At 48.4% G+C, this 42,165-nt stretch carries 35 protein-coding genes (1 of these 35 cut by a window edge); 12 read left to right on the top strand and 23 right to left on the bottom strand.

Annotated features, from left to right (window positions below; all coding sequences use genetic code 11):
* From DXT99_RS16335 to DXT99_RS16365, 6 genes are all read right to left on the bottom strand, one after another.
* Positions 1–357: the beginning of a SusC/RagA family TonB-linked outer membrane protein gene (locus DXT99_RS16335; protein ID WP_115566649.1), read on the bottom strand. The gene continues 2,892 nt to the left of window position 1, outside the view; 357 of the gene's 3,249 nt are visible here — the first part of the coding sequence; it begins with the start codon at positions 355–357; the stop codon falls past the left edge of the window.
* Positions 358–744: 387 nt separating this feature from the next.
* On the bottom strand, positions 745–2,214 hold the full coding sequence (locus DXT99_RS16340; protein ID WP_115566650.1) for a SusD/RagB family nutrient-binding outer membrane lipoprotein: 1,470 nt from the start codon (positions 2,212–2,214) through the stop codon (positions 745–747).
* 11 nt (positions 2,215–2,225) lie between these two features.
* Positions 2,226–5,468: a SusC/RagA family TonB-linked outer membrane protein gene (locus DXT99_RS16345; RefSeq protein ID WP_246000773.1), complete on the bottom strand. Its 3,243-nt coding sequence runs from the start codon at positions 5,466–5,468 to the stop codon at positions 2,226–2,228.
* A 945-nt stretch (positions 5,469–6,413) separates the two neighbouring features.
* Positions 6,414–8,507, bottom strand: a complete 2,094-nt coding sequence (gene feoB / locus DXT99_RS16355) for a ferrous iron transport protein B (RefSeq protein ID WP_394851332.1) — start codon at positions 8,505–8,507, stop codon at positions 6,414–6,416.
* 75 nt (positions 8,508–8,582) lie between these two features.
* Complete coding sequence (locus DXT99_RS16360) at positions 8,583–8,831, bottom strand: FeoA family protein (RefSeq protein ID WP_115566653.1); 249 nt, start codon at positions 8,829–8,831, stop codon at positions 8,583–8,585.
* A 294-nt stretch (positions 8,832–9,125) separates the two neighbouring features.
* The gene (locus tag DXT99_RS16365) at positions 9,126–11,582 is read right to left on the bottom strand and encodes a bifunctional UDP-N-acetylmuramoyl-tripeptide:D-alanyl-D-alanine ligase/alanine racemase (RefSeq protein ID WP_115566654.1); all 2,457 of its coding nucleotides are present in this window, start codon (positions 11,580–11,582) and stop codon (positions 9,126–9,128) included.
* A 181-nt stretch (positions 11,583–11,763) separates the two neighbouring features.
* On the opposite strand from DXT99_RS16365, the gene DXT99_RS16370 reads away from it, so the two are divergent.
* The gene (locus DXT99_RS16370) at positions 11,764–12,714 is read left to right on the top strand and encodes an EamA family transporter (RefSeq protein WP_115566655.1); all 951 of its coding nucleotides are present in this window, start codon (positions 11,764–11,766) and stop codon (positions 12,712–12,714) included.
* Positions 12,715–12,767: 53 nt separating this feature from the next.
* Here DXT99_RS16370 and DXT99_RS16375 read toward each other — a convergent pair whose 3' ends face one another.
* From DXT99_RS16375 to DXT99_RS16385, 3 genes are all read right to left on the bottom strand, one after another.
* Positions 12,768–13,115 (bottom strand): hypothetical protein, encoded by a 348-nt coding sequence (locus DXT99_RS16375; protein ID WP_246000774.1) that lies wholly within the window; start codon positions 13,113–13,115, stop codon positions 12,768–12,770.
* Positions 13,116–13,312: 197 nt separating this feature from the next.
* Positions 13,313–15,916: a DUF5686 and carboxypeptidase regulatory-like domain-containing protein gene (locus tag DXT99_RS16380; protein WP_115566657.1), complete on the bottom strand. Its 2,604-nt coding sequence runs from the start codon at positions 15,914–15,916 to the stop codon at positions 13,313–13,315.
* 133 nt (positions 15,917–16,049) lie between these two features.
* Positions 16,050–16,940: a DMT family transporter gene (locus DXT99_RS16385; RefSeq protein WP_262511366.1), complete on the bottom strand. Its 891-nt coding sequence runs from the start codon at positions 16,938–16,940 to the stop codon at positions 16,050–16,052.
* A gap of 265 nt (positions 16,941–17,205) precedes the next feature.
* On the opposite strand from DXT99_RS16385, the gene DXT99_RS16390 reads away from it, so the two are divergent.
* Positions 17,206–17,688, top strand: a complete 483-nt coding sequence (locus tag DXT99_RS16390; protein ID WP_115566658.1) for a regulatory protein RecX — start codon at positions 17,206–17,208, stop codon at positions 17,686–17,688.
* Positions 17,689–17,982: 294 nt separating this feature from the next.
* Here the strand turns inward: DXT99_RS16390 and DXT99_RS16395 are convergent, their stop codons facing one another.
* Complete coding sequence (locus DXT99_RS16395; protein ID WP_115566659.1) at positions 17,983–18,618, bottom strand: DUF4230 domain-containing protein; 636 nt, start codon at positions 18,616–18,618, stop codon at positions 17,983–17,985.
* Positions 18,619–18,684: 66 nt separating this feature from the next.
* Between DXT99_RS16395 and DXT99_RS16400 the strand changes: the two genes are divergently transcribed.
* Entirely contained in the window at positions 18,685–19,863 is a 1,179-nt protein-coding gene (locus DXT99_RS16400) for a hypothetical protein (protein ID WP_147294240.1), read from the top strand.
* On the opposite strand, the gene DXT99_RS16405 is transcribed toward DXT99_RS16400, so the two are convergent.
* From DXT99_RS16405 to DXT99_RS16425, 5 genes are all read right to left on the bottom strand, one after another.
* Complete coding sequence (locus DXT99_RS16405) at positions 19,864–20,763, bottom strand: 1-aminocyclopropane-1-carboxylate deaminase/D-cysteine desulfhydrase (protein WP_115566661.1); 900 nt, start codon at positions 20,761–20,763, stop codon at positions 19,864–19,866. It lies immediately after the preceding gene.
* A 145-nt stretch (positions 20,764–20,908) separates the two neighbouring features.
* Positions 20,909–23,356 (bottom strand): YfhO family protein, encoded by a 2,448-nt coding sequence (locus DXT99_RS16410; RefSeq protein WP_115566662.1) that lies wholly within the window; start codon positions 23,354–23,356, stop codon positions 20,909–20,911.
* 42 nt (positions 23,357–23,398) lie between these two features.
* Positions 23,399–23,689: a DUF4834 family protein gene (locus DXT99_RS16415; RefSeq protein WP_115566663.1), complete on the bottom strand. Its 291-nt coding sequence runs from the start codon at positions 23,687–23,689 to the stop codon at positions 23,399–23,401.
* Positions 23,690–24,000: 311 nt separating this feature from the next.
* Positions 24,001–26,814, bottom strand: coding sequence for a carbamoyl-phosphate synthase large subunit (carB, locus tag DXT99_RS16420; RefSeq protein WP_115566664.1), 2,814 nt, complete (start codon positions 26,812–26,814; stop codon positions 24,001–24,003).
* Positions 26,815–26,934: 120 nt separating this feature from the next.
* Positions 26,935–27,525 carry a CAP domain-containing protein gene (locus DXT99_RS16425; protein WP_115566665.1) on the bottom strand — a complete coding sequence of 197 codons (591 nt, stop codon included), beginning with the start codon at positions 27,523–27,525 and terminating at the stop codon, positions 26,935–26,937.
* Between the two features lie 135 nt (positions 27,526–27,660).
* Between DXT99_RS16425 and DXT99_RS16430 the strand changes: the two genes are divergently transcribed.
* Entirely contained in the window at positions 27,661–27,882 is a 222-nt protein-coding gene (locus tag DXT99_RS16430; protein ID WP_115566666.1) for a hypothetical protein, read from the top strand.
* 229 nt (positions 27,883–28,111) lie between these two features.
* Complete coding sequence (locus DXT99_RS16435; RefSeq protein ID WP_115566690.1) at positions 28,112–28,513, top strand: hypothetical protein; 402 nt, start codon at positions 28,112–28,114, stop codon at positions 28,511–28,513.
* A gap of 5 nt (positions 28,514–28,518) precedes the next feature.
* On the opposite strand, the gene DXT99_RS16440 is transcribed toward DXT99_RS16435, so the two are convergent.
* Positions 28,519–29,169, bottom strand: a complete 651-nt coding sequence (locus DXT99_RS16440) for a DsbA family protein (RefSeq protein WP_115566667.1) — start codon at positions 29,167–29,169, stop codon at positions 28,519–28,521.
* A gap of 205 nt (positions 29,170–29,374) precedes the next feature.
* Positions 29,375–30,421, bottom strand: coding sequence for a potassium channel family protein (locus DXT99_RS16445; protein WP_115566668.1), 1,047 nt, complete (start codon positions 30,419–30,421; stop codon positions 29,375–29,377).
* A 286-nt stretch (positions 30,422–30,707) separates the two neighbouring features.
* Here DXT99_RS16445 and DXT99_RS27080 point away from each other — a divergent pair, with 286 nt between their 5' ends.
* The 5 genes from DXT99_RS27080 (at position 30,708) to DXT99_RS16465 (ending at position 35,161) form a co-directional block, all read left to right on the top strand.
* Complete coding sequence (locus tag DXT99_RS27080; RefSeq protein WP_181885151.1) at positions 30,708–30,866, top strand: hypothetical protein; 159 nt, start codon at positions 30,708–30,710, stop codon at positions 30,864–30,866.
* A complete protein-coding gene (locus DXT99_RS16450) occupies positions 30,856–32,250 on the top strand; it encodes a lysophospholipid acyltransferase family protein (RefSeq protein WP_246000776.1) in 1,395 nt (464 codons plus the stop codon). Before DXT99_RS27080 ends, DXT99_RS16450 begins: the two co-directional genes overlap by 11 nt.
* A gap of 235 nt (positions 32,251–32,485) precedes the next feature.
* Positions 32,486–33,118 carry a hypothetical protein gene (locus DXT99_RS16455; protein ID WP_115566670.1) on the top strand — a complete coding sequence of 211 codons (633 nt, stop codon included), beginning with the start codon at positions 32,486–32,488 and terminating at the stop codon, positions 33,116–33,118.
* Between the two features lie 100 nt (positions 33,119–33,218).
* Positions 33,219–34,745 (top strand): HTTM domain-containing protein, encoded by a 1,527-nt coding sequence (locus tag DXT99_RS16460; RefSeq protein ID WP_115566671.1) that lies wholly within the window; start codon positions 33,219–33,221, stop codon positions 34,743–34,745.
* A gap of 95 nt (positions 34,746–34,840) precedes the next feature.
* Positions 34,841–35,161 (top strand): collagen-like protein, encoded by a 321-nt coding sequence (locus tag DXT99_RS16465; RefSeq protein WP_115566672.1) that lies wholly within the window; start codon positions 34,841–34,843, stop codon positions 35,159–35,161.
* An 84-nt stretch (positions 35,162–35,245) separates the two neighbouring features.
* Here DXT99_RS16465 and DXT99_RS16470 read toward each other — a convergent pair whose 3' ends face one another.
* The 5 genes from DXT99_RS16470 to DXT99_RS16490 all read right to left on the bottom strand — a co-directional run bounded on the left by DXT99_RS16470 (position 35,246) and on the right by DXT99_RS16490 (position 39,863).
* Positions 35,246–35,689, bottom strand: a complete 444-nt coding sequence (locus DXT99_RS16470; protein WP_115566673.1) for a hypothetical protein — start codon at positions 35,687–35,689, stop codon at positions 35,246–35,248.
* A gap of 79 nt (positions 35,690–35,768) precedes the next feature.
* Positions 35,769–36,857, bottom strand: a complete 1,089-nt coding sequence (locus DXT99_RS16475; protein WP_115566674.1) for a DUF3616 domain-containing protein — start codon at positions 36,855–36,857, stop codon at positions 35,769–35,771.
* Between the two features lie 206 nt (positions 36,858–37,063).
* Positions 37,064–37,528, bottom strand: coding sequence for a hypothetical protein (locus tag DXT99_RS16480; RefSeq protein ID WP_115566675.1), 465 nt, complete (start codon positions 37,526–37,528; stop codon positions 37,064–37,066).
* Between the two features lie 232 nt (positions 37,529–37,760).
* Positions 37,761–39,023, bottom strand: coding sequence for a zinc dependent phospholipase C family protein (locus tag DXT99_RS16485; RefSeq protein ID WP_115566691.1), 1,263 nt, complete (start codon positions 39,021–39,023; stop codon positions 37,761–37,763).
* 48 nt (positions 39,024–39,071) lie between these two features.
* Positions 39,072–39,863, bottom strand: coding sequence for a phosphatase PAP2 family protein (locus DXT99_RS16490; protein ID WP_115566676.1), 792 nt, complete (start codon positions 39,861–39,863; stop codon positions 39,072–39,074).
* A gap of 139 nt (positions 39,864–40,002) precedes the next feature.
* Between DXT99_RS16490 and DXT99_RS16495 the strand changes: the two genes are divergently transcribed.
* Positions 40,003–40,563, top strand: a complete 561-nt coding sequence (locus DXT99_RS16495; protein WP_147294241.1) for a DUF4864 domain-containing protein — start codon at positions 40,003–40,005, stop codon at positions 40,561–40,563.
* A 93-nt stretch (positions 40,564–40,656) separates the two neighbouring features.
* Here DXT99_RS16495 and DXT99_RS16500 read toward each other — a convergent pair whose 3' ends face one another.
* Positions 40,657–41,148 carry a GNAT family N-acetyltransferase gene (locus DXT99_RS16500; RefSeq protein ID WP_246000777.1) on the bottom strand — a complete coding sequence of 164 codons (492 nt, stop codon included), beginning with the start codon at positions 41,146–41,148 and terminating at the stop codon, positions 40,657–40,659.
* Positions 41,149–41,418: 270 nt separating this feature from the next.
* Here DXT99_RS16500 and DXT99_RS16505 point away from each other — a divergent pair, with 270 nt between their 5' ends.
* Positions 41,419–42,009, top strand: a complete 591-nt coding sequence (locus DXT99_RS16505; protein WP_115566678.1) for a membrane-associated protein — start codon at positions 41,419–41,421, stop codon at positions 42,007–42,009.
* Positions 42,010–42,165: the final 156 nt, after the last annotated feature.

Below are 42,165 nucleotides of genomic sequence, written 5' to 3' on the forward strand. Positions count from 1 at the left end.
CGTCTCTTTTTCACGCTGGTAGCCCAAAGCCGTTACCACTACCTCCTGCAGTTGTTTGTCATCAACTGAAAGACTAACATCAATGTTTCCTGCATTGCCGATGGCACGTTCTATCGTAGTATAGCCAATATAACGGTACACCAGCGTGTTACCATCCACCGGCACACTAATAGAGTAAGTACCATCTGCCCCTGTGGCAGTACCATTGGTTGTTCCCTTCACCAATACTGCTACCCCCGGCAGTGGCTGGTTGGTAGAGGCGTCTGTCACTCTACCGGTGATTGCTCTTACCTGAGCCATCGCCTGCTGTAGCAGGGCTGTGATCAGAAAGAGACTTAAAAGTAAGATTCTCTTCATTTTGTTTAAGTTTAAGGTGAGTACTAAAAGGTTGTTATGTTTTAAGGAGCCACAATGTAGTATATTAATTGAATATCTTAATACTTTGAAAACATTTTAATTTTACTCTCTAATTATTTAATGTTTTTTAAACAAACGTCTATTTATTTAATATATTTATAATTGAGCACTCACTATACTTGATATTATTTTACATTGGTGCAGCCTTCTTTAAAATTATAATTATTCTAAGGTGCTTCTATAAACATAAAGTCAAAACAATTGTCCGCTATACTCGTCATCGACGGGCGAAACCACCACACACAATAAAAAAGGCCCCCGGAAACCGGGGGCCTTTCTCTTAATGCAGTAGGCAAATTACCTAATGCTGCTATTTGTCAGTTCAAATTACCTAACGTCCCAGAAGATTCTCGTAGTAGCCTCGTCTCCACCTATGGCTGAAGCTGCAGCATTAACGTTCTCTGGGTTCAGCGTACGCTCAGTTGGCGGGTAAGGATAACGCACTGGTACCGTTGAATATACTGGTCTATACTGCTCATCAGGCGCCTGCAGTTGCGGATAGTCCAGTCGACGGAACTCTGTCCAAGCCTGGAATGGACGCTCATAAAGCGCAAGCCACTTCTGAACACCCAGCGCCTGGCGCTGTTCTTCAGTTAGGGTGTTAGAAGCACCAGCCTCTGACATTGCTGCAATGTAGGATGCAACTTCTGGCTGAGCCAGGTAAGCCGTAATCTCATCTTCTGGCACATCCCAAAGCTGCATAGAAGCAGTGATAGCTCTTGTGTAGTGTTCGGCAGGCGCTGCGTCGATGAAACCACGTGCAGCAGCTTCTGCCAGGTAAAACTCTACTTCATCGTAGCCAAGCACTGTGGCTGGGAAGTCAGGAGTCGTTATATCAGGATTCACATGTGAAAAGTTAGCATAGGTGTTGTTATTACCATAGATACCTCCCACATATGCACCTTCATGCTGCGTAAAATAAGCGGCACGGCGCGGATCGTCCAGTTCATTCATCAGGTCTACCAGCGTGTTTGCAGGCACAAAGTCATTACGGCCACTCTGCACAAGGTTCGTCCACACAGGGTTTACGTTTGGCGTAGTAGCTGTATAATTGAATACGGCCTGTTCAGCAGCTGATTGGAACACATTTGGCGCAGCTTCGCTGGCAGCTTCGCTGGCACGATCTGGATTTACATCCGCTACCGTCATAGCCATTTTCAGCTTGAGCGAGTTGGCAAACTTAAACCAACGTTCAACATTCCCATTGTAGATCAGGTCAGAACCACCGAAGCTTCCGGAACCAGTACCTTCGTCTAAGGTAGCAATAGCAGCATCCAGCCTTGTAAACAGATCGCTGTAGATAGCAGCATCATCGTCATAAGTCGGATAGATGATGTCTGGGTTCAGCGCCTCAGAGTAAGGGATGTCTCCGAATGTATTTACCAGTACAGACCAAGTATACACTTCCATCACTTCAATCACAGCCAACTGGTTAGCTTTGATAGTGGCATTAAGCGCCTGATCTTCTTGTATGATTGTGGAGGCTTCTCTAAAGTCCATTAGCACATCACGGTACAGCGTGAACCAGAAGTTCTGCGGTATGTTACGGCTAACCAAGTCATAGCGGCTTTCTTCAGGATAGGTCGTGTTAGCCCAGTGCTGAGATATCAGCCTGAAGATGCCTGAGTTTACGTTAGGGGTAACCATCTGGTCTACGAGGTTACGCTGCGCATTAGCGAAAAGCATAGGGGCAGGAACCTCTGTAGGGTTTTTAGGGTCTCTTAGATCCTCGTCCCACTCATCTGTACACCCGACAAAGGCTAAGGCGAGAATTAAAAATGCAAATATCTTTTTCATATTATCTTTTATTAAAATCTTGCTCTTACGTTAAAGCCTACATTTCGCATTGTAGGATATGCACCACTTTGATAACCAAGTGACAAGGTACCAGCGCTTAAGCCTTCTTCTGGATCAGAATATGGTGTGTTCTTGTGGAAGATGTACAGGTTTCTACCGTAAATTGAGAGGTCGATACCTTGGAATACACCTAATCTAGACACCACAGACTCTGGCAGGGCGAAGCCTAACGTGGCCTCTCTCAGTTTCACATAGCTGGCGTCGTAAATGTGCATTTCAGGAGGGTTATTATAACCCATGGCATAAAACACTTCTACACGTCTGTCGTTTGGAGAACCATCTTCTTTAACACCATCCAGAATCAAACCACCACTGTTTGGAGCATAGCTGCCGTCAGCATTACGAACAATTGGGTTACGCACTGGGTTACCCAGGTCATTTGTAAATACAGTATTGTCCGGAACGCCTGTGTACTGGCCATAAGACTGGTCAAGAGAGAATACATTGCCTCCTTTTTTCATGTCGATCAGGAAGCCAAGGGACACACCCTTAAAGCGGAAAGTGTTAGACACACCACCAACCCAGTCTGGGTTAATATCGCCGATGTTGGTGTTGGCGTTTCTGTTAGACAGATACAGACCGTTGGCACCTACTACGCGCTGGCCCTGTTCGTTGCGAACAAAGCCCGCACCTCTGATCATACCAAACGGCTCACCTTCAGCTGCGTTCAGAGACACACCACCTTGGAAGGCAGCAATCTGATAATTCTCGATTGGGCCAAGATCCACTACTTCACTTCTGTTTCTTGTCCAGTTAGCATTGATTGTCCAAGTGAAGGCTTCTGTACTGACAGGACTACCAAAAGCAGACACCTCAAAACCTCTGTTTACCACCTCACCGGCGTTAATCCACTGTGCATTGTAACCAGTCGCTCTAGAGATTGGCACGTTCAGGATTTGGTCAACGCTGCTTGCGTGATAGTATGTCACGTCAAAACCAGCGCGGGCATCCATAAAGTTCATCTCCAGGCCAAGCTCCCAGCTATTTGTGCGTTCTGGCTTCAGGTCAGGGTTTCTGCGGGTAGCGTCAACAGAAGCAAGCGATGTAGAACCAAACGGAGCCAACAGGTTATAAGTATTGAATACACTCAGTGGCTGCGCCATGTTACCAACCTCCGCGTAGTTAGCTCTTATCTTACCAAAGGTAAACCAATAATTAGGCTCCAATAGTTCAGAGAATACAAAGCTACCTGAGATAGATGGATAGAAGTAAGTTCTGTTAGCTGCAGGCAGAGAAGAAGACTGGTCAATACGAGAAGCTACATCTAAGAAAGCAATATCTCTGAAACCAAGGGTAGCACTGGCAAAGTAACCGTTAACACGCAGACGAGTGTCTTGCTCTAACGGCGGGCCCAGTGGGTTTCGAGAGTTTGAAAGTGCGTACAGGCGAGGAACTACCAGACCACCGTTTGTAGTAGAACGAATCAGTGATGTCTGTGTATCGCGGATGTTAGTACCAACTGTGGCCTTCAGGTTGAAATCTTCAGAGAAATTTCTGTTCACGTTCGCCATCAGGTCGTAGTTTGCTTCGCTGAAACGACCGTTGTGCCTGGTGTAGCTGGATACGCCTACAGAACCTACTGCATAACGCTCCTCACGGATCTCGTCATAAGTATCGAGTGAAGCACGTCCCATAACGCTTAACCAATCAGTTATTTCATAATCCAGACGTATATACCCTAAAGCGCGGCGTCTGTTATCTGTGTTGTAGTTTTCGTAACGTGTCCAGTACGGGTTGTCGAAGAACATCGGACGTGGATCGTTCCAGGCTCTTGGGTTCCAGGTTACGTTTTGGCGTGTAGCAAAATAGGCCCGCTCCTGCTCCGCCAGGTCCACATCAGTACCCCACCACTGTCTGAAACCCTGGTTAGGGTTCAGGCCACTATAACCAGTACCATAACGGCCAAGACCATCAGTTTCAGTGTAGTTAAGAGAAGTAGTGGCTGTTAATTTATCGGTAACCTTGTAAGAAGAAGAAAAGTTTATGAAGTTCTTCGTCACATTAGAGTTTGGCAGCATACCATTGTTGCTATTGCGACCATAACTTGCCCTGAAGAAACCTTTATCGCTTGTGCCGTCTACTGCCACGTTGTGCGAAGTACCATACGTAGTCTCAAAGAAGGTAGTAGGATCATTCTCAGCAGCTACCCATGGCGTAGGTTGGCCAAAGTTAGGAGAACTCTGATCGAATGAATCCCAGTTCCATACAAGCAGGTTTGGATCGAAAGCAGGTCCGGCAGATCCATCTTCGTTTAAAACAACTACTCTTTCCGGGGATCCGTCACCATTTACGTCGTTGGCATAGAAACCAGGATACTCTGAACTATAAACAGCTCCTGGGTAACCTCTACCATACTCTTTCTGAAAACGGGTGTACGTGCTCTTATCCATAAAACCCCAGTTGGCACCTGTGTTAACTGTAACACCAATACCTTGTCTCTCAGAGCCTTTTTTAGTAGTGATCATTACAACGCCATTAGCGGCGCGGGAACCGTAAAGCGCTGTTGCAGCGGCACCTCTCAAAATAGTCATCGACTCGATGTTATCCGGGTTGATGTCGGCTGCGGCGTTACCGTAGTCATACCCACCACGGCCAGTTGCCTGGTTAGCTGTGTTGTTGGTAGAGTTATCAATAGGAACACCATCAACTACGAAAAGCGCCTGGTTGTTACCACCAATAGACTTGTTACCACGGATAACCACGTTGGTAGAACCGCCCAGGTTGTTGTTCTGCTGCACCTGCACACCAGCCACGCGACCAGAAAGTGCATTAGTGAAGTTCTGCTGTCTTGTTTGGGCAACTTCTTCACCGCCTACAGTCTGAGCTGCATAAGGTAATTCGTTTTTGGTTCTTTCGATACCAAGGGCCGTTACCACAACTTCCTGTAGTTGTTCTGAATTCGTTCCTAAGGCTACATCAATTGAACTGGCATTATCGATTTGGCGCCGAACTGTATTGTATCCAATAAAGCGGTATACCAGCGTATTGTTATCTGCCGGCACATTAATTGAATATTCACCTTCAACACCAGTTGTGGTACCTACCGTAGTTCCTTGAACGATTACAGCAACACCGGGCAGCCCCTGACCGGTAGCTGCATCAGTCACTGTACCCGTTACTGTTCTGTTCTGAGCCATTGCCTGCTGCTGCAGCACAGAGACCAGAAAGAAGCATAACATTAAAGCTTTCTTCATTGCGTTGTTTGTTTAGTGAGTGATTAGTAGAAATTTTAACATATAACAATTCAAACAGACCCATAGCAGGTCCAACCGGAGAGTAAGTAGATTCAACTTGTAGTTTTCTAAGACAAAAGGGTTACCTGTTACCACAAATTTTTGGGATCCATTATATATTTAAAAAGAATACAAAATTGATAGGACTTATGCTGCATCAGCGCTCAAAGCGGGCGTGATGCAGGTCATCAACTGCAGGAAGAGGACTAAGAGGGTACAAGCGCCCTTGGTCGTAAAAGATAATGGATTTGGGCCTGCAGTCATCGTACACCTCTCCTAAGAGAAGGGCCGCTTTAAAACAGAGAAGAGATTACGTTGTATATAATAAGGAAGCTTTAACAGTAAAGTTTTCTTCATAAGTTTATATTTAAGTAGGCCAACAACCAAGTTTACCGAAATTTGCGCTTATTAACAAATAATTAAAGTGCTTATGCATACCTTTTAGGGATACTTAGGCTAATTTTAAAGTTTTAACATTATAATTAGCAGATACTTACTTTATGAATATTAAAAGGATTTTTTCTTGCTATAAACATTAAATGAATTTTCACTCCATAAAATAAATAGTTCTGTAATAAAGAAGTCTATTTGTGCCAGTCTTGCAGTAGCGCTTTTTACTGCGCGTGCTGCACCAGTCCGACCAGAAAAAGTAAAAATCTCTTTAAAAAACCTGATCTTTTTATAAGAAAAGAAAAGGTTCAAGAACAGGCACCTCTTCATTAGTTGTTTTCATGATACTAAACCGTAGAGAAAAGAAAAGCAGGGACTCTATCCTGCGCTTGCCATTGCAGATGATAATTTCCGTTATACAAGCCTTATACGTAGAAGCCAAAATAAAGGCCGCTGCCCATTCGTCATGAGCAGCGGCCTTTATTTTGATCCCTTCTCAGTGCGGAAAAAGAAAGATCAGCTAAAAACCTGGTAAGTAATAAACGCCATCACATAAGCCAGGCCGCTCATATAGATCAGCTGAGCCAGCGGCCACTGCCAGCTTTTTGTCTCGCGGCGCACAATGGCCAGCGTGCTCACGCACTGCATGGCGAACAGGTAAAAGATCATGAGCGAGAAGGCGCGGGCAGGCGTAAAGAACGGATCTCCGTTGGCGTCCTTCTCTGTCATGAGTTTATTTTTGATGGTGCTCACGTTTTCCTCTTCTCCTATGCTATAGATGGTAGACATGGTACCCACAAATACTTCGCGCGCCGCAAAGGAGGTCAGCAAAGCGATGCCTATTTTCCAGTCGTACCCCAGCGGCCGGATAACGGGCTCTATGGAGCGGCCGATGATGCCGGCATAAGAAGACTCTAACTGGTAAGAGGCAATCCTATTCTCTGTCTGCACTTCATTCAGGTTTTGCGCCTGGGCTTCTGCCAGGGCTTTTTGCCGGGCTTCCTCAAAATTATTGCCGGGGCCGTAAGAGGCTAGCACCCAAAGTATAATAGAGACCGCCACAATTACTTTCCCCGCCTCAAACACAAAAGCCTTCGATTTCTCTATAATGGTAAGACCTACGTTTTTCCAGCGCGGCATCTTGTACACAGGGAACTCCATGATAAAATAACTGCGTTCACGGGCTTTCAGGATAGTTTTGAGTAGCAATGCAGAGAAAATTGCCGCTAAAAACCCTATCAGGTATAGCGCCATCAGCACCAGCCCCTGCAGGTTCAGGAAACCAAAGTAATATTTCTCCGGCACCACCAGCGCAATCAATACAGTATAGACAGGAATGCGGGCAGAGCAGCTCATCAGCGGTGTCACGAAAATGGTAATCATCCTGTCCTTCCAGTTCTCAATAGTTCTGGCCGACATCACCGCTGGCACGGCACAGGCCACTCCTGAAATGAGCGGCACCACGCTCTTTCCGTTCAGGCCAAATTTGCGCATAATTTTGTCCATCATAAACGTGACGCGCGCCATATAGCCTGTTTCTTCCAGAATGGCAATAAAGGCAAACAGCACGGCAATTTGCGGTACAAATATCAGCACTCCGCCCAGACCGGCAATCACGCCTTCTGTGAGCATGTTCACCAGGGGGCCATTAAAGTTCTCCTGTATCAGCTTATTCAGATTTGCTATTCCCAGGTCAATGAGGTCCATGGGGTAACTTGCCCAGGCAAACACCGCCTGGAAGATGAGGAACAGAATCAAGAAGAAAATAAGGTAGCCGAACACTTTATGCGTCAGCACCTGGTCGAGGCGGTTGCTGAATTTCTCCGCTTTATCCGCCTTTTCCACCCGCACAATGTCCAGCAGCATTTCGTTGATGCGGGTATAGCGGGCTACTGTTTCGTTGGCCTGCTGGGTGATAGAATGGAATTCTGCCTCCTCCAGCAACGTACCTAACCACGCCACATCCTGCTCCGTCAAAAACTTTAAGCTTTTGTAATGATGTGCATACTGCAACGCCACATAATCATTGTTCAGGCCGAACTTCGACTTTATAGATTGCAGCAAAGGCCTCAGTTCTGCCGGCACCTCAAAAAAAGTGGCCTTGGTAGCCTCCAACTGCTGTGACATCACAATTTTAAGAGCTGCCACACCCAAGCCCTTACGGGCATTCATAGGTATAACCGGCACTCCCAACTCCTTTTGCAAGGCAGGAATGTCAATTTTCACCCCCTCCTGCTCAGCCACATCCACCATATTCAGCGCCAGCACCGACGGAATCTGCAAATCTGCCAGCTGCGAGAATAGCAGCAGGTTTCGCTTCAGGTTAGAAGCGTCAGCGGTTACAATAACAAGGTCTGGGTAGTGTTTGGAGGCCGGGTCGTAGAGCAAATCAATAATAACACGCTCGTCCAGCGACTTCGGGTATAAACTGTAGGTACCCGGAAGGTCAATAATCTGCGCCTTTAGCTTTGGCGTAAGCTGGCTATAGCCTGTTTTTTTATCTACTGTAACACCCGGAAAGTTACCCACCTTCTGGTTAAGGCCCGTCAACTGGTTAAAAAGAGATGTTTTTCCTGAGTTAGGATTACCAATCAGGGCAATTTTTGCCATGGTTGGCTGCACAGGAGGCCTCTCGACCTGCGGTATATCAGGTTGGGTAGTAACGACAGTCATGAAATAAATTTACTACTTGAGCAAAATTGTCTCGGCTTCGTCTAAACGTAGTGAGAGGGTATAGTCATTTACGATAATCGTGATGGGGTCGCCAAAGGGGGCGCGGCTGTTCAGCTTCACCTCCGTGCCAGGTATGCAACCCATTTCGAGCAGCTTCAGCCCCATTTCAGGGTCATTGAGGCAGCATATCACGCCGCTCTCCCCTATTTTCAGGTCGCGCACGCTCTTTTGCCCCTTCTGCTCTTCTTCCGTTTTTCGCACCTCTTATTTTTTATTTAGACTCATTATAAACAACTGCAAGTTACAAGGTGTTCAGTAGGAAAGCAAAAGAATTATAGATTTGGAGGCAAGGAGATATGAGTGTCTGTAAATAAGCAGGTTAAGAGATGAAAAAAAATATAGAGATGAGCGCTAAGACTACCATCCTCAAATTTCAGAATTTACTGATTATACCTTAAAAACGCACCTTCTATCATATAGTGTCAGTATGTGTTGTCGGTGAAAGCACCACCAACGGCAGCAAACTTCCACATCTCCTCAATTCCAAATCAAATTTTACTCTGAGTAGAAAACCCGCTTTACACGGGTGCTTACGTTGGTGAGTAGTTCGTAGGGAATGGTGCCGATGCGTTTTGCCAACTCCACCAGCGTCAGCTGCGGGCCAAACACAGTCACCTCATCCCCGGCTTTTACGTCAAGCCCTGTCACATCTACCATACACATGTCCATGCACACGTTGCCGATGAGGGGGCAGCGCTGCCCATGGATGAGCACATGCCCAATACCGTTGCTGAAACGGCGGTCGTAGCCGTCGGCATAGCCTATGGCAATAGTAGCAGTGGTTTTGTCTGAATCCGCTATCCCTTTGCGGCTGTAGCCGACTGTCTCGCCCTGCTTTACCTTCTTCACCTGCGATACGGTAGTTTTCAGCATACTCACCGGGCGCAGCGCCTCCTGCTCATCTCCAGTCGCCTCCACACCATAGAGGCCGATGCCCAGGCGCACCATATCCAACTGGTGCTCCGGGAAACGCACAATTCCCGCTGAGTTCAGCACATGTTTTATCACCTTATAACCTAGCTGTGCCTCCACGGCATCGGCCATACTTCTGAAATTCCGGATTTGCAGCTGCGAGAAGTCATTGTGTACTGCCTCATCGGCACCGGCCAGGTGGCTGAAGGCGCTCATCACCTGCACCTGCGGATATTGTTTTAGTAAAGTAAACAGGTCTTCAAAGTCCTCCTCCGTAAAGCCCAGGCGGTGCATGCCGGTGTCCAGTTTCAGGTGTATTTTAGAGGTAACAGCGCCAGAGAGGGAAGCGACGTAGGCCTGCAGCTGCTCCAGGGCATAAATTTCCGGCTCCAGGTTATACTGCCGCAGCTTTGCAAAGCTGTCCGGCGATGGGTTCATAACCATTATCGGCAGCGTAATCCCGTTCTCGCGCAGCTGCACCCCCTCGTCGGCATAGGCCACTGCCAGGTAGTCGACGCGATGGAATTGTAGCAGGTTGGCGACCTCAAAGCTGCCGCTGCCATAGGCAAAAGCCTTCACCATCACCATCAGCCGTACATCCGGGGCAAGTTTAGAACGGTAGTAATTGAGATTGTGCACGAGCGCATCAAGGTTTACTTCCAGCACCGTACCATGCACTTTCTGCTGGAAAGCCTGCACAATTTTCTCAAACTCAAACACACGCGCACCTTTTACCAGAATTAACTCATCCCGGAACTGGCCTGGGATGAACTGGTTCAGGAAGTCCGCTGTAGAAGAATAAAACGCTGCCGGAATTGTAAAAAGATTCCTGTACTTGCTGATTTTCTCCCCGATGGCAATCAGCCGCTCCACGCCACGCGCCTGCACCAACTCTGCTACCTGTCTGTACAGCTTCTCCTCCGGCAGCCCCGACTCCAGCAAATCAGAAAGTATAACGGTGCGCTTGCCCCGCTGCGGTTGGTTTACCAGCAAATCAAGGGCAATGGCTAATCCAGCAAGGTCATTGTTGTAGGTGTCGTCGATGAGGTAGCAGCCGTTAATAGCTTCTTTCATTTCGAGGCGCATGGCTACCGGGTGCAGGCGGTCCAGCCGGTCCTGAATCTCTGAGAGCGGCAGACTAAGGTACAGCAGCACCGCCAGGCAGTGGAGCGCATTCTCCACAGAAGCCTCATCAGTAAACGGAATCGCCAGCCGCTGTTTCATGCCCTGCCAGGTATAAACCACAATCGTCTTATGCCCCACTGTGGTGGTGGCCTTGATGGTGATGTCTGCCGCCTGTGTTCTGGCCCAAGTGAAAGCTTTAATCTCTTTTGCCTGCACCGCCTCGTGCACCAGCGCATGGTCGGCACAGTAAAACAGTAAATCAACGTCTTTAAACAGCTTCAGCTTCTCTTCTACTTTCTGCCGATGGGATGTAAAGCCTTCGTCATGGGCACTGCCGATGTTTGTGAAGATGCCTAGGGTTGGCTGTATGACCTGCTGCAGTTTCTCCATCTCCCCGGGCTGTGAGATGCCGGCCTCAAAAATGGCGAAGGTATGGTTCTGCTCCATCTGCCACACGCTCAGCGGCACACCCAACTGCGAATTGTAGCTGCGCGGGCTTTTTACTACCATCTCGTCGGGGCTCAACAGCTGCGCCAGCCATTCCTTCACAATCGTTTTGCCGTTACTTCCCGTAATCCCGATAACCGACATCTGAAAGTTTGCCCGGTGCCATGCCGCCAGCTTTTGCAGCGCTTCCAGGCTGTTTTCCACCCGCAGTATGTTTGCCTCGGGATACTGCTGCTTCAACTCCGCCTCCTCACCCTGCTCTACCACAAAAGCCCTTACGCCCTGCTGATACAGCTGCGGCAGGTACTTGTGCCCGTCGTTGTACTTGCCCCGGATGGCAAAGAACAGCGTGCCTGCAGGCTGCGAAAGCTTGCGGCTGTCGGTGAGCAGGTGCACCACAGGCCATGGCTGCACTAACTGCACTACATGGCCTTGAACGATAGAAGTGAGTTCCTGAAAAGTAAGCATGAATTTGAAATAAGGCTTGTGCCAAAGATAGTGTAATGAGTCAAAAGAGTTAGAGGGTTAGAAAGTTAAAGCGTTAGAAAGTTGTGGAACAGGAACATTTTTCACTACAAAAAACCAGCCTCTTATACTTCATCTGCTTCAGCTTTCTTTACCTTTGCGCTCTTTTAGATGATTCCTCTTTATGGAAACAACCAATACCAAACCATATTACACGGCTGGCATTGCAGCCTTCGTTATCTGGGGCTTTATACCTTTCCCGCTTAAGGCGCTGGCGGCATATCCGAGTGGGCAGATTCTGTGCTTCCGGGTAGCGTTCTCTGTAGTGCTCCTGCTGCTCATCTCGGTTTTGTTCCGGCGCAGGCAGCTACAGGAAACACTGGCGCAGGTGAAAGGCGCAGCAGCTCGCGAGAAGCGCCTGTTTCTGCTGTATACCTTTTTAGGCGGTGCACTGCTCACTATCAACTGGCTGGCGTTTATATACGTTATCAACCATATAAATATACAAACGGGCTCTTTCTCCTATTTGCTTTGCCCTATTCTGACGGCGGTGCTCGGCTTCATTTTGCTGAAGGAGGAATTACGGGTTAACCAATGGCTGGCCATTGGCCTCAGCGCCCTGAGTTGTGTGTTGGTAGGCACCGGAGAATTATCAAGCCTGCTGTTTAGCCTGCTTATTGCGTTGAGTTATGCCTTTTACCTCATCACGCAACGCCTCCTGAAGAATTACGATAAAATCATACTGCTTACGCTACAGTTGCTACTCTCTTTTGCACTCCTGGCTCCTTTTTACACCTACTTTAAAGGAGAAAGCGCTGTGGCGCTAAACAATCACTTCTTCCTCAATATCGCCATTTTAAGTGCCTGCTTCACGGTTCTGCCGCTGTTCCTGAATTTATTTGCACTGAAAGAACTTACCTCCGGCACCATCGGCATTCTGATGTACATCAACCCTATTATCAACTTTGTGATGGCGTTCCTGTACTTTAATGAGCAGACGACCCCGACAAAGCTGTTGGCTTACCTGTTGATTTTTGTCTCTGTCATTATCTATAACCTGAACATCAAAGGACGCAAAAAGCGGGGGAATGGGCTGGTCATACCGCCGGTAGGCACTACAGCGATTGTAAAATAGTAAAAGCCCCGCCAGCAGTAGAGCTGGCGGGGCTTCTGTTTGATAGCTCCAGTTTATTGTCCGTCGATCTCCCGGTTTGGAGGCGTAGTAGGCCTTGGACGCTGGTTCGGGTTCTCTCTTCGCTGTTTTTCCATATCCAGCTCATGCATACGGCGCGCGGCCGTATCCACGTTAGAGCGCATATCGCCGAACTGGTCGGCCTGCTCTCCGGTTACGGCACTATCACCTATTGTAGAGGGGCGCGGCTCATTCAGGTGCTCGGCATCCGTCATCTCCACAATTGCTGCTGAGGTACTTGTATCGTCGGTGGGGTTAGATGCTGGCCTCTCGCCGTTACAGCCAAAGCCTACAACAGCCGCAAAAGCCACTGCTACCCCTGTTTTGAATATATTTGATGTCATTTTCATGTCTGTTTCTCAATTAGTTATTGTACTGTTTTTAACGTGCATAGCGCTAATAGGTTATACAATGGGTCCTGAGACGTGGGCTCTGAATCGCTCAACGAGAAAAATTAGAATAGTGCAAATAGATGCTACTGCAGCGTCTGCACTATTATTTCATCAAAAAAACACCTTAGAGACTGTAAACTCTCCGCTTTTTAGAAGCCAAACCCAAACATGATACCGGTTCTGGCCTTGTTGCCTTCCTGGAACGAAGTCACAAAATCAACCCGGATCACTTTAAAGATATGCTCAATACCAATGCCCAGCTCCAGGTAATTCCGCGACTCCTGTGTGTTCAGGTAATTCAGGCTGACCACCTCCTGCCATTTCAGCTTGCGGAACAGTGGTATTTTGTTGAACAGGAAGCCGTTGAAATGATGCTCATAATGCGCTTCCAGGTAGCTGTTATTCGTGCTGTAGCGATAGTAGTCCAACAACTGGAACCCTTCGTACACGCCTGCAAACAGGGTGCGGTTGCCGTTAAAGTGCTTGTAGTCCATGAGGTACATCTCCTGCTTGTTCCAGAAAGTGCCTCCCGTTACGCTGTACTTGCTGCGGCCAAGCAGGCCCAAACTCACATCGTCGCTGATGCGGAGGGCAGCAGTGCTATAGTTGACATCGCTACCGAAGGCATTTATACCTGTTCGGAAGCCCAGCGCAAAAGTCGGATACTTCGAGCCCAGGTTAATTTTGTTATCCGGACGGGTAATATACTCCTGCCCTGGCTGTATACTCACATTCAGGCTCAGTGTCAGGGCCTCGTGTGGAGAGAAGGAAGCATCGGCCAGCTCGGCATTGACAGGCACATTAGAGGTGAAGCGGCTTCCTGTGTCTCCCCCGCGGCTTCGGAAGGTATAATCGGTTGTGTTTTGCATCGGCATACGGTGCGCGTAGTCCACCCAACCGTTAAAGTACACGCCGTTCAGCAGTTCGCTGCGGTAGCTGATGCGGCCAAAGTCGCGTTGGTACAGCTTCATGTAGTTTCGTTCGGCCACTAACGTGTAGATCGTGTTCACAAACGGCGATATAGGATCCACGGTGCTGATTTGATCCACGTAACGCCCACCCTCCACTGACACAGTGCTGTTTTTGATAGGGTCATACTGGTAGGTCAGGCGCAGCTTCGCGTTCAGTTTTTCATTCGAGAACCCATAGCGCACGGCAGGGGCTATCTCGTAGCGGGTGCGGTCTTCAAAGCGTTTGGTATACTCCATCCGCACATCGGCCACTACCCCCTCTACCGTATTGTACTGCAAAATGCTGGGCCCGCCGGTTATGCTCAGCAACGGGTTAAAACTATAAAATCTCTTCTGATAAGTATTGGAGTAGGTGTATCCCCGGATAAAGAAACTACCAATGGAAGGTTTATTCCGTACCTGGTCCAGCGAATCCTGGTAAGGCTTTGATTTTTTTATGACCTCCAGGCTATCCTTTGCCTGGTAATCCGTTACCTCCTCCTGTGTCAGCGGCACCGGTCTTATTTCTGCCCAATAGGCTGAGTCCCGGTCATTGGCCTCTTTCTCCACCACCAGGATCTCTTTGCTGAACAGCTTGTCGTCGTGAATAGGCTTTTCCGCCTCAAGTGCCACCTCCTCTGGTTCTATAAGTTTAATCTTTGGCTTCTTCGCAGGCCTGGCTTCCGCTATAGGGGTTTCTTCTGCTGTGACAGTTGGCTCCGGCTCTACTTCCTCTAACTTAGGAGGTCTTGCATAAGCTGGCTGTACCCTATACTTCGAATACACCGCCATGGCATATCCACCGCCTTTAAAGCCGAGGCCTGCCGCCTCAAAGCTGAAGCGCTGCGACACGGGCAGCCAAATCTGCTCCGCCACCGGTGCATACACCTGCCGCACCCGGATCCAGTCCACGAAGTCAATGCCGGCGTCTTTCGTCAGCCGAAGGTCGGTGCTATGGATACGCCAGCTGCCGTCTACAATGTAGATATTGCCGGAAAACACCGGATCGTTTTTGCGGCGCGGTATCACTTTAATTTTGTTAATGGTGCGGCCATCTTCCTGGAAAGTTCCGAGGTATTCGAAGCGGTAGTAGAAAAGTGCGTTATTAGCCAGCGGCGATACAAAGCCCCGCTCACTCAGTCCCTCCACCTTCATCAGGTTATCATAGAAGCTGATGTTCATTTCGGAGGCCTGGTTAAAGCTGAAGCCTTTCTTCTGCCCACTTACCTTGCTCGAAAAGATGCGCTCGTTTATCTTGTTCGGCTTCTTAAAGCTCAGCTCCGACACAGACTCCGACAGGTACACAATACCCGTATCTACATCCACCACCTTTATACCCAATACCTTTGGCGGCACTTTGTCGAGGCGGTACACACCTTTCATGTACACACGGGCGCTCCAAGCTTTTGCCTCATTCCGGTGATATTTGCCCAGCCGGATAGCGTTACGCATAATGCCGTAGGCAGGATCTTCATCTGCAGCACGCACGATGACTTCCTTCAGGTTCAGCACCTCCGGCTGTAGCTGCACATTCAGTTCCTGCGTACCCTCCCCAATGGTGACCGTCTCGAATTTAGCACGGTAACCGACATACTTAAACTCGAAGGTATAGGTACCGGGGCTAAGTTGCAGTTGATAATAGCCCTCATCGTTGGATGCGGTGCCACTGGCTGCCTCTTTAATGTAGATGCTCGCAAACGGCAGGCCCTTTCCGTTTTCATCGGTAATACGCCCGCGCAGTACACCAGCCATAGAAAAGACCGGCAGCAGAAAGAGTAGGATGAGCAGGTAATAGTGACGCATGTACAAAAATTATGGCGCTTTAGCTAAGCAGGTGGACAAAGCTATGAGACAAAGGATTTTAAAACAGGGACATAGATTTGTTTAGTTAACGCAAAAACCTGCCCAATATGTTTATACAAAATTCACTTTTTGGCTATAAGCTGTTCTTTTCGAAGGGTTTGCTTGCCTGGGCCAGGGCTTCCTGCTTTGTCAGCCTTGTTTTATAGCGCACATTCAGCACCACGCCCAGCAGCACCAGGGCCATTCCTAAATACGACCACACATTAAACGTCTCCCCAAACAGGATATAGCCCAAGATCAAGGCGTAAATGATGCCGATATAATTAAGGTTGGCTACTTTAGAAATTTCCTCGCTCTGGTACGACATCGTCATGTAATACTGGCCCAGTTGTGTAAGCACACCTACCAGCAACAGCAGCGCCCAGTCCCAGCCTTCTGGCTGCACCCAGTTGAACAGGGTATAGCTACCCACCACCGGCAAGGTAACCAGCGGAAAGTAAAAGATAATAACCAGCGGATGCTCCTGCGTATTGAGCTTCCGCACGATGGTGTAGGCAATTCCGGAGAAAACAGCGCTCAGCACCCCTAGCCACAGGTAAAACGTGTCCACATCTGTTTCCACGCCCTCAATCACCAGCACCCCGCAAAACGACAGCAGGAAAAACACCCATTGCCAGGGCCGTACCCGCTCCTTCACCATAAAAATACCCAGTATCGCCGTGAAAATGGGCGACATGTATTGCACCATGGCTGCCGTGGCCAGCGGTATATTCTGAAGGGTGTTAAAGAAAAGAATCAATGCCGTTGCTCCCACAGCACCCCGCGCAATCAGCCAGGCATGGTTGTTTCCCCATACGCTCACATTGGCCCTGCGCAGATAGGCGTAGCTGATGACCAGTGAGATGATAGACCGGAACATAATCACCTCCACTGCCGGTATATGCGACACCAGCTTCACACTGACGTTCATCAGCGAAAAGAACAGTGTGGACAGCAACATGTATTTAACTCCTTTTGAAAGCATATACTTTAGCTCAAGTCAAGGCTGCAAAGGTCTTGATTTGAATTGTTGATTGCTAATTGTTGTGCTTTGATGGTTAAATGGTGGAATTGTTAAATAGTTGGGTACCGTTAGAAAGTGCGTCTAAACATTTGACTGCTCCATTTTCACTTTCTAACTCTCTAACTTTTTAACTCTCTAACTCAAAACAACTCTCTAGCTCACAAGGCTGCTCAGAACCATGTATAGCGGCAGATTGTTTATATTTGAATAACCAACCTACATAGATTTGGAGCGACAAAAGCAACAGAAGCATTATACCCCTAAGGAAGCGTTGATAAAAGCAGCAGCCTACTGTGCCTACCAGGAGCGCACACAGCAGGAGGTCCGAACCAAGCTCTACTCCTACGGCCTGGAGCCGGACGACGTAGAAGAGTTGATTGTGCGCCTGAGCCAGGAAAAGCTGATCGACGAGGAGCGTTACGCACAAAGTTATGTGCGCGGCAAGTATGGCCTGAAGAAGTGGGGCCGCCGCAAAATCATGCAGGGCCTGAAAAGCAAGGGCATCTCCGACTACTGCATTAAACAGGGCATGAAAGAAATTGACCCGGAGGTATATGAGGAAAATCTCCTAAGCCTGCTGGAAAAGAAAAACGCCAGCGAAAAAGAAAAGAATCCTTTCGCGCGCCGCCAGAAGCTAAGCTACTTCCTGATGAGCAAAGGCTATGAAAATGACTTGGTGCAGGACGCAGTGAAGAAGCTAGAAAATTAATTTGAGTGAGAAAGTCAAAAAGGAATTACTGGCGCCGGTATCCAACCGGTGACGTACAGTGTGCAGCCTCCAGACTCACTTGTGCCGTATTACCTCTCCCCAACCCTCTCCTTTTGTCGAGGGCCCCTACCCCCAAAACCCCCAAAACAGTAGAGGGAGCTGGTTTCCCGTTATAGCCTCTATTGAAACAGACAAAAGAGTTCATTCGCGCCCTTCTCGTACAATTTTAAATTACTTTTTTGTGAGGTGTAGTACCTGAATCATGCTACGAACTACATGATACGTGTGTCGCCTTTAACGCTTTGGCGGCACTTGCGGGTTCTCAATTCTACGCTGTGGCACCAGCACGACACGGCGGCCCGTGATTTCCTCCAGCATGGGTTTGAGTATTTTTTCAGCGTTTTCTGTTGTCTGGCGCAGAATGCCGGAGTTCAGGGCTGCCCTTTTCACGTTCTGCTCGGCGTACTTGTATCCTTCTTCCACCAGCTCCGCATCCTGAAAATACGTATTCTCTTTGCTGAAGACTTTTGATTTGCTGTGGTCTACTTTATAATAGCAGATTTCGGGAGCAGGCAAAGCCACCTGCACCAGCGTATCCCCCTGAAACTGGATATCAGCCTGCGTGATTTTGGCAAAATCTACACAACCTACCGCCTCACCAGACACAATAAGCACCAGTTTGGAGTTTGGAATGAAGCGGTTGACGGTTTTCTCATACTCCACCACATCCTTAAAATTGTAGCGCACCAGCTCCATACGGCCCATATCTTCTACCGAAGTCAGCACCGTATTGTAATTCACCACCACTTCCGGAACCTCTCTCTCCTCTGTCTTATCAAAATAGCCTCCGAAGGTACGCCAGAGGAAGACACCAGCCAGTATGATGAGAATCCAGGGGATGAGTTTAAACAGGAGGCGGAGCAGGGGCATGTAGTGATATAAGTTTTTTAGAAGCGTGTGTAATTATACTATTTTTACGCTATCTCAACATAAACCATGCCCAATAAGTTACAAGTAATGCTGCCTCGCACCCAACTAAGTGCAGCAACCGAAAAGAGTATACAGGTAGCACTCGTAGCACTTTGGACAGTGCTGCATGCGGTACTTTTCTGGAAATACGGCGTCCGCACCACCGACGATTCCAGGGAGTACTTAACCTATGCCCACGCTATTGCAGATGAATTTCACTTTGCTAACAACTACTACATCAAATACCTGGGCTACCCGCTGTTTCTTGCGCTGATGTTTAAGCTGGGGCTAAGTTTGAAAGGAGTAATCATTGTGCAGACTTTGCTCTCAGGTATTGCCACTATATTCTTCTACCGCACGACAAAGCTATTAGCCGGCAACACACTTGCTCCTGCCCTCGCTACCTTTGTGCTGATTATATGGTACGACCTGCAGCTGTTTCATGCCTTTATCATGACGGAGTCACTGTATATCAGCCTGCTGATATTTGCATTCTATCTTATTGTGAAGGCGGACTCGGTGAGGCAGTCGCTCTGGGCGGTTCCGGTGTTGCTTTATGTGGCGTTAGTTCGCCCAAACGGCTTTATTGCCGTGGTTGCCTATGCCGCTTACCTGATTACAATAGCTTATCTGGCAGCGCCTACCAAACTGGCCCGCCGCTTGCTCTTATTGGGCGTAGTTATTGTGCCGCTTGCTGCCATTTTGGTCGTGGACCAGTACCTGCTGCAATCTTTTACCGTTGTAGAAACCTACGAGAAGGGCGAGGTGATTTACCTTTACAAGGGCCTGCTGGTGCATTCAGACAAACCCATCATCATGCCCCCGGCAGACGCCTCCCCACTTACGAAGCTCTACTTGTTTGTGCGCGACAATACCTCCTACTTTTTCAGGATGTCTGCCTTGCGCTTCCTGCTGTTCTGGGGAAATGTCAAGCCTTTCTTTTCTGTATTTCATAATACCATGATCGCGCTGCTTCTCTACCCCATGTATTTGTTCGGAGCCATCGCGCTACTGAAAGATCGCATACCGCTGCCTGTCCGGGTATTTGGCGTGTTGCTGGTGCTACAGCAGGCATTTATCACCACCATAACAAGCGAAAACGAAACCGGGCGCTTCCTGATGAGCGTCGTGTTCATTGTTTTTGCCTTTGGTGCTACAGGAATTAGTTGGCAGCTGGAAAAGTGGAAAACCAGGCTCGAAAGCTAACTACACCTCCACCCCCAGCCGCTCCTTGAAACCGGCGTTGCCCTGTAAGCCACCGGTATGAATAGCTACAACTCGGCTGCCTGAAGGGAAGAAGCCTTTTTGTATCAAGTCAAAGAGGCCGTAGAGCATCTTCCCGATATAGACCGGTTCCAGCGGCATATGGTGTTGCTTTTGGAAGGCCTGCATAAAAGCCAGTAACTCCGGTTTTACTTTTGCGTAGCCGCCGAAGTGATAGTCAGTAATAAGTTGCCAGTTATGATAAGTTTGGCCGCAGAAATTATAAACCAGCTGCTCTATTTCCTTTTGCAGAAAGTCACCACCCTTCAAGGCCGGGAAAGCCAGCACCTGCTTCTTTCCCGCCAAACTGGCTATGATGCCTGCCACCGTGCCGCCTGTGCCGGATGCACAGCATACATAGTCATAGTCAATGGAGATATCCTTCACGATTTCGGTGCAGCCTTTTACCGCTAAGGTATTGGTGCCACCCTCTGGTAGTATATAAGGCTGATTGTACTGTTCCGACAGCTCCTGCAGAAAAGCAGGGTCATCTTTCTGCCGATACTTTTCGCGAGACACATACTGCAGTTGCATGCCGCAGGAGGTAGCGAAGCGGAGTGTGGGGTTTAGCGGCAAGTGCTCCTCTCCCCGGATAACGCCGACTGTTTTGAAGCCGAACGCTTTGCCCGCCGCTGCTGTAGCCGCGATGTGATTGGAGTAGGCACCGCCAAAGGTCAGCAGTGTGTGGTGCTGCAGCTGTTTTGCCTCTTGTAGGTTATACTTTAGCTTACGCCATTTATTGCCCGATATCTCCGGATGCAGCAAGTCCTCCCGCTTTATCCAAAGCGCTACCTGGCGTTCCTGCAGGAACGGGTCTGTTAATTGCTGGAGTGGTGTTTCCATGTTTCAAAAAGAAGCCCCAGCATTGGCTGAGGCTTTCATTTATTGTCTGAATCAGGATTTACAGGATGGAAGAAGAATGTATAGGATTTGCCTCAATATACAATTTAAACCTTACCCCCTCTTTCATTAAGCTTTCTAACTCAAACTACACTTTCTCTACAACAGGTACTTCTTTTGTTGGTTTCTTCTTCACACCATAAGCAATGGCTCCTACTATCACCAGCAGCAACAGAATAGAAGATACAAGGGATATAGTGTTGCCCAAGGTATAAGCCTTTGGAGCAAACCTGAACTCAATGGTATGCTGCCCGGCAGGCACCTGCATGGCACGCAGCACATAGTTGGCCCGGATGTGGTCCACGGGCTGGCCATCGAGGTAAGCCTGCCAGCCATCTGCATAGTATACTTCGGAGAACACCACCAGGCCTTCCTCCGCTGCCTCATATTCATACTTCAGGTAGTTTGGCTGGTATTCCACCAGCTCGATGTTCGCGTTTTCTGCCTCAAAATTCTGTTTTTCGATTGGGAATTTGCTTACATCTACCACGGCAGTCTCGCCTGCGTCAAACATCGTCAGGGCATCCAACTCTTCATCCGGCGACTGCACCGGGTTTACTTCCTCCACAAACCAGGCATTGCCCAGGGCACCCGGTACACGCTGTACCGGCTGTTTTGGATCACCTGTGATAGCATAGCGCGTATTCAGCATGCGGTAAACTTCGAGGTTATTCAGTGCAATATGGTGGTCAATCAGGTCCTGGTAACGGCGCAGCTTCGCGCCATGGTACCCGCCAATGGATTTATGATAGTAAGAGGTGCGGGCTTCGTTGAATGGGTTTGGCAGGTTTATAACACGATAGCTCAGGTCCTGGTCCTGCATAATCAACTGATCGACTGGTGTTGGCCTGAAGTAATCGGCAATTACGTTTTGCTGAAAATCGGTATTGTTCAGGTAGCGCTTGTCCACCGACCACAGGTCTACCAATAGCAGCACGCCTACACCAGCGATAACCACAGTAGCAGAAAGCTTGTTCTTAACATAGAAGTACAACAAACCTGCAGCTAGCAGGATAAAGGCAAAGGAACGGAAGGCATCGCTGCGCATCATACTTTCACGGTCAGCACGAATCGCATCGATAGGAAACTGGGCTTGAATCAGTTGCTGATCAGAACCGCCTACGAAGCTTGCTGTTCCGGCAAAAAGCCATACGAGTAAGCAAATCCCTGCCGTGATGCCTCCTGAAATAAGAAGTTTCTTGTCAAGGCCTTCAATCCGGTCTCTTTCGTTAATGAGCTTCCAGAGGGCCAGTATTGCGAGAAAGGGCATGGTGATCTGTGCAATAACCAGGGCCGAAGACACCGCTCTGAACTTGTTGTAGCCCGGGAAATAGTCGAACATGAAGTAGTTGAAGGCTTCAAAGTTCTTTCCCCATGCCAGCATAAAGGAAAGTATGGTGCCGGCTACTAACCAACTGACCCAACGTTTATTTACAATAAATATCCCCAGCACAAACAGGAAGCAGACAATAGCCCCTACGTATACAGGTCCGCTGGTCATCGGCTGAGGCCCCCAGTACATGGGCAGGCCCTGCTTCACAATCTGCTCTGCCTGTCCCGGTGGCACCCCCATTCTGGTAAAAGCCTGATAGGTTTCTGAATCTGTTTCCAATGGTGCGGTGGTACTACCGCCATAAAAGTCAGGTATCAGCAGGGTCAACGTTTCGCTTATACCGTAGCTCCAGTTAAAGGCATATTCTCTGTCCAAACCACCGCCCACACGCTCACCGCTGTTTGGCTGTGTCAGTTCTGATCTGCCGCGTATGCTGTGCTCGCTGTATTCAGCAGTAGTATACAACCGGCCAAAATTAACGCCTACGGCCAGTATAGCCGCTACTGCCAATACCAATCCGCGCTTCAGAAGCTCTGCAAAGGTGCCGTGTTTGATGGCGTAGATTATCTCTACCACCGCAAAAACGATTATCAGCAGCAGCATGTAATACGTCATCTGCAGGTGGTTGAAATGCAGGTTCATGGTCAGGCCTACGGCAAACAGCGCAGCCCCTATCCAGAGGTTACGGCGCAGCGCGTAAATCAAGCCACCCAGCACCATCGGGATGTAAGCAATTGTCAGGGACTTTGTGTTGTGACCAGCTTCTAGAATGATAATGTTATAGGAGGTCAGGGAGAAGGCGATGGCGCCTACAATGGCCAGCCACGAACTCATGCCCATGGCCACCAGCAAAATGTAAGCGCAAAGCAGCGTGACAAAAATGTTACCTGCCAGAGCTGGCAGGTTAAACGATAATACAGAATGTATGTACCGGGACCAGTCTCCTGGAAAGTGCGTGTTGATCAGGTAGGCTGGCATACCGCTGAACATGGAGTTCGTCCAGAGCGCCTCCTCACCGGTTGTCTCACGGTATTGTTGTATTTCTCTGGCGCCACCCTGGAACTGCTGGATGTCGTGCTGCGCTAAGCCTTTGTCTTCAAAAAGAACCGGCGAGAAGTATACGGCCGTTAAGATCAGGAAAACGAGAACAGCGATGATGTGGGGTAATGCATCCCGCTTAAAATCGAAGGAAGTGGTTGTCATAACTTTCAAAAACCTCAGAATAGAGATTGAAAGATAACAGTTTTATTTTACTTCTTCATAATCGACATATTCCCCACCGTTGAAATCCTTCCGCTCCGGTTTCTCTGGAATATAGTCGATCTTCACGTTGCCAGCCGTTCTGCCATTCTGCTGTTCGCCGTTGTTATAGGGCCCCTGTTGCTGGCGTTGCTGCTGGTGCATGTTAGAGTAGAAGAACGTGCCGTTGCGCACTTTCTTCTTTATGAACATCCCCAAAAGCCACCGGAACAACACCGGTGCAACCATGCGGATGAAGAAAATGATGAGTAGTGTGGTGAATATGAATTTGATCATGATAAAGCTCTCTTACGTAAGGTACATACTGCAAAAACAGTACCTCTATCTACTTACAACTCCTCTGCCAAAACTTTGTTGTATGCCTTTTTGGCGTAATGTCTGCAAAGATAGGAAGTATACCTTAAAATGCATTTGCGTTCGGGTTAGTTCCGGGAAGAGACAACCCGTCATATCCCAGGCTTTTGCTCACAAAATTTTATAAAGGCAGCGTCTTTGAAAACCAAATTACAGGCTTTAGAACACATTACAAAAGCAAAGCCTCCTCATTGCTGAGGAGGCTTTGCTTTTTAATTTAGTTACCGGGGTTACTACTTACTTAGGTACAGGTTTCTTTCAGAGTATACCTGCGTGAAGTAATCATCGTCCAGGTCATCGATGAAGTAGATGGCCTCACCGGTGGACTTCATCTCCGGGCCAAGCTCCTTGTTCACTTCAGGAAACTTGTTGTAAGAGAACACCGGCACTTTGATGGCATACCCGTGCTTGTATGGGTTAAACTCAAAGTCCTTCACCTTCTTCTCGCCCAGCATAATCTTAGTAGCGTAGTTGATGTATGGCTCACGGTATGCCTTCGCGATGAACGGGAATGTACGCGAAGCACGCGGGTTGGCCTCGATGATGTATACCGTTTCGTTTTTGATAGCAAACTGTATGTTGATAACACCAACTGTTCGCAGCGCCACCGCAATCTTCTTTGTATACTCCTCTATCTGGTTGAGCACGTTCTCGCTCAGGTCAAATGGAGGGAGCACTGCGTAAGAGTCGCCGGAGTGGATGCCCGCTGGCTCAATGTGCTCCATAATACCGCAGATGTGCACATCCTCACCGTCACAAATAGCATCGGCCTCCGCTTCGATGGCATTGTCGAGGAAGTGGTCTAACAGCACCTTGTTGCCCGGGTGGTCTTTCAGCAGGTCGATTACGTGGGCTTCCAGCTCCTTGTTGTTAATCACAATTTTCATGTTCTGCCCACCCAACACGTAGCTTGGGCGCACCAGCAGCGGGAACTTCAGCTCTTTGCTTAGCTCCAGTGCCTCCTCAGCCGACTCAATAACAGCGAACGGCGGGTACGGAATTCCCAGGTCGCGCAGCAGCGATGAAAAGGAGCCGCGGTCTTCTGCCAGGTCCAGGGCCTGATAGCTGGTTCCGAAGATTTTAATACCGAATCGATCCAGTTTCTCCGCCAGCTTCAGGGCTGTCTGTCCGCCTAACTGCACAATCACACCTTCCGGCTTTTCGTGCAGGATGATATCATAAATATGCTCCCAGAAAACCGGCTCGAAGTACAGTTTATCAGAAATATCAAAATCTGTACTCACCGTTTCCGGGTTACAGTTGATCATAATGGTTTCGTAGCCGCACTCTCTCGCCGCCAGCACCCCATGCACGCAACTGTAGTCAAACTCAATGCCCTGCCCGATTCGGTTCGGGCCAGAGCCCAGCACCACTACCTTCTTCCTATCTGTTACAATGCTCTCATTCTCGCCGTCAAAGGTGCTGTAGTAGTATGGTGTGTTGGCCTCAAACTCAGCGGCGCAGGTATCCACCATCTTAAACACACGCTTGATACCCAGTTCTGTACGTTTGGTGTGTACTTCGCTTTCTTTGCAGCGCAGCAGGTGGGCAATCTGGCGGTCAGCGTAGCCTTTCACCTTCGCTTCACGCAGCAGGCCGGCAGGTATGTTGGCTAAATTATACTTCTCGATTTCCTTCTCCATCACGTCCAGCTCCTCAATCTGGGCCAGGAACCAAGGGTCTATCTTCGTGAGGTTCTGGATGGTGCTGGTCGGGATACCGATGCGCATGGCATCTTTTATGCTGAACAGGCGGTTCCAGCTTGGGTTCTTCAGGCTGTCTATCAGTTCATCGTAGCCTGTTTTCTCCTTACCGTCGGCGCCTATACCATTGCGTTTTATCTCGAGGCTCTGGCAGGCTTTCTGCAGCGCTTCCTGGAAGGTGCGGCCAATGCCCATCACCTCGCCCACAGACTTCATCTGCAGCCCCAGCGTACGGTTCACACCCGGGAACTTATCGAAATTCCAGCGCGGTATCTTCACAATCACGTAGTCCAGTGCCGGCTCAAAGTAAGCGGACGTGGTCTTGGTGATTGCGTTTTTCAGCTCATCCAGGTTATAACCGATAGCCAGCTTTGCAGCCACCTTCGCGATAGGGTAACCAGTGGCTTTAGAGGCAAGGGCAGAAGAACGGGAAACACGCGGGTTAATCTCAATGGCAATGATTTTGTCATCATCCGGGCTCACAGAGAACTGCACATTACAGCCACCGGCAAACTGTCCGATGCCGTTCATCATTTTGATGGCCAGGTCGCGCATTTTCTGGTACACGGTGTCTGGCAGCGTCATGGCCGGAGCCACTGTTATGGAGTCACCTGTATGCACACCCATCGGGTCAAAGTTCTCGATGGAGCAGATAATGATCACGTTGCCGATGTTATCGCGCAGCAACTCCAACTCATACTCCTTCCAGCCCAATATACTTTGCTCCACCAGCACCTCGTGCGTAGGGGAAGCGTGCAGGCCGCGGGTAAGAGCCGCGTCAAACTCTTCCGGCGTGTGCACAAAGCCACCACCGTAGCCACCCAGCGTAAACGACGGACGGATTACAAGTGGGAAGCCAATTTCCTGTGCTATCTCTTTTCCTTCGAGGAAGGAAGTCGCTGTTTCTCCTTTGCAAACATTCACGCCAAGCTCCAGCATTTTCAGCCGGAACTGCTCACGGTCTTCTGTCGTCTCGATGGCTTTGATGTCCACACCGATGATGCGCACCCCGTACTTTTTCCATACACCGGCTTTATCACAATCAATGGCAAGGTTCAATGCTGTCTGGCCGCCCATTGTTGGCAGCACCGCATCAATTTTATGTTTTTCTAATATTTCAATGATATACTTCTTCTCCAGGGGCTTGAGGTACACATGGTCCGCCGTCACCGGGTCAGTCATAATGGTGGCGGGGTTGGAGTTGATGAGTATCACTTCAATACCCTCCTCACGTAGTGAGCGGGCGGCCTGGGAGCCGGAGTAATCGAATTCACAGGCCTGGCCGATAATGATAGGTCCAGAACCAATAATAAGAACGGATTTAATACTGGTGTCTTTAGGCATTTGGATTGGTATGTATAAATTGCCCAAAGTTAGTGCAAATTACTAAGTTGGGCAAAAGGAAATTTAATAAGTTTGAAAATCAATAATATATAAAAACGTATATTAAGCTATTGCCGCGCCTTACTGGTTCTCCATTTTGGGCGCAATCAAAATGCTGCAATAGTATTTGTATCTGGAATTTGGGTTATAGGCAATACCAATACCCACATGCGTCGCCGGTGTGTCTCTGTCGTTAAAGCCAAGCAGGTGCTTTCGGTGGCCGAGGTTGGGCACACCTTCATCTATAATAAGTTGCTGCACAAACTCCAGCGGGCCGGCAGTATTGGCCGCGATGGACTCCACATTGTTTGCTCTTATATCCTTAGAATAGAAATCAGGTAAAGGATAATTGGCTTGCCAGAGATAATAGTTCATGCCGCGGCCTTTCTTATCCACATGCTCCATATAGTTTTTTGCGGCCATATCTTCAGCCTTCTGCTGCGCCAGCTTTGCCAGCGTCTCATCCCACACCAGGGCAGGCTTGGCAGGCACCTTGCGTAGCGCAGGCACCTTATAAATAGCAGCATAATGGGCAGGATTCTGCCTGACCGCGTTCAGTTCTTCGAAATTCGCCTCTACTGCGGCCTTTAAAGCAGGCGCTTGCTCTTGCAAACCTGGTGCGGCAGGCAGCAGCAGCGCCAGCCATATAATCAGGTACTGTAATGTTATCATCCTCTTCTCCTGTTTAGCTTTCTTTGTTCGGGGTAGTAACGAATTATACCCTTCAAAAATTCGATACAGTTGAAATACTTCACCTGCAACCAAGTTGGTTTGCGTAAACAAAAGGTATAACCAAACGACAGGAACATGAAAACACCGAAAAACGACGATATCATCACAAATGAAGATGAAAGCAAGCGCCTGCCAGACGAGAACCCCGAACCACTGACCGGCATGAAGAAAGAAAAAACAGACATTGAGGAGAGAGGCTTTGAGGGCAAAGAAGAAGGGGGTAATGCAGCCGCCAAAAACGAGGAGGATACCCGTAAACTGGACGGCAGCAACGCCAACACACTCCGCACCAAATAAAACTCTTCATACACCTGACAATGCATAAGCCCCGGCTAAAGAAATTATTTAGCCGGGGCTTATGCATTGGTGGCAGGCACGGCTCTATTATCTTGCCGTTTAAAGCAGCAGCTGACCCAAAGCTTGTTTTTTCTTCTTAAAACTCTGTTTAAAATGAGTAAAAGTATTTGTTATTAAAAAGGTTATTAGTAATATTAGAATATGTAAATACCTCTTAATGCCGCCGGTTATGGTCTTGTTTGACACTGAGTATATACATTTAGAATATTACGCGGCACACCACGTTTTGGTAAGCCAGTGGTACGGCGGGTGTAGCAGTCTGCAATATCGCGAAGCTGTTACCATAACTTCTCAATATATCAGGGAATTACACATTCCGTTCGCTATCTCTGACAGGCGCCTGCTCCCCCCACTCCCCCGGGAGGACATTCAATGGACTGCTCAGGACTTTCTCCCGGAGTTCTGCCAGCTTCCGCTCAAGCGCTTTGCGGCCATTAATTCCTTCGACGAAGTAGCAGCAGAACAGCTAGTCCATTTCCTGAATAGCAAGCAGTATCCCCTCCCCTTTGAGGCGCAGGTGTTCGAAGACCTGACCTCAGCCTATGAATGGCTGCTATCCGTGGAAGCATAGCTGCTTTACTTTTCTTCTGCAGCCTCCTGCTGTATGCGCGCCAGTGTCTCCGCCAGCTGGTCGTAGTGCTGATAACCCTGCGCCACCAGGTACAGCTTTTCTCCGGCCTCACACACCACTGCAGGAAACCCGCTGATACCCCATTTCTCTACCAGATCAAACTCCTGCCGGGCCAGGTCAGCATAGTCTTTATCCGTAAATTTCTTTTTAAATTTCTCCTCACTGGCTCCAAACTGCCTCACCACCGGCAAATAAGTTTCTACCTCGTTCAGGTCTTTCCCCTCTACAAAGTGCAGGTTCTGAATGGCAGCAGCCAAAGGCACCTGCTTTTCCGGAAACTGCTCCTTTAGTACCAGCAGGGCAATGGCAGGCGGCTCTGAATTGGTAATGTAGGTACCTTTGTCTAAGATTTTCTCATGATAAGCCTGCGTTTGCTTTACGCCCGTTACCTCCTCCAGCTGCTTTGATGCCTGCCGGATATAGTCAGCCATGCCACTGATGGGCTTTACATTACTGCCCCGTATCATGCCACCGCTAAGTACCACGAAGTTATAGTCCTGCTGGTGCTCTTTATACAGTTGCTGTATTACAGGGCTCATGCCATAACACCAGCCGCACAAGGCATCCTGAATATATAATAGTGTAGACTTTTTCATTGCTGTTATGTTGTTTATACTGATAAACCCGGCAGACCTGCTGAGGGTTTTACTTATGTGCAGCCACTTTGCCTTCCACTCCGGGCCTTTCTCCTTTGGCGCTAAAGACTTCCCCTGTCAAGGAAGCCTTTATTCAAGCGTGACCTGTTCGCCTGCATCTGACTACTGCCTATGACAGAGGTATAAGAGCATACGGCAAAGAGATTTACAGTTCTAAGTCCGGGTAATGAACCGACTTTGATGTATAAATATCCTCGAATTCACGTCCCTCGTTACGCAGAATATAGCTTAGGTAGCCTCTGCGTTTCAGCAACTTTCGATACTTGTCGTTTATCAGCTCCTCGTCTTTCACAACTGGTATTCCGTGTGCCTCTAAGCTGCCCAGGTCCGGAAGAATTGCCTCTTGCAGGTTATCCTCCTCTATATTCACGAAGTGATTCTTTTGCGTGACAAGATAGTACGTAATGGCTTCTCTGAGAGGAGAAATAATCCGCTCCTGTGGCCTGTACTCTTCCGGAATGTTTATCTGTAGTATAGTTAAAGCCTCATCTATCTTGCCTATGTTGACCGTAGCAGATTTATGTGTGACAGAACTATGAAAGCAATAGAGGATAGGGTAGGCAAGCAGTTGCTGGTTGTGTGAGAGAATATAGCCTGTAAGTCTCAGAAAGTGTTCTTCTAAAGAATGGAATTTGCCATCTTTCCAATGATTGATGAGTATCTCCTGAGGGCTACCTCCCAGCGTATTAATATAGCTACTGATGTTCTTTTTCTCTACATCCGCAGACAGCACCGGAAGCATATAGGAAATGGCTGTTGTAATCAGCATGAATCCGGAGAGTGACAGCACAACGGTTAAAATTCTCCATGTGTCTCTGCTGGCAACATAGTCGCCGACACCAAGCGTACTAAGCGTATAACCACTATAATAAAATTTTTCTGCCGTACTAGCTACTCTACCTGTTTCAGAGTGCACGACAGATGTGTCGGACGAACAGAATATCAGGGAACTACCTAACCAGATAATAAAGAACCAGAAAACAATCACGAAGCCTATTGTAATGATTCCTACATGCTCAAGAAACTTCTTTGTTCCGTCATTTCCTGCAATTTTCAGTGCTGTATTCCAGGTGGTTTTTGTTATCAGGTTAGTGAAAGGACCTGCACCATTCGATGAAAAGGTAGTGTAGGCAAGATCAGCTACTGTAACAGTAAGTAAAATTATTCCTGCCGCGAGAATAAGGTAGTTCATAGAAAGAACATACAGTTAAGTTTAGTGTGATTAGGTAATACGATCAAATACGAACGTCCTCCTTTCCTGCCTGCCAGTTTATCTATTTAATTCCACAGCATGAATCTTCAAACTGGCTAATCAAAGCTCTCAAAGCAGCACTATCTCTAGTAGTACTTTTTGCAGCTTCCCCCGCTATACTTAGTCTGCAAAAAGCTACCTTCTCTACACAAAAGGACCCGCTTCCAGGCAGGCATAAATCAGGAAAATAGTTATATTGCTATACTATATACAGCGTTATTGCCCTATGAAAAAGCTTCTTCTACTCTTATACTTTCCGGCTTTTACAACCGCTGATTCTGCCACCGCATCAGTAGCGGCAGACACGCTTGCCACACCGGATATAGCACACATGGCACAAGTGGCAGAGGGTATGTACAAGACAATGATAACCTTTGCCAACTGATGCTGCCATGCTCTACGCTATTTTAAAGCTGATATATAAAACGGGGCTGCAGGTGTTTTTCCGCAGGTTTGAGGTACGCAACCGCTCCCTGATGCCTGACGAGGGGCCGCTCCTGGTGGTATCGAACCATCCGAACACCTTTATGGATCCGATTGTGACAGCCTCGCTGCTGCGCCAGCCGGTACATTTCATTGCCAAGAGCACAGTATTCGGCTCCGGCTTCCAGAGCTGGATGCTGCGCCAGATGCACCTGATCCCGATTCACCGCCGCGAAGACAACCCGGACCAGGCTATGAGCAACGACGAAGCCTTTGCGGCCAGCTTTAAAGCACTGCAGCAAAAGAAGACACTGCTCATTTTCCCGGAAGGGAATAGCTTTAACCAACGGAGACTGCGCAAACTAAAGACAGGCATGGCCCGCATTGCCCTGGGCGCTGAGGCAGACACTAACTTTGGTTTAGGTATAAAAATATTGCCGGTAGGGCTTAACTACACTGCCCCCACCCGCTTCCGGAGCGATATGTTTGTAAATATCGGAGAGCCAATAGTTGTAGCCGATTATGCCACCGCCTCTCAGCAGGATGCACAGGCGGCTGTGCTGACCCTGACAGAGGAAATTCGGCAACGGTTGGAGAACCTTATTATCCACACCCCGACCGATGAGGAAGACGAGTTGGCCCGGCAGATAGAGGCAGTCTATAAAGAACATCTGGCAGCGGCTGCCCCTCCCGATGCACCAGCATACGAACAGGATTTCCTGCTTACCAAAGCCATCGTGAAAAGCATCGGGTACTTCAGCCAGACGGCGCCTGCCCGGGTAGCAGCGCTAAAGCAGAAGCTGAATAACTATATGCTGCAGCTGAAGCGCCTGCGCCTGCAGGATGCTGTGATGGGAAAGCGAAGCAACGCCATCCTGCAGCAGAGTCTGCTGAACCTGCTTTACCTGACTGTTGGTTTCCCGGTATACCTGTATGGCTTATTGCATAACTACATTCCGTACATTATTCCGTCCAAAGTAGCCAGAGCCGTTACAAAGGAAGAAGAATGGTATGCACCCATTATGCTGACAGTGGGCATTTTTACATTCCCTTTGTTTTACCTGTTAGCGGGTTGGATGGCAACAGGCCTGCTGGACCTGACATGGCCGTGGGCGCTTCTGTACTTCCTGAGCCTGCCTCTAAGCGGATTCTTCACCCTTCATTACTGGAACACCTTACAGCGCACGCAGGAGCATTGGCTGTTGTTCCAGCTATTTATAAAGCGGCAGAACCTGATATCAGACTTAAGGCAGCAGCGGCAGGTAATTATAGCAGAGTTGGAAGCGGCCAAGCATGATTACATGGAGGAGTTAAAGCTGCCTTTTGAAGGCAAAGCATCATCATAATCCGCATAATTGCACTACTTATAGGCTGCTACTGTTCTTCCTTTTAATAAATTTCTACTCCCTTTGGCCTTATAAATAGCTACAGTCCCTTAATAATCAGCATTTATTGCACAATTTTTTATCCACCTTTCTTGATGGCCCGTAAAAGCATATCTAAAGTTCAACAACTTAGTTTAATAACTTAAAAGAAAGAGTATAACAACAGAAGTAAACTCTTGAAACAAACAACAAAGCTATGAAAAAGACATTCTTAAATCTTTGCGCATCAACATTCGTGGTAGCGGGCTTATTATCCAGTTGCACAACTAGCGACACAACCACTGATGGCGCAAATACTACTGATGATTACGGTACGACGGCTGGTACGACCACTGGAACCACTACGACTGGTACTACCGGAACAACAACAGGTGGCACTACTACTGGAACAACAACAGGTACTACCGGAACAACAACAGGTGGTACTACCGGAACAACCACAGGTGGTACTACCGGAACAACCACAGGTGGTACTACTGGAACAACAACAGGTACTACCGGAACAACCACAGGTGGTACTACTGGTACAACAACTGGTACTACCGGAACAACAACAGGTGGTACTACTACAGGTACTACTACCGGAACCACTACAGGTACTACTACCGGAACCACTACAGGTACTACTACCGGAACCACTACAGGCACAACAACTGGTACTACTACAGGCACAACAACTGGTACTACCACCGGAACAACAACTGGTACTACCACCGGAACAACAACTGGTACTACCACCGGAACAACAACTGGTACTACCACCGGAACAACAACTGGTACTACCACCGGAACAACAACTGGTGGAACAACTGGAACCACAACCATGTAGCAGCATGGTAACGTATAATTTTTAACATGATATAAAGCAAAAAGGCAAGCACCGTATGGTCTTTGCCTTTTTGCTTTTAAACACCCTAGCATCATTACGGATGAAATACCTTAAGCTATACTTTCGCAAAGTTTTCACAGTAGACCTGCGTGCGCTGGCTGTGATGCGAATTTGGCTGGCAGGCATCATCCTCATAGATCTTGCTATAAGAGCAACTGACCTGGAGGCACACTACTCCAACATGGGGGTGCTGCCACTGCATGTGCTGCACCAGCACCAGTGGTTACCTCACTTATTCTCCTTTCACGCAATGAGCGGAATGTGGCAGTTTCAGGCGGTACTGTTTGCCATAGCTGCTGTTTTCGCCCTTTGCCTGCTGATAGGCTATAAAACAAGGCTGGCAACTATAGCCAGTTGGCTCCTGCTGTTATCGCTGCAAAACCGGAACCTTGTGATAGGGCAAGGCGGAGATGACCTCCTTCGGATGCTCCTTTTCTGGGGTATCTTTCTGCCATGGGGCAGATTCTATTCTTACGATGCTACCAAGAAAGGTCAGCAGCTTTCCAGCCCCTCCTCTGACACAACTTATTTTAGCGCCGCCACAGCAGCTTATATCGTGCAGGTTGGGTTGGTTTACGTTAGCACCGCTTTACTCAAAAACTCTCCGGAGTGGCAAACAGACGGCACAGCCCTCTATTATGCCCTGAGCCTGGACCAGATTCTAATGCCTGTGGGCAGGCTCATTTATCCTTACCCGGAACTACTGCGGGTGCTAACTCTTTCTGCCTACTATACAGAACTGTTACTACCCTTCCTGTTGCTCATTCCGATTTACACTAACTTCTTCAGGATGGTGGTGGTGGGCGTACTGGTAAGCTTCCATATTGGTATTAGCCTGACGCTGTTTGTCGGTTTGTTTTATCTCATTAATATTGCCTCTGTGGCTGGCCTACTTCCGCCTCCTGCTATGGATTGGATAGACAGGCGGCTTCTTTCCTCTTTCAGAAGACCTAATACCGGCCATTTCAAAAAAGTATTTAAACGGCTCCGGCAGCCCGCCCCGCTGAGTATACAGGTAAAACTGAACCGCCCCCTGGTACCAAGGCACTTGCTGCCACAACTCCGCAATGGCTTTGTTACCGTAACACTGCTCTACTGCATCTGGTGGAACCTGAGCGGAACGCACCTGCCGATACACAAGCTCCCTGACAGCAGCAGGTGGTTTGGCTACCTCCTGCGCCTTGACCAGCATTGGGGTATGTTTGCGCCGATTGTTTTCCGGGATGACGGCTGGTATATACTGGAGGGACAAACTGCTACCGGCAACGCCATCGACCTGAACCAACAGGGGAAAATGGTGGATGACGTAAAGCCGGCCTCTGTTATGTCGCTGTTTAAGAACGACCGCTGGCGCAAGTACTCTGAGAACTACCTGTTTGTAAACAATGCATATTTGCGGCCATACTACTGCAATTTTATGATGCGCCGCTGGAACGAGGACAATCCTTCCAGGCCCATTACACAGTTACAGGTGGTATATATGAAAGAGCCCACCCTGCCGGATTACCAGGAGCAGGTACCCACACGGGAAGTACTTTGCATCTGTGCCAATGAGCCGGAGAGGTAAGCGCTGCGATAGGTTTTAATTAAAGCCGACTTTGACGGCTTTAATTCCGTAAGAGAATAGAAGCACCCTATTACTGAAAACAAAAATTTGACATCATGAAAAAGACATATGTATTAATACTTTCCGGAGCCATGCTGGCTGGCGTTGGCTTAAGCAGTTGCACATCAGATAACACTACGGGCGTAGACACCGGAACAACAGCATCAGAAGGCGACGGAGGCACTACTCCCGCAGGAGAAAACGTAAGCCCGCTGGATACCGCCAACACTGGTGACGCACTGAATAACGGCGGCACAATAAATGAAGACACTAACAATACCGGAAATACAGGCAACAACGGCAATACAGGCAACAATCAAAATGAGGACAATAATGCTCCCCGCACCACTACGCCTGCCACAGGCAATGGTAATTAACAGAACAGTATGATAACGGTAAAATGAAAAGGGAGGTACTGCATTGTACCTCCCTTTTCATTTGCTAAAGCCAACATTCAACAGCTATTCATCATCACTTAAGGTATGCCCTACAGCAGCGGCCACTAAACCACCCAGCAAATAGTACCCAACAGCCATGACCTGTGTTTTTGTTGTTTTGTTGCTCGGCTCTTCGCCCAGCCCCAGCGGTCCTGGCAGTAGCACTGCTCCTGCTCCGGCAGCAGCGCCTAGTACAGCCCCCCGCCACCAGGCATCCTTGCCCGTGCCTGCCAGACTATAGTATAACGAGTTCGATACAATGTCGCCTACGAGGGCCCAGGTATGTAATTGGTCCTGATCCTGCGGAGGCTCCATATCTGCTTTTTGCATCAGTTCAGAGATAGATCGCATACCCAGTACGTCCATGCGCGGGGCATCTGGCACCCTCCTTCTCAGGGTTTCGTGCACTGCCGTTACGACACAGGCACCGGCAAGGCCGCCTGCAATAGCTTTTAGTATGTTGTTCATTTTCTTCGGATTTATAGGTTTCTCCTTTGGCTGTTTTACCCGTTATAGCCCTCTGCCGTCTATAAGGTTTCAGTCAGGGTTATTTCAGCACTTTCATCATATCGGCTATCACTACGTCCTCTCCCTCTTTGCGGGCATCTGTCGGGCTGTCGAACACCACCAACACGTGCTCTTCATCAAAAATAGCAAGCCCTTCTGCCTTGTCTTTGCCAGACGCTTCTCCTCTGCCATGCGGCACCTCAGCCAGGCGCTCCAGTTCATTGTTGTGCACCATGGCCTCCTCCTCGTTTCGTAGCGCATCAGGCCATCGGTAAATAGCTATTACGCCATCCAGGTCCATGGTGGGGCCAGCCAAAATATAAATATCGTGTTTATAGGCGCGGAGTTCCCGTATGCCCTTGCCCCGCAGGTGCAGAAAGTGTTTCTTGTATGGCCGCTTGCTGCTCTGCTGCTTCAGGTGGAGCATTCCCTTTTCGTCTTCCTCTGTCTCTATCTCCAGAATCATGGCCCAGCCCCGGAGTACAGGCCCACGCAAGCCAATAAAGATGCGCTTACCGCTAATTGTCAGCCCCTCCACATCAAAACCATTGTCTTTACCGGGTATGTGCATGAATGGCGCAATGTGCTCGTCCTGCTTTAACACCTCCGTCAGAATGCTGCTGTCGCTGTCGCCGTGCAGTTGTGCCGCCCGCAGCGTATGCCCCGTCTGCTTGGGGTCTTCACACTCTTTATGCAGCACGTAGTCTCCGGATGCTTCATCAAGTAAAATAGGGATACGTGCCAGCAGGTACCGGTTAGGGTCGCTCTTTACTTTCGACAGGCGCTTCATCTGGTCTTTCACAGTATCGTGCCGGCGGGGCTTCTTGCGTTTTAAGCTGTGCGAGCCAATAATCCAGAGGTAATTATCGGCCATCCCCATTCCTTCTATATCAATCTCGCTGTTGCCTGCGTCAGGCAGGTCGAGGTATTTTGTCAGGTCAAAAGATTGGTGCCCGCCAAACGAGCCGTCGCCAGAGCGGGTGAGGCGCTCGATGTTTGTGCTCTCATCACAACTCAGCCACAGGTTATTCTCTGTCCGCAGCACAGTGGACAGACCATCGCGCACATGCTTCCCTTTGGGATTGATGCATTGCTGCGGATCAAACCGAAGTGTTATTTTGTTAGTCATCAGCTATATTGAATTTATTTGAACGTAAGCCTTACTACGCGGCGGGCCTCCATTGGTATTTACAGATTTGCTGACTGGTAGCTTGCCAGCCTAATGCAACTTAAAATAATTTCAGGTAAGGCCGATCTTTCAAATCAAAAAGAGCCGGACTAACAAGCCCGGCTCTTTTTGATTTGGTTGTCGCTTCTTATTTGGCAGCAACAAGATTATTTCACCCTTGCATCTACAGCAGAGCTTCCGGTTCTGGAAGCGTTACTGCCGGATGAATTACGGTTAGCAGCGTTATCATTTGAATTGCTGCCTTTGTTTTCGTTCATCTTCTGCTTGGCAGTAGATGATAAATCATTAGCTTTATTCTTGGCTGTAGAAGTCAGGTCATTTGCTTTGCTCCTGAGTTTCTCTTTGTTTCCAGAGTTCATCGCAATCCAACCTGCACCCAGGGCGAGTAGAGATCCACCCACTATTTTCTGAGTAGTTGTAAGGCCGTTTATTTTTTTAGCAATCGGGCCGGAGTACTGCTGCAGCATGTCCTGAATGTTCTTCACGCTGTCCTTTCCGGATGTTGCCTGCTGATTGCTCTTACCTTGCGCAGACTGGTTGCTGTTCATGTTTCCTGATGCAGATGAATTGTTACCGCCCTGTGCTGATCTATTATTTGAGTTGTTTTCCATAGTTTTATATATTTAAGTTTAGTACAATTGCAGCCCCCGGCGTTTACTGCGGTTCATTCCCGACATTTGCCAAGGGCCTAAGTTTGTTTATCGTGTTCTAAGTGATATAGTTACACTCTAAGCTATATTTCTGCCTTACCGCAGCTCCGGTTTACTTAATTTTCAGGTCGTATCAGCTGTGGTCTATTGCAGCTGTTGCATCAGCAGAGTTCAATATTTCGCTTTTGCCTGCTCAAAGCTGCATCGCTTTTAGTCGGGCAAGTAACTCCTGTGTCTCCTCCCAATCTTCAATCTCCTTTTCCTGATGTGGTGCACGGGCATGCTGGTAAAACTGCAGGATGTTTACCTGTAGAGCCGGGGTTACATGTTCAAAATCGTTACCCGACAGTTCTTCCAGCAACTCAGCATAGGCTTCATCTGTTGACTCGTATTGCCCCGGCGCTATAAGCTTGCCTGTATCCAGTTGCATATTCTCCATGGCAGGCTCTCCCGGCCCCATCTGGCTTAACATAGCAATGTAATTATCTACTGTCACGTTGAAGCTTTTCAGAAACAGCTCCTCGGCCTCCGGAGTAGGAGGTTTGAAAGCGAGGGGGCGCAGCGGACCTATTTTGGGAAGCATTTTTATTATCCATGCCAGCACGCGTGCAAAAAAACCCGGGCGCTCATAGTTCTTTCCCCAGTTCTCATGATACTTTGCTTTGTTCATGCGGTAGACAAACTTCCGGCGGGTAGCTCCTGGCTGAGCTTCCTGTATCTCAGACTTTTTAGCCTGCCAGGCAGCCTTCGTAAGCCTTGGAAATAAATTCCGGATAGTATAGCGGTAACTTCCAATGGCTAGCGGCAGGTCCAGGAACACCTTGTTCAACTCCAACCCATATGTTTCTACAAAAGCCTTTTTCAGCACCTCTTCTGACACCTCAAAGCCAATAAAGTTCCTATATGCCTCCGGCGCAAAACCGCCCCTTGCCACCTGTAGCACATCAAAACCAAACTCTGTTTTAATATGTGCGATGGGATCCTCCTCATACGTTACAACATCGCCATGCTCCGCACGCACTTCCGGGTAAACCAGCGCAACAGCCTGGTTCGTGCCGATGGGGTGACCATAGATATCTGCGTTGAAATGAGCCATGGTACCCAAGGCAAAAGCATATTCATTCAGTGTTTCAGAAGCTTTTATCATATTGAGCACAAAGTCGCCGCTGCGTACATAGTGCGTCAGATTTGTGAAAAAGACACTGCCGAAGGGATAATAACCCATGTCCTGCACAATGGAGCCGCCATAGGCGAAGGCATGCGCCTTCTGCAGTTCCTCTTCAGTGGCATCCGGAAAGCGTTGCAGCAGGAGCGGCTTCAGGCTCTCTTCCCAAGCCGCATCAACTACTGCCTGATGCGCCAGAATACCATAGCTATTAGCCGCAGGTGCTGTGGCCAGCAGCAGGCAGCATGTGAAGGCAAGGCATACAAGATATTTATATATTTTATTTTCCATATAGTCAATAATGAGCATATACGGTACTTGCCTCCATAAGGTACAAACTTATAAACCCTTTCGCACGTCGCGTCTCTTTTTGCGGTACAGCATTACCTCTACCAGGCTGATGCCTACTAATAACCACAGCGTACCTAGCAGGAAACCTGCCAGCACATCTGACAGGTAATGTACCCCCAGGTAAATCCTGCTAAAGCCTACCAATAGAATCAGAATTGCCGCCAGCCACAGCAGCAGTTTCCGCTGCGCATGCGCCTGGTAGTGCCGGCATAGAAAGTAGGCCAGCAAACCGTACAAGGCAATGGCCGTGGTAGCATGACCACTCGGGAAAGAGAAGTGTTCAACAACATAATAGGCCACATCGGTGGGGCGCTCCCGGCTGATGAACGTTTTGCCATACCTGGTCGTGAGCCCTACCCCGGCAAGCGTCAGCCAAAAGGCAAACAGTGCCACATAGTTTCTGCGATAAAGGAAGATAGCAGAAGCTACGCCACCAATTATAAAAACAGCCTCCCGTTCACCAAGTAGGGTAAAAGTGTAGAACACGATACTCAAGGTATCAGAACGCATATTGTAAAGCAGAGAGGTAAATTCTGTATCAAAAGTCACAATCCACTCCGACTCCAAAACGCTCTCGGTAAGTTCCGACAGAAGCACCATGTTCACCGCAGACACCAACAGCACCAGCGTAAGCGGCAGACCGACAAACACTTTTGGATTGAAACGGTTCACAACAAACTGCGACAGCTTGGGATAACGTTGCCGGATCCTCAGCATAACAGGCTGTTGCTTTAGCCAGACAATGGCTTGCTTGATATGACCGGTCAGGACGTTCTTCATAAGAATATATTGCTAACCATATACGCAGGCTCTCCGGTTTGTTTGCTGATATTCTCTCTTGCCTATCTCATAGTAGCCGTACACCCCAAAAAAGAGTATCTCCACAACCTTGGCCACCTATATAAAGTACATATTTAATATGAAGGGTAAAGATAACGTGTTTGACAAGATAATGCTCGTAATAGGGGTTCTCCTGCTGATACTATTCTGGGTACAGTTCCCTGCTATGCCCACAGTAGAGGAGCAGCATTATGCCTCCTACATGACGCCTGCTGAAGAAACCAGTTCTACATCTAAATGGACTTATTTAAAACCAGATAAGGTATTTTCTCCGGAAGAAGTAATCAGCATACAACTACGTGCCCTGCAACAAAACGACCAGAGCGATAGTGGTGTTATCACGATGTTCAACTTTTCATCTCCAAAGAACAAACTGCACATCGGCCCCCTCAACCACTTCCGTGTGTTGGTCCGGGACCCTGCGTACCAATCCATGTTAAACTTTAAAAATTACAAAACCGGTCAACTTGTGGTTACCGATAACACAGCATATCAGCTTGTCGTGATTGATAGCCGGGACGGCCGGGAGGAAGTTTACATGTTTATACTTTCTAAACAGCGCAGAGGAAGCTACAAAGGTTGCTGGATGACAGAAGGCATTGCCCGCATGGAGCCAGGTGTAGAAACAACCTTTATGTAAGAAAGCCACTAAGGCAGTTTACTACCACATGATTAGGATATAGTTTGTAAAATGCCTGCCTCCTCAACTCTATAACTTTTTAACTCCTCAACTCTATAACTCTTCCAGGTTCAGCTCCATTTTGATATCTGCACGCTGGTAGATGCTGGGTGGCAAAGGCACTTCCACGAAACCAAGGCGGGTATAGAGGCTGAGGGCAGTGGTGAGCCTTCGGTTTGAAACCAGGTATATTTTGCGGGCACCGGCTTTTCTTCCTCTCTCAATAATGCGCTCGCCTAACAGTCTGCCTATATGAAGCCCTTGGGCACGGGGCGTTACAGCCATCTTGGCCATTTCGTATACACCCTCCTCTTCTTTTAGTAAAGCACAGGCACCAACAGGCTCTCCATGGAACAGCGCCATCAGGATATGCCCTCCTTTGTTGATGATGTAATTCTGCGGATCGCCCAGCGACTTTTCATCGGCCTCTTCCATCACAAAGTATTTTGAGATCCACTCATGGTTCAGATCGTAAAATGCCTTTGCGTAGAAGGGGTTAAAATCTACAATCTGAATAGACGACGGCATGGTATAGTGCTGTGGCATTTGTGGTAGCTGTTAAAGGTATTAACTGCAAATTTAACAGTTGGCTTCAAGCTTTCTAAATGCTCCTGCATATACACAACTGCCATTTCCGTACGCTGCCATCAACTTATAACCGGAGGAGGCGTAGACACATGTTACTACAATTCAGGATTACCCTAAGCTAAACCAGGCATTACCGCTTTACTTTTTATTGGTGCTCACACAACAGGTTCGCGCTTTTGTGGGGCCAGATGACAAAACCGTTCTTCAAAGATAACTTTGTTTTATAGTATGGAATCTACTGTTCCGCTTTGGTTACAGCTAAGCTATACCTTGTTTGTGCTGGTACTTATACCTGTTTACTGGAAGCGGTACGGGCCAGCCAACTTTCTTTGGTTTTCGGATATAACGCTCTTTTCTGTAGGCATTGCTCTCTGGACCGGGAATAAGCTATTGGTGAGCATGATGGCAGTAGGGGTGCTGCCGCTGGAGCTCGTCTGGTGTGTGGATTACTTTGGGCGGTTATTAACAGGCAAGCAGTTGGTAGGGCTTAGCGACTATATGTTTGACGAAGAAAAAAGCCTGTTTTTGCGGGGCCTGTCACTTTTCCATGTGTTTCTGCCCGCTATCATTATCTGGCTACTGATGGAATGGGGATACGACACAGACGCAATCTACTGGCAAACAGCCCTGACGTGGGTGGTGCTGCCGATTACTTATTTAGTGACAGACCCGAAGGAGAACATTAACTGGGTTTTTGGTCCTGGCAGTAAACCTCAAAAGACTATCCCAAGGGGTTTGTATCTTGTTTGCGTGATGCTCATCTGGGCAATAGCCGTTATCCTGCCCTCTCACTTTTTGTTAAAATGGATATTCAACTGAGGCTTTTGTGCAGCAGGTTTTAGTGGCTTATACCAAATAGTATGAAGGTTATTCCATAGCTATTTTAGCCTGCGCGACAGCCTTTTTGATGTAGGGATATCCAGTCAGGGAGGCTATTTGCTGTGAGGAGTAGCCCTTGGCGGTGTTTTCTATCCA

The organism is Pontibacter diazotrophicus (genome assembly GCF_003367245.1).
Classification (GTDB): Bacteria; Bacteroidota; Bacteroidia; order Cytophagales; family Hymenobacteraceae; genus Pontibacter; species Pontibacter diazotrophicus.

Bases quoted from the DNA above. Each gene is read 5' to 3' on its own strand.
- DXT99_RS16340 (WP_115566650.1), bottom strand. From the start codon at position 2,214: ATGAAAAAGATATTTGCATTTTTAATTCTCGCCTTAGCCTTTGTCGGG.
- DXT99_RS16345 (WP_246000773.1), bottom strand. From the start codon at position 5,468: ATGAAGAAAGCTTTAATGTTATGCTTCTTTCTGGTCTCTGTGCTGCAG.
- feoB (WP_394851332.1), bottom strand. From the start codon at position 8,507: ATGGCAAAAATTGCCCTGATTGGTAATCCTAACTCAGGAAAAACATCT.
- DXT99_RS16365 (WP_115566654.1), bottom strand. From the start codon at position 11,582: ATGCTTACTTTTCAGGAACTCACTTCTATCGTTCAAGGCCATGTAGTG.
- DXT99_RS16370 (WP_115566655.1), top strand. From the start codon at position 11,764: ATGGAAACAACCAATACCAAACCATATTACACGGCTGGCATTGCAGCC.
- DXT99_RS16375 (WP_246000774.1), bottom strand. From the start codon at position 13,115: ATGACATCAAATATATTCAAAACAGGGGTAGCAGTGGCTTTTGCGGCT.
- DXT99_RS16380 (WP_115566657.1), bottom strand. From the start codon at position 15,916: ATGCGTCACTATTACCTGCTCATCCTACTCTTTCTGCTGCCGGTCTTT.
- DXT99_RS16385 (WP_262511366.1), bottom strand. From the start codon at position 16,940: ATGCTTTCAAAAGGAGTTAAATACATGTTGCTGTCCACACTGTTCTTT.
- DXT99_RS16395 (WP_115566659.1), bottom strand. From the start codon at position 18,618: ATGCCCCTGCTCCGCCTCCTGTTTAAACTCATCCCCTGGATTCTCATC.
- DXT99_RS16400 (WP_147294240.1), top strand. From the start codon at position 18,685: ATGCCCAATAAGTTACAAGTAATGCTGCCTCGCACCCAACTAAGTGCA.
- DXT99_RS16405 (WP_115566661.1), bottom strand. From the start codon at position 20,763: ATGGAAACACCACTCCAGCAATTAACAGACCCGTTCCTGCAGGAACGC.
- DXT99_RS16410 (WP_115566662.1), bottom strand. From the start codon at position 23,356: ATGACAACCACTTCCTTCGATTTTAAGCGGGATGCATTACCCCACATC.
- DXT99_RS16415 (WP_115566663.1), bottom strand. From the start codon at position 23,689: ATGATCAAATTCATATTCACCACACTACTCATCATTTTCTTCATCCGC.
- carB (WP_115566664.1), bottom strand. From the start codon at position 26,814: ATGCCTAAAGACACCAGTATTAAATCCGTTCTTATTATTGGTTCTGGA.
- DXT99_RS16425 (WP_115566665.1), bottom strand. From the start codon at position 27,525: ATGATAACATTACAGTACCTGATTATATGGCTGGCGCTGCTGCTGCCT.
- DXT99_RS16430 (WP_115566666.1), top strand. From the start codon at position 27,661: ATGAAAACACCGAAAAACGACGATATCATCACAAATGAAGATGAAAGC.
- DXT99_RS16435 (WP_115566690.1), top strand. From the start codon at position 28,112: ATGGTCTTGTTTGACACTGAGTATATACATTTAGAATATTACGCGGCA.
- DXT99_RS16440 (WP_115566667.1), bottom strand. From the start codon at position 29,169: ATGAAAAAGTCTACACTATTATATATTCAGGATGCCTTGTGCGGCTGG.
- DXT99_RS16445 (WP_115566668.1), bottom strand. From the start codon at position 30,421: ATGAACTACCTTATTCTCGCGGCAGGAATAATTTTACTTACTGTTACA.
- DXT99_RS27080 (WP_181885151.1), top strand. From the start codon at position 30,708: ATGAAAAAGCTTCTTCTACTCTTATACTTTCCGGCTTTTACAACCGCT.
- DXT99_RS16455 (WP_115566670.1), top strand. From the start codon at position 32,486: ATGAAAAAGACATTCTTAAATCTTTGCGCATCAACATTCGTGGTAGCG.
- DXT99_RS16460 (WP_115566671.1), top strand. From the start codon at position 33,219: ATGAAATACCTTAAGCTATACTTTCGCAAAGTTTTCACAGTAGACCTG.
- DXT99_RS16465 (WP_115566672.1), top strand. From the start codon at position 34,841: ATGAAAAAGACATATGTATTAATACTTTCCGGAGCCATGCTGGCTGGC.
- DXT99_RS16470 (WP_115566673.1), bottom strand. From the start codon at position 35,689: ATGAACAACATACTAAAAGCTATTGCAGGCGGCCTTGCCGGTGCCTGT.
- DXT99_RS16475 (WP_115566674.1), bottom strand. From the start codon at position 36,857: ATGACTAACAAAATAACACTTCGGTTTGATCCGCAGCAATGCATCAAT.
- DXT99_RS16480 (WP_115566675.1), bottom strand. From the start codon at position 37,528: ATGGAAAACAACTCAAATAATAGATCAGCACAGGGCGGTAACAATTCA.
- DXT99_RS16485 (WP_115566691.1), bottom strand. From the start codon at position 39,023: ATGGAAAATAAAATATATAAATATCTTGTATGCCTTGCCTTCACATGC.
- DXT99_RS16490 (WP_115566676.1), bottom strand. From the start codon at position 39,863: ATGAAGAACGTCCTGACCGGTCATATCAAGCAAGCCATTGTCTGGCTA.
- DXT99_RS16495 (WP_147294241.1), top strand. From the start codon at position 40,003: ATGAAGGGTAAAGATAACGTGTTTGACAAGATAATGCTCGTAATAGGG.
- DXT99_RS16500 (WP_246000777.1), bottom strand. From the start codon at position 41,148: ATGCCACAGCACTATACCATGCCGTCGTCTATTCAGATTGTAGATTTT.
- DXT99_RS16505 (WP_115566678.1), top strand. From the start codon at position 41,419: ATGGAATCTACTGTTCCGCTTTGGTTACAGCTAAGCTATACCTTGTTT.